At 61.5% G+C, this 57,671-nt stretch carries 48 protein-coding genes, 2 tRNA genes and 2 pseudogenes (1 of these 52 running past the window's edge); 40 read left to right on the top strand and 12 right to left on the bottom strand.

Annotated features, from left to right (window positions below):
* Positions 1 to 76 precede the first annotated feature (76 nt).
* Positions 77 to 1,366 (top strand): putative hydroxymethylpyrimidine transporter CytX, encoded by a 1,290-nt coding sequence (gene cytX, locus WBR57_RS09130; RefSeq protein WP_424083549.1) that lies wholly within the window; start codon positions 77 to 79, stop codon positions 1,364 to 1,366.
* Here the strand turns inward: cytX and WBR57_RS09135 are convergent.
* Positions 1,335 to 2,072 carry an RsiV family protein gene (locus tag WBR57_RS09135; protein WP_424083550.1) on the bottom strand — a complete coding sequence of 246 codons (738 nt, stop codon included), beginning with the start codon at positions 2,070 to 2,072 and terminating at the stop codon, positions 1,335 to 1,337. The two genes, cytX and WBR57_RS09135, sit on opposite strands and share 32 nt — an antisense overlap.
* A gap of 193 nt (positions 2,073 to 2,265) precedes the next feature.
* Here WBR57_RS09135 and WBR57_RS09140 point away from each other — a divergent pair, with 193 nt between their 5' ends.
* From WBR57_RS09140 to WBR57_RS09175, 8 genes are all read left to right on the top strand, one after another.
* Complete coding sequence (locus WBR57_RS09140) at positions 2,266 to 2,883, top strand: NUDIX domain-containing protein (RefSeq protein ID WP_424083551.1); 618 nt, start codon at positions 2,266 to 2,268, stop codon at positions 2,881 to 2,883.
* Positions 2,874 to 3,323: a DUF1249 domain-containing protein gene (locus tag WBR57_RS09145; RefSeq protein WP_424083552.1), complete on the top strand. Its 450-nt coding sequence runs from the start codon at positions 2,874 to 2,876 to the stop codon at positions 3,321 to 3,323. The genes WBR57_RS09140 and WBR57_RS09145 overlap by 10 nt, the downstream gene beginning before the upstream one ends.
* A 99-nt stretch (positions 3,324 to 3,422) precedes the next feature.
* Positions 3,423 to 4,238: a 3',5'-cyclic-AMP phosphodiesterase gene (gene cpdA, locus WBR57_RS09150; RefSeq protein WP_424083553.1), complete on the top strand. Its 816-nt coding sequence runs from the start codon at positions 3,423 to 3,425 to the stop codon at positions 4,236 to 4,238.
* A gap of 48 nt (positions 4,239 to 4,286) precedes the next feature.
* Positions 4,287 to 4,895 carry a YqiA/YcfP family alpha/beta fold hydrolase gene (locus tag WBR57_RS09155; RefSeq protein ID WP_424083554.1) on the top strand — a complete coding sequence of 203 codons (609 nt, stop codon included), beginning with the start codon at positions 4,287 to 4,289 and terminating at the stop codon, positions 4,893 to 4,895.
* A 54-nt stretch (positions 4,896 to 4,949) separates the two neighbouring features.
* Positions 4,950 to 6,854: a DNA topoisomerase IV subunit B gene (gene parE / locus WBR57_RS09160; protein ID WP_424083555.1), complete on the top strand. Its 1,905-nt coding sequence runs from the start codon at positions 4,950 to 4,952 to the stop codon at positions 6,852 to 6,854.
* A complete protein-coding gene (locus WBR57_RS09165; RefSeq protein WP_424083556.1) occupies positions 6,854 to 7,849 on the top strand; it encodes an esterase-like activity of phytase family protein in 996 nt (331 codons plus the stop codon). The genes parE and WBR57_RS09165 overlap by 1 nt, the downstream gene beginning before the upstream one ends.
* A gap of 73 nt (positions 7,850 to 7,922) precedes the next feature.
* Entirely contained in the window at positions 7,923 to 10,187 is a 2,265-nt protein-coding gene (gene parC, locus WBR57_RS09170; RefSeq protein WP_424083557.1) for a DNA topoisomerase IV subunit A, read from the top strand.
* Between the two features lie 177 nt (positions 10,188 to 10,364).
* The gene (locus WBR57_RS09175) at positions 10,365 to 11,072 is read left to right on the top strand and encodes a PqiC family protein (protein WP_424083558.1); all 708 of its coding nucleotides are present in this window, start codon (positions 10,365 to 10,367) and stop codon (positions 11,070 to 11,072) included.
* Between the two features lie 176 nt (positions 11,073 to 11,248).
* Here the strand turns inward: WBR57_RS09175 and WBR57_RS09180 are convergent, their stop codons facing one another.
* Positions 11,249 to 12,781 (bottom strand): AhpA/YtjB family protein, encoded by a 1,533-nt coding sequence (locus WBR57_RS09180; protein ID WP_424083559.1) that lies wholly within the window; start codon positions 12,779 to 12,781, stop codon positions 11,249 to 11,251.
* 133 nt (positions 12,782 to 12,914) lie between these two features.
* Here WBR57_RS09180 and serB point away from each other — a divergent pair, with 133 nt between their 5' ends.
* Positions 12,915 to 14,129, top strand: coding sequence for a phosphoserine phosphatase SerB (gene serB / locus WBR57_RS09185; RefSeq protein ID WP_424083560.1), 1,215 nt, complete (start codon positions 12,915 to 12,917; stop codon positions 14,127 to 14,129).
* Between the two features lie 70 nt (positions 14,130 to 14,199).
* Here the strand turns inward: serB and asd are convergent, their stop codons facing one another.
* From asd to WBR57_RS09200, 3 genes are read right to left on the bottom strand one after another with little or no spacing between them, the layout of a single operon-like run.
* Positions 14,200 to 15,060 carry an archaetidylserine decarboxylase gene (asd, locus tag WBR57_RS09190; RefSeq protein WP_424083561.1) on the bottom strand — a complete coding sequence of 287 codons (861 nt, stop codon included), beginning with the start codon at positions 15,058 to 15,060 and terminating at the stop codon, positions 14,200 to 14,202.
* Between the two features lie 15 nt (positions 15,061 to 15,075).
* The gene (locus tag WBR57_RS09195; RefSeq protein ID WP_424083562.1) at positions 15,076 to 15,891 is read right to left on the bottom strand and encodes a rhodanese-like domain-containing protein; all 816 of its coding nucleotides are present in this window, start codon (positions 15,889 to 15,891) and stop codon (positions 15,076 to 15,078) included.
* Between the two features lie 57 nt (positions 15,892 to 15,948).
* A complete protein-coding gene (locus WBR57_RS09200; RefSeq protein ID WP_424083563.1) occupies positions 15,949 to 17,484 on the bottom strand; it encodes an HDOD domain-containing protein in 1,536 nt (511 codons plus the stop codon).
* 166 nt (positions 17,485 to 17,650) lie between these two features.
* On the opposite strand from WBR57_RS09200, the gene motA reads away from it, so the two are divergent.
* Entirely contained in the window at positions 17,651 to 18,502 is an 852-nt protein-coding gene (gene motA, locus WBR57_RS09205) for a flagellar motor stator protein MotA (protein ID WP_016976894.1), read from the top strand.
* A 3-nt stretch (positions 18,503 to 18,505) separates the two neighbouring features.
* The gene (gene motB, locus WBR57_RS09210; RefSeq protein ID WP_424083564.1) at positions 18,506 to 19,522 is read left to right on the top strand and encodes a flagellar motor protein MotB; all 1,017 of its coding nucleotides are present in this window, start codon (positions 18,506 to 18,508) and stop codon (positions 19,520 to 19,522) included.
* A gap of 194 nt (positions 19,523 to 19,716) precedes the next feature.
* Here motB and rsgA read toward each other — a convergent pair whose 3' ends face one another.
* Positions 19,717 to 20,748 (bottom strand): small ribosomal subunit biogenesis GTPase RsgA, encoded by a 1,032-nt coding sequence (gene rsgA, locus WBR57_RS09215; RefSeq protein ID WP_169376977.1) that lies wholly within the window; start codon positions 20,746 to 20,748, stop codon positions 19,717 to 19,719.
* Between the two features lie 108 nt (positions 20,749 to 20,856).
* Here rsgA and orn point away from each other — a divergent pair, with 108 nt between their 5' ends.
* Positions 20,857 to 21,399, top strand: coding sequence for an oligoribonuclease (gene orn / locus WBR57_RS09220; RefSeq protein ID WP_010213620.1), 543 nt, complete (start codon positions 20,857 to 20,859; stop codon positions 21,397 to 21,399).
* A 188-nt stretch (positions 21,400 to 21,587) separates the two neighbouring features.
* Positions 21,588 to 22,202 carry a trimeric intracellular cation channel family protein gene (locus WBR57_RS09225; protein WP_424083565.1) on the top strand — a complete coding sequence of 205 codons (615 nt, stop codon included), beginning with the start codon at positions 21,588 to 21,590 and terminating at the stop codon, positions 22,200 to 22,202.
* Here WBR57_RS09225 and queG read toward each other — a convergent pair.
* Entirely contained in the window at positions 22,199 to 23,263 is a 1,065-nt protein-coding gene (gene queG / locus WBR57_RS09230; protein ID WP_424083566.1) for a tRNA epoxyqueuosine(34) reductase QueG, read from the bottom strand. The two genes, WBR57_RS09225 and queG, sit on opposite strands and share 4 nt — an antisense overlap.
* Before the next feature lie 63 nt (positions 23,264 to 23,326).
* On the opposite strand from queG, the gene WBR57_RS09235 reads away from it, so the two are divergent.
* From WBR57_RS09235 to WBR57_RS09295, 13 genes and pseudogenes are all read left to right on the top strand, one after another.
* Positions 23,327 to 24,187 (top strand): NAD(P)H-hydrate dehydratase, encoded by an 861-nt coding sequence (locus WBR57_RS09235; RefSeq protein WP_424083567.1) that lies wholly within the window; start codon positions 23,327 to 23,329, stop codon positions 24,185 to 24,187.
* The gene (gene tsaE, locus WBR57_RS09240; protein ID WP_101265901.1) at positions 24,175 to 24,645 is read left to right on the top strand and encodes a tRNA (adenosine(37)-N6)-threonylcarbamoyltransferase complex ATPase subunit type 1 TsaE; all 471 of its coding nucleotides are present in this window, start codon (positions 24,175 to 24,177) and stop codon (positions 24,643 to 24,645) included. The genes WBR57_RS09235 and tsaE overlap by 13 nt, the downstream gene beginning before the upstream one ends.
* Before the next feature lie 3 nt (positions 24,646 to 24,648).
* The gene (locus tag WBR57_RS09245) at positions 24,649 to 26,082 is read left to right on the top strand and encodes an N-acetylmuramoyl-L-alanine amidase (RefSeq protein ID WP_205899980.1); all 1,434 of its coding nucleotides are present in this window, start codon (positions 24,649 to 24,651) and stop codon (positions 26,080 to 26,082) included.
* Complete coding sequence (gene mutL, locus WBR57_RS09250; RefSeq protein WP_424083568.1) at positions 26,082 to 27,995, top strand: DNA mismatch repair endonuclease MutL; 1,914 nt, start codon at positions 26,082 to 26,084, stop codon at positions 27,993 to 27,995. Before WBR57_RS09245 ends, mutL begins: the two co-directional genes overlap by 1 nt.
* Positions 27,995 to 28,966 carry a tRNA (adenosine(37)-N6)-dimethylallyltransferase MiaA gene (gene miaA, locus WBR57_RS09255; protein WP_424083590.1) on the top strand — a complete coding sequence of 324 codons (972 nt, stop codon included), beginning with the start codon at positions 27,995 to 27,997 and terminating at the stop codon, positions 28,964 to 28,966. Before mutL ends, miaA begins: the two co-directional genes overlap by 1 nt.
* 94 nt (positions 28,967 to 29,060) lie before the next feature.
* The gene (hfq, locus tag WBR57_RS09260; RefSeq protein WP_071482778.1) at positions 29,061 to 29,321 is read left to right on the top strand and encodes an RNA chaperone Hfq; all 261 of its coding nucleotides are present in this window, start codon (positions 29,061 to 29,063) and stop codon (positions 29,319 to 29,321) included.
* Between the two features lie 12 nt (positions 29,322 to 29,333).
* Positions 29,334 to 30,635, top strand: a complete 1,302-nt coding sequence (hflX, locus tag WBR57_RS09265) for a ribosome rescue GTPase HflX (protein ID WP_424083569.1) — start codon at positions 29,334 to 29,336, stop codon at positions 30,633 to 30,635.
* Positions 30,636 to 30,731: 96 nt separating this feature from the next.
* Positions 30,732 to 31,907, top strand: a complete 1,176-nt coding sequence (gene hflK, locus WBR57_RS09270; protein WP_028615515.1) for an FtsH protease activity modulator HflK — start codon at positions 30,732 to 30,734, stop codon at positions 31,905 to 31,907.
* Positions 31,907 to 32,773 carry a protease modulator HflC gene (hflC, locus tag WBR57_RS09275; RefSeq protein ID WP_424083570.1) on the top strand — a complete coding sequence of 289 codons (867 nt, stop codon included), beginning with the start codon at positions 31,907 to 31,909 and terminating at the stop codon, positions 32,771 to 32,773. Before hflK ends, hflC begins: the two co-directional genes overlap by 1 nt.
* Before the next feature lie 293 nt (positions 32,774 to 33,066).
* Positions 33,067 to 34,254, top strand: a complete 1,188-nt coding sequence (locus WBR57_RS09280) for an ATP phosphoribosyltransferase regulatory subunit (RefSeq protein WP_424083571.1) — start codon at positions 33,067 to 33,069, stop codon at positions 34,252 to 34,254.
* 54 nt (positions 34,255 to 34,308) lie between these two features.
* Complete coding sequence (locus WBR57_RS09285) at positions 34,309 to 35,598, top strand: adenylosuccinate synthase (RefSeq protein ID WP_424083572.1); 1,290 nt, start codon at positions 34,309 to 34,311, stop codon at positions 35,596 to 35,598.
* Between the two features lie 1,114 nt (positions 35,599 to 36,712).
* Positions 36,713 to 36,766: pseudogene (locus tag WBR57_RS09290) on the top strand (hypothetical protein); the annotation flags it as partial.
* 390 nt (positions 36,767 to 37,156) lie between these two features.
* Positions 37,157 to 37,672, top strand: a pseudogene (locus WBR57_RS09295) (methyl-accepting chemotaxis protein); the annotation flags it as partial.
* A 91-nt stretch (positions 37,673 to 37,763) separates the two neighbouring features.
* On the opposite strand, the gene WBR57_RS09300 reads toward WBR57_RS09295, so the two are convergent.
* The 4 genes from WBR57_RS09300 to WBR57_RS09315 form a co-directional block, all read right to left on the bottom strand.
* The gene (locus WBR57_RS09300) at positions 37,764 to 39,329 is read right to left on the bottom strand and encodes an ABC transporter permease (protein ID WP_424083573.1); all 1,566 of its coding nucleotides are present in this window, start codon (positions 39,327 to 39,329) and stop codon (positions 37,764 to 37,766) included.
* On the bottom strand, positions 39,329 to 40,366 hold the full coding sequence (locus tag WBR57_RS09305) for an iron ABC transporter substrate-binding protein (RefSeq protein WP_424083574.1): 1,038 nt from the start codon (positions 40,364 to 40,366) through the stop codon (positions 39,329 to 39,331). Before WBR57_RS09305 ends, WBR57_RS09300 begins: the two co-directional genes overlap by 1 nt.
* 144 nt (positions 40,367 to 40,510) lie before the next feature.
* A tRNA-Leu gene (locus tag WBR57_RS09310) sits at positions 40,511 to 40,597 on the bottom strand.
* Between the two features lie 177 nt (positions 40,598 to 40,774).
* Positions 40,775 to 40,861: transfer RNA gene (locus WBR57_RS09315), tRNA-Leu, on the bottom strand.
* A 224-nt stretch (positions 40,862 to 41,085) separates the two neighbouring features.
* On the opposite strand from WBR57_RS09315, the gene rnr reads away from it, so the two are divergent.
* The 10 genes from rnr to WBR57_RS09365 all read left to right on the top strand — a co-directional run bounded on the left by rnr (position 41,086) and on the right by WBR57_RS09365 (position 52,350).
* On the top strand, positions 41,086 to 43,719 hold the full coding sequence (rnr, locus tag WBR57_RS09320) for a ribonuclease R (protein WP_424083575.1): 2,634 nt from the start codon (positions 41,086 to 41,088) through the stop codon (positions 43,717 to 43,719).
* The gene (gene rlmB / locus WBR57_RS09325) at positions 43,716 to 44,471 is read left to right on the top strand and encodes a 23S rRNA (guanosine(2251)-2'-O)-methyltransferase RlmB (RefSeq protein WP_424083576.1); all 756 of its coding nucleotides are present in this window, start codon (positions 43,716 to 43,718) and stop codon (positions 44,469 to 44,471) included. The genes rnr and rlmB overlap by 4 nt, the downstream gene beginning before the upstream one ends.
* A gap of 308 nt (positions 44,472 to 44,779) precedes the next feature.
* Positions 44,780 to 45,202, top strand: coding sequence for a 30S ribosomal protein S6 (gene rpsF / locus WBR57_RS09330; RefSeq protein ID WP_003236224.1), 423 nt, complete (start codon positions 44,780 to 44,782; stop codon positions 45,200 to 45,202).
* A 28-nt stretch (positions 45,203 to 45,230) separates the two neighbouring features.
* On the top strand, positions 45,231 to 45,461 hold the full coding sequence (rpsR, locus tag WBR57_RS09335; RefSeq protein ID WP_002551829.1) for a 30S ribosomal protein S18: 231 nt from the start codon (positions 45,231 to 45,233) through the stop codon (positions 45,459 to 45,461).
* 36 nt (positions 45,462 to 45,497) lie between these two features.
* The gene (locus WBR57_RS09340; protein ID WP_424083577.1) at positions 45,498 to 46,391 is read left to right on the top strand and encodes a hypothetical protein; all 894 of its coding nucleotides are present in this window, start codon (positions 45,498 to 45,500) and stop codon (positions 46,389 to 46,391) included.
* Positions 46,392 to 46,409: 18 nt separating this feature from the next.
* Positions 46,410 to 46,856 (top strand): 50S ribosomal protein L9, encoded by a 447-nt coding sequence (rplI, locus tag WBR57_RS09345; protein ID WP_003171376.1) that lies wholly within the window; start codon positions 46,410 to 46,412, stop codon positions 46,854 to 46,856.
* A gap of 110 nt (positions 46,857 to 46,966) precedes the next feature.
* Positions 46,967 to 48,361, top strand: coding sequence for a replicative DNA helicase (gene dnaB / locus WBR57_RS09350; RefSeq protein WP_424083578.1), 1,395 nt, complete (start codon positions 46,967 to 46,969; stop codon positions 48,359 to 48,361).
* A gap of 99 nt (positions 48,362 to 48,460) precedes the next feature.
* The gene (locus tag WBR57_RS09355; protein WP_424083579.1) at positions 48,461 to 50,764 is read left to right on the top strand and encodes a YgiQ family radical SAM protein; all 2,304 of its coding nucleotides are present in this window, start codon (positions 48,461 to 48,463) and stop codon (positions 50,762 to 50,764) included.
* 219 nt (positions 50,765 to 50,983) lie between these two features.
* Positions 50,984 to 51,910 carry an NAD synthetase gene (locus tag WBR57_RS09360; protein ID WP_424083580.1) on the top strand — a complete coding sequence of 309 codons (927 nt, stop codon included), beginning with the start codon at positions 50,984 to 50,986 and terminating at the stop codon, positions 51,908 to 51,910.
* Entirely contained in the window at positions 51,910 to 52,350 is a 441-nt protein-coding gene (locus WBR57_RS09365; protein ID WP_424083581.1) for a hypothetical protein, read from the top strand. The genes WBR57_RS09360 and WBR57_RS09365 overlap by 1 nt, the downstream gene beginning before the upstream one ends.
* Before the next feature lie 2 nt (positions 52,351 to 52,352).
* Here WBR57_RS09365 and WBR57_RS09370 read toward each other — a convergent pair whose 3' ends face one another.
* The gene (locus tag WBR57_RS09370; protein ID WP_424083582.1) at positions 52,353 to 52,841 is read right to left on the bottom strand and encodes an Hcp family type VI secretion system effector; all 489 of its coding nucleotides are present in this window, start codon (positions 52,839 to 52,841) and stop codon (positions 52,353 to 52,355) included.
* A gap of 187 nt (positions 52,842 to 53,028) precedes the next feature.
* Between WBR57_RS09370 and WBR57_RS09375 the strand changes: the two genes are divergently transcribed.
* From WBR57_RS09375 to WBR57_RS09385, 3 genes are all read left to right on the top strand, one after another.
* Entirely contained in the window at positions 53,029 to 53,943 is a 915-nt protein-coding gene (locus WBR57_RS09375) for an NAD synthetase (RefSeq protein WP_424083583.1), read from the top strand.
* Positions 53,940 to 54,434 (top strand): hypothetical protein, encoded by a 495-nt coding sequence (locus tag WBR57_RS09380; RefSeq protein ID WP_424083584.1) that lies wholly within the window; start codon positions 53,940 to 53,942, stop codon positions 54,432 to 54,434. The genes WBR57_RS09375 and WBR57_RS09380 overlap by 4 nt, the downstream gene beginning before the upstream one ends.
* A gap of 201 nt (positions 54,435 to 54,635) precedes the next feature.
* On the top strand, positions 54,636 to 57,671 hold the 5' portion of the coding sequence (locus tag WBR57_RS09385) for a DUF2126 domain-containing protein (protein WP_424083585.1). Its footprint extends 255 nt past the window's final position; only the first 3,036 of its 3,291 coding nucleotides appear in the window; its start codon is at positions 54,636 to 54,638; its stop codon lies beyond the right edge, outside the window.

Genomic DNA, 57,671 nt, shown 5'->3' on the forward strand with positions numbered 1-57,671 from the left:
GCATTCCAGTGTGGGAGCCGGGCTTGCCCGCGATAGCGATCCCCCAAACAACAAATGCCCCTCAGAGATAACACCCTTGAGCATTCAACCGAGTACCTACTCCCCGGATGTCGCAGTGCCGAGCGACAAACGCGTGTTCGGCGCCCGTGACCTGTTCTCCCTGTGGTTCTCCCTCGGCATCGGCCTGATGGTGCTGCAGACCGGCGCATTGCTTGCGCCGGGCCTGGGCCTGTCCGGCTCGTTGCTGGCGATTTTCCTCGGCACCCTGGTCGGCGTGCTGTTGCTGGCCGCCGTCGGCGTGATCGGCAGCGACACCGGCCTGTCGGCCATGGCCGCCCTCAAGCTCAGCCTGGGCGCCAAGGGCGCGAGCCTGCCGGCGTTGTTGAACCTGCTGCAACTGATCGGCTGGGGTTCGTTCGAGATCATCGTGATGCGCGATGCCGCCAGCCTGCTCGGCGCGCGCGCCTTCAGCGAAGGCAGCCTGCTGGCCAGCCCCCTGCTGTGGACGCTGTTTTTCGGCGGCTTGGCGACTTTGCTGGCCGTAAGTGGCCCGCTGACGTTTGTGCGGCAGATCCTGCGCAAGTGGGGCATCTGGCTGCTGCTCGCCGCCTGCCTGTGGCTGACCTGGAACCTGTTCGCCAAGGCTGACCTCGGCGCACTGTGGGCCAAGGCCGGTGACGGTTCGATGCCGTTTGCGGTGGGTTTCGATATTGCCATCGCCATGCCGCTGTCGTGGCTGCCACTGATCGCCGACTACTCGCGTTTCGGCAAGCGCGCGAAAAGCGTGTTCGGCGGTACCGCCTTGGGGTTCTTTATCGGTAACTTTTGGCTGATGAGCCTGGGCGTGGCCTACACCCTGGCGTTCGCGCCCAGCGGTGAGGTGAATGCGCTGTTGCTGGCATTGGCCGGGGCCGGCCTGGGCATTCCGCTGCTGTTGATTCTGTTGGACGAAACGGAGAACGCCTTTGCCGATATTCACTCGGCGGCGGTGTCCAGCGGGATTCTGTTGCGCTTGAAGGTCGAACACCTGGCCTTGGCCATCGGTCTGCTGTGCACCCTGATCGCGTGTTTTGCGCCATTGGCCCAGTACCAGAACTTCCTGTTACTGATCGGCTCGGTGTTTGCGCCGTTATTTGGCGTGGTGCTGGTGGATCATTTCATCCTGCGCCGTCGTGGTCAGGGTACGCTCGCCAGCCTGCGTTGGCCGGCGCTGCTGGCCTGGGTGGGCGGCGTTGCCACCTACCACCTGCTGGCCAACATGTCCGCGGATATCGGCGCAACCCTGCCGGCACTGGTGCTGGCAGGGCTGTTGCAGTTCATCCTCGGTCGGGCTTTCAGCGGCGCGCGGGCACCAGCTCAGGTTTGATGATGCCGTCGAGACGCGAATAGGGAATCTGCAACTCGACGTGGCCCAAGGCATACGGCGCGATGGTGTTGGTGGGGTACTTGAGGACCACGGCGCCATAGGTCAGGGCCACGTTCGGGGTTTTCTGGAACGGGTAGGTTTTTACGTACTCCGGCTCCAGGCTCAGGCGCGTGCTGATCAGCCAGCTGTTATGGGCAACCTGGGCGGCTTTCCAAAACGCGTCTTGCTTGCCGGGCAGCAGCATATCGGTCAGCGAAAGGGCTTTCTGCTGCTGGCGCGAATAGTTGATGAACGCGCGACCGGGCTCGCCATGGGTGGCGCCCTGGTCCAGGTAACTGGACAACTCGATGATCACCAAGCCGTCATGCTGTTCACGTACCTTGGCCTGCAAGTACATGCTGTTGCGTGGCGCGGCGGTTTGCAGGAATTGCTCGCGGTAGGTTTCCAGGCTGGTCGGCAGCGGGTCGCTCTGGGTCATTTCCAGCAGGCGCTGTTCGATCAGGGCGTCCAGCTTGGGTTCTTTGGCAAAGTGCACGGTGTCGATATTCACCAGCGGGCAATCGGTGCTGGCGCAGCCCGGCTTGCTTTGCTCGGTGGCATCGCGGGTGGCTTCCACCGGCGCGCGATAGCTGGGTTGGAACAGGCTTTGGCAGGCACCAAGGGTCAATGCGATGCAGGCCACAGAGGCGATTTTTAAAAGCGACATGGATGTCCTTCGTCTATCGAGAAGAGCGAAATTTGTGGAACTTCGACTACCGGCATGGCAGTCAGTTCGCCACTAAGCTGATTAGAGTGTTTTTGGCGCTCGCCGTCTATCCCGGCAACCGGAAAGGGGCTGCACCAACCGGCAGGAGCGCGTTAGGATGGCGCCAATTGCTCCGGCTTAACGAGGATGGGATATGACGGACTTTGCAAAATCGACGCCGAGCAAAATTGAAATTGTTCAGCGCGACAATGCCTATACGGGCTTCTACAAACTCGACCGCGTGCAACTGCGCCACGAAAAATTCGACGGCGGCATGAGCCGGGTGATCAACCGTGAAGTCTTTGTGCGCCACGACGCCGTGTGTGTGTTGCCCTACGACCCGCAGCGCGACGAAGTGGTGTTGATCGAGCAGTTTCGCGTCGGCGCCATGGGTCGCACCGACAACCCCTGGCTGATCGAGATGGTCGCCGGCCTGATCGACAAGGATGAGGAACCGGAGGAGGTTGCACACCGCGAAGCCGAGGAGGAAGCTGGGCTGACGTTCTCCGCGTTGTGGCCGATCACCAAATATTTCCCGTCGCCCGGCGGCAGCACTGAACATGTGCATTTGTACCTGGGCCGTTGCGACAGCTCTGGCGCAGGCGGCGTGCATGGACTGGAAGAAGAGGCAGAAGATATCCGCGTCACCACCTGGGCCTTCGAAGATGCCCTGCAAGCGGTGCGTGACGGCAAAATTTCCAACGCAGCCAGCATAATCGCCCTGCAATGGCTTGCGCTTAATCGCGCGGAAGTGAGGGGGTTATGGCAGTAAAGGCACGTGAACGCTATCGAGTCGACCTGATCGGGTTGCAAGCCGCCTGCGAGGCCAACTATGCGCGGTTGTTGCGCTTGCTCCCCGATATGCGCCATGCCCCCGAGGCGCGGCGCATTGCGGTGACCCATGGCGACCAGATGCTCGGCGTACTGGCCCTTGAGGTCATCGTGAATTGCCCCTACACCACCACCCTGCGCGTGCGCCAGGAGCACAGCCTGCCGTGGCTGCCGGTGCCGCAGCTGGAAGTGCAGGTGTACCACGACGCACGGATGGCCGAAGTCGTCAGCGCCGAACATGCGCGGCGCTTTCGCAGCATCTATCCTTACCCCAACGTGTTCATGCACCAGCCCGATGAGAAAGCACAGCTCAATGTGTTCCTCGGTGAATGGTTGAGCCACTGCCTGGCCCTGGGCCATGAGTTCGAAGCTGTGCGGTAGATGTGAACTGCGTCTGCTTCCTTGGGTTTCCTCTTTGCATCCTGCCCCAGCATAATCACGCCAATTGTCCATTTCCTGTGATTGCCTTGGGAGAGCGCCTTGCCGAGCGTAGCCACCTTGAACCCTGATGCGCCGGCGTTGCTGGTGCAGTTGTCCGACAGCCACCTGTTTGCCGAGGCCGATGGCACGCTGCTGGGCATGAACACCCGCGAGAGCCTGCAACGGGTGATCGGGTTGGTGCGCGAGCAGCAGCCGCGGATTGATCTGCTGCTGGCCACCGGGGACCTGTCCCAGGATGGCACGCTGGAGTCGTATCAGCTGTTCCGCGAAATGACCCGGCAGATCGATGCCCCGGCGCGCTGGATTCCCGGTAACCACGACGAGCCACACATCATGGCTCACGCTGCCGTGCACAGCGATTTGCTGGAGCCGGTGGTCGACGTCGGTAACTGGCGCATTACCCTGCTGGACTCCGCCGTGCCCGGTTCTGTGCCGGGCTATCTGCAGGACAGCCAGTTGCAATTGCTGGCCCAGGCATTGAGTGAGGCGCCTAACTGCCATCATCTGGTGTGCTTTCATCACCATCCTGTGTCGATTGGCTGTGCATGGATGGAGCCCATCGGCCTGCGCAACCCCGATGCCCTGTTTGCCGTGCTGGAGCGCTTCCCGCAAGTCAAGGCAGTGCTCTGGGGGCATGTGCACCAGGAGATTGACCTGGCGCGTAACGGCGTGCGCCTGTTGGCATCGCCGTCGACCTGCATCCAGTTCGCGCCGGGCAGCGAGGATTTCAAGGTCAGTGAGCAGGCACCGGGCTATCGTTGGCTGCGCTTGCATGCCGACGGGCGGTTGGAGACTGGCGTAGAGCGTTTGGTCGGCTTCGCGTTTACGGTGGATTACGGTAGCAACGGCTACTGAGATTCCCTGTAAACTGCGCCCTTTTGGCGCAAGCATGGAGAGCCCGGCATGTCCGCATCGATCCTGTATATCCACGGTTTCAACAGCGCGCCGGCGTCCAACAAGGCCAGCCAACTGATCACCGTGATGGACACCCTCGGCCTCGCCGACCAACTGCGTGTCCCGGCCCTGCATCACCACCCGCGTAAGGCAATTCCTCAGTTGGAAGAAGCCATTGCGCAGCTGGGCCGGCCACTGCTAGTCGGAAGCTCGCTCGGCGGCTACTATGCAACCCATCTTGCTGAGCGCCATGGCCTCAAGGCGTTGCTGGTCAACCCCGCGGTCAGCCCGCATCGGATGTTCGACGGCTACCTGGGCACCCAGAAGAACCTCTACACCGATGAAACCTGGGAGCTGACCCACGACCACGTCACCGCGCTGGCCGAGCTGGAAGTGCCGGCCCCGCAGGATGCCGCGCGGTATCAGGTGTGGTTGCAGACCGGCGATGAAACACTGGATTATCGCCTCGCCCAGCAGTACTACCGGGCCTGCGCCTTGCGCATCCAGGCCGGTGGCGACCATGGTTACCAGGGGTTTGCCCAGCAATTGCCGGCCCTGTTGAGTTTTGCCGGCATTGGCGCAGATCAGTATCAATCCTTTGATTTCTCGGCACTCTAATTGCCTTGGAAATCACAGGTTACTTTTTAATCGAACGACTCACGACGAGACCCCATGGCCACTCCCAGCGCTAGCTCTTATAACGCCGACGCCATCGAAGTCCTCTCGGGCCTCGACCCGGTGCGCAAACGCCCCGGCATGTACACCGACACCAGTCGGCCGAACCACCTTGCCCAGGAAGTCATCGACAACAGCGTCGACGAAGCCCTGGCCGGTCACGCCAAGTCGGTGCATGTCATCCTTCACGCCGACCATTCCCTGGAAGTGTCCGACGATGGTCGCGGCATGCCGGTGGACATTCACCCGGAAGAGGGCGTGTCGGGCGTCGAGCTGATCCTCACCAAGCTGCACGCTGGTGGCAAGTTCTCGAACAAGAACTACCAGTTCTCCGGTGGCTTGCACGGTGTGGGCATTTCCGTGGTCAACGCCCTGTCGACGTTGGTGCGGGTCAAGGTCAAGCGCGACGGCAACGAGTACGAAATGACCTTCGCCGATGGCTACAAAGCCACCGACCTGCAGGTGATCGGCACCGTCGGCAAGCGCAACACCGGCACCAGCGTGTACTTCGCCCCGGACCCGAAATACTTCGATTCGCCCAAATTCTCTATCAGCCGCCTCAAGCACGTGCTCAAGGCCAAGGCGGTGCTGTGCCCGGGCCTGCTGGTCACCTTTGAAGACAAAGGCACTGGCGAGAAGGTCGAGTGGCACTACGAAGACGGCCTGCGCTCCTACCTGGAAGACTCCGTCAGCGACTTCGAACGCCTGCCCAACGAGCCGTTCTGCGGCAGCCTGGCGGGTAATAAAGAAGCGGTCGACTGGGCGTTGCTGTGGTTGCCGGAAGGCGGCGACAGCGTGCAGGAAAGCTACGTCAACCTGATCCCCACCGCCCAGGGCGGTACCCACGTCAACGGTTTGCGCCAGGGTTTGCTCGATGCCATGCGCGAGTTCTGCGAATACCGCAGCCTGTTGCCGCGCGGCGTCAAGCTGGCGCCGGAAGACGTGTGGGAGCGCATCGCGTTCGTGCTGTCGATGAAAATGCAGGAGCCGCAATTCTCCGGCCAGACCAAGGAACGCCTGTCGTCCCGCGAGGCGGCAGCGTTTGTCTCCGGTGTGGTCAAGGACGCCTTCAGCCTGTGGCTCAACGAGCACCCGGAGCTGGGCCTGGCCCTGGCCGAGCTGGCGATCAACAACGCCGGCCGTCGCTTGAAGGCCAGCAAGAAAGTCGAACGCAAACGCATCACCCAGGGCCCGGCGCTGCCAGGCAAGCTGGCCGACTGCGCCGGGCAGGACCCGATGCGTTCCGAGCTGTTCCTGGTCGAAGGTGACTCCGCCGGCGGTTCCGCCAAGCAAGCGCGGGACAAGGAATTCCAGGCGATCCTGCCGTTGCGCGGCAAGATCCTCAACACCTGGGAAGTCGATGGCAGCGAAGTGCTGGCCAGCCAGGAAGTGCACAACATCGCCGTGGCCATCGGGGTCGATCCGGGCGCGGCGGACATGAGCCAGCTGCGCTACGGCAAGATCTGCATCCTCGCCGACGCCGACTCCGACGGCCTGCACATCGCGACCCTGCTGTGCGCGCTGTTCGTCCAGCACTTCCGCCCGCTGGTGGATGCCGGCCACGTCTACGTCGCGATGCCGCCGCTGTACCGCATCGACCTCGGCAAGGAAATCTTCTACGCCCTGGACGACGCCGAGCGCGATGGCATCCTCGATCGCCTGGTGGCCGAGAAGAAACGCGGCAAGCCACAGGTCACGCGCTTCAAAGGTCTGGGCGAGATGAACCCGCCGCAATTGCGTGAAACCACCATGGACCCGAACACCCGGCGCCTGGTGCAGCTGACCCTGGAAGACTTCGCCGGCACCTCGGAAATGATGGACATGTTGCTGGCCAAGAAACGTGCTCCGGACCGCAAGGCCTGGCTGGAATCCAAAGGCAACCTGGCCGAGGTGCTGGGCTGATGCGCACAGGTTTCGCCCTGGCGATCCTGATGTTGAGCGGGTTGGCGGCCACCTCGGTGGTCGCCGCGCCCGTGGCCGAGCTGAAACTCGTGTCGGAACACCCGGTGGACGGCATGCGCGGCGGCAACTTGTCGGGCCTGGCGTTGTGCGGCAACGAGTTGTGGACGGTGTCCGACCGCGATGACGACCAGATCTACCGCCTCGATATCAGCGCGCCGACCTGGCAGGCCGAAACGGTAAAGATCGAAGTGCCACCGGTGCCGGAGTCCGGGTTGCCCTGGGGTTTGCGCTCGCGCACCAAGGCTGCCTCGTTCATTCGCGGCGGCGACCTGGATTTCGAAGGCATCAGCTGCGATGCCGCGGGTAACCGCTACATTGTCAGCGAAGCCCATGCGGCGGTGCTGCAAGTGCCGGTCACCGGCGCGCCGGAGTGGTTGAAAATCGCCCCAGGCATGGTGCGTGAAGCCCGGGCCAGTGGCATGTTGCTGCACTTCAACGCGTTGTTTGAAGGCCTGGCGGTGAACCCCGAGGGCAATCAGATTTGGCTGGCAGCCGAGCGCGAGCGGCGCGGTCTGATCTCCATCAAGCGCCCGCAAAGCCTGTGGGACTGTGATGGCCCCTGCGTGTTGTTGAGCGAGGCTGGCCAGGAAGTGCAACCGGCCAAGTTCACCCATGCCAAGGCGGTGTCCAAGGATTTTGCCGACTTGGCGCTGTTCAACGGCAAACTGTTTACCTTGGAGCGCAATGCGTTCCAGATTTGCCGGCGCGATGCAGTCACGGCCAACGTCGAGCTGTGCTGGTCGTTCGCCGACGAGACCCTGACGCCCGAGCGCCGCTACGACCAGCCGTATGGCCTGGCCGAAGCCCTGGTGATCGACGCCGAGGGCGCCTGGCTGGGCATCGACAACAATTTCGGCGCGCGCGCCGATGGTGAAAAACGCCCGGTGGTCTATCGTTTCGCCGCCCCGGCCGGTGGTTGGAGCGCCCAGCCATGAACCCGCATTTTTTTGAATTGAATCAGCGCAGCGGCAGTTCCGCTGCGCCTTACCCAATAATGATGAGGCCCGCATGAGTGACATCCTCGCAGACAGTTTAGATGGCGTAGAGCGCCGTTCGCTGGCTGACTTCACCGAAAATGCCTACCTCAACTACTCCATGTACGTGATCATGGACCGTGCCTTGCCGCATATCGGCGACGGCCTGAAGCCCGTACAGCGGCGCATTATCTACGCCATGAGTGAGTTGGGCCTGGACGCCGATTCCAAGCACAAGAAGTCGGCGCGTACCGTCGGTGACGTGCTCGGTAAATTCCACCCCCACGGCGACTCGGCGTGCTACGAAGCGATGGTGCTGATGGCGCAGCCGTTCAGCTACCGCTACACGCTGGTCGACGGCCAGGGCAACTGGGGTGCGCCGGATGATCCCAAGTCGTTCGCCGCCATGCGTTACACCGAGGCGCGCCTGTCGCGTTACTCGGAGGTGCTGCTCAGCGAACTGGGCCAGGGCACCGCGAACTGGGGGCCGAATTTCGACGGCACTTTGGACGAGCCGCTGGTGTTGCCGGCACGTTTGCCGAATATCCTGCTCAATGGCACCACCGGCATCGCGGTCGGCATGGCCACTGACGTACCGCCGCACAACCTGCGCGAAGTCGCCACCGCCTGCGTGCGCCTGCTGGATGAGCCCAAGGCCACGGTCGAGCAGCTCTGCGAGCATATCCAGGGCCCGGACTACCCGACCGAAGCGGAAATCATCACGCCGCGCGCCGACCTGCTGAAGATGTACGAAACCGGCAAGGGCTCGGTGCGTATGCGCGCCGTGTACCACGTCGAAGACGGCGACATCATTGTCACCGCGCTGCCGCACCAGGTGTCCGGCGCCAAGGTGCTGGAACAGATCGCCGCGCTGATGCAGGCCAAACCGTCGAAATTGCCGCAAGTGGCCGACCTGCGTGACGAATCCGACCACGAGAACCCTTGCCGCATCGTGATCATCCCGACCAACAGCCGGGTCGACCACGAAGTGCTGATGCAGCACCTGTTTGCCAGCACCGACCTGGAGTCCAGCTACCGGGTCAACATCAACATCATTGGCCTGGACGGCAAGCCGCAGCTGAAAAACCTGCGCAACCTGCTGGTGGAGTGGCTGGAGTTCCGGGTGCAGACCGTGCGTCGCCGTCTGCAATTCCGCCTCGATAAGGTCGAGCGCCGCCTGCACCTGTTGGACGGTTTGCTGATTGCCTACCTCAACCTGGATGAAGTGATCCACATCATCCGTACCGCCGAGCACCCCAAAGCCGAGCTGATCGCGCGTTTCCAGCTCAGCGAGATCCAGGCTGACTACATCCTCGACACCCGCTTGCGTCAGTTGGCGCGCCTGGAAGAGATGAAGCTGCGCGATGAGCAGGACGCATTGCTCAAGGAGCAGGCCAAGCTGCAAGCCCTGCTGGGCAGCGAAGCCAAGCTGAAAAAGCTGGTGCGCACCGAGCTGATCAAGGACGCCGAAACCTACGGCGACGACCGTCGTTCGCCGATCGTCGAGCGTGCCGAGGCGAAAGCTCTGACAGAAACAGAGCTGTTGCCTAACGAGAAAATTACCGTCGTTCTGTCGGAAAAGGGTTGGGTTCGTTCCGCCAAAGGGCATGATATTGACGCCACCGGCTTGTCGTACAAAGCCGGCGATGGCTTCAAGACGGCTGCGGCCGGGCGTTCCAACCAGTTTGCGGTGTTTATCGACTCCACCGGGCGCAGTTACTCGGTGCCGGCCCACACCTTGCCGTCCGCGCGAGGGCAGGGTGAGCCGTTGACCGGTCGCCTGACACCGCCGCCGGGCGCGAATTTTGAATGTGTGCTGCTGCCGGACGACGACGCACTGTACGTGATCGCCTCCGACGCGGGTTACGGTTTCGTGGTCAAGGGTGAAGACCTGCAGGCCAAGAACAAGGCCGGCAAGGCGCTGCTGAGCTTGCCTAACAACGCCAAGGTGATCCTGCCGCGGCCGGTGGACGACCGCGAAAGCAATTGGCTGGCCTCGGTGACCACCGAAGGGCGCTTGCTGGTGTTCAAGATCAGCGATTTGCCGCAACTGGGCAAAGGCAAGGGCAACAAGATTATCGGTATTCCCGGCGAGCGGGTGGCCAGTCGCGAAGAGTACGTGACCGACATCGCGGTGATCCCGGAAGGCTCCACCCTGGTGCTCCAGGCCGGCAAGCGCACGTTGTCCTTGCGCCCTGACGACCTCGAACATTACAAGGGCGAGCGTGGCCGTCGCGGTAATAAACTGCCTCGTGGCTTCCAGCGTGTGGATGCTTTGCTGGTGGAAACAGCCGTTTAACGCGGTTTAGAGCCCTCGATCTACGATTTAACGCGTAGATCGACGCTTTGGCGCTGGAGTCATGGCGCATATTCACGGATGATATGGCCTTTCCAGCGCCGGCGTGGCCGAGCGTGTTTAGGTTATTTTTAAGTATTACATTGTGGTTAGCCTTGTGGCAGCCACCTGGATGGGATGATGACTGCTCCACGCCTTCCTTTTATTTTCATGCTCGCTGGCCTTTTGGGGCTGGCGGGTTGCAGCACACACCAGCCGGTGTCGCTGTACCAGTTGGACAGCGGAAGTCCGGCTCAGCCAGCCCAGACCGCTGGCATGGCGGTTCTGCTGGGGCCGGTGGTCGTGGCTGACTACCTGCAACGCGAAACCCTGCTGCAACGTCAGAACGACGGCAGCCTGCAAGGTTCCACAGATGGCCGTTGGGCGGGCAGTTTATCGTCCGACATCAACCAGCTGATGTTGCGCCAGGTAGCCGGTCATCTGGACAGCCAGCGTGTGGTGCTCGCCCCCGCGCCCACGGGCTTTACCCCGGATGTACAGGTTTTGCTGACAATTACCCGGCTCGACTCGGGTACTTCGCAGCCGGCGATCCTCGATGCGCAGTGGCGCTTGATCGACCGCCGTGGCCAGGTGCGCGATAACCGTATCGTGCACTTGCAGGAAGAGCACTCCGGCACCACCGCGTCCCAGGTTCAGGCCCAGGGTGTGCTGTTGCAGCACTTGGCGCAGCAGTTGTCGGTGGCCCTCAAGCCATTGGCCAACCAGCCGCCAATTGCCGAGGCGCCGCGCAAGTCGGCCCCGGTACAGGCCAAGCCTGCCGAGCCGAAGAAGCCGAAGATGCCGATGGCCGTGCCGATTCGTACGGACATGGAAGTGTTCAGGTTCTGACCTGAATCGCTGAAACAAAAAAGGCCCGCTGACTCAGCGGGCCTTTTTGTTGGGCGCGATTTGCTCGATGCTTGTGGAGATCCACTGTGAGCGGGGGCTTGCCCCCGATGGCAGAGTGTCAGCCAGCACCTCTATGGGATGACCCACCGCTATCGGGGGCAAGCCCCCTCTCACCTTCAGAGCTTCGCGCGGGTCTCGTGCATCCGCGCCAACTGCCGTTCCAGCATCGACGGGTACGGCTCCATCAACCGCTCCACACAGCTTGCCCCCTCAGGGCTGGCAATCGGGCGGATGCGCGCGCGTTGGCGGATCAATGTGTCTTCACTGATCTTGCGCTCCACCAGCAGCAGGTTGCGGCTGTGTTGGGACAGGGCCAGGGCGTCCTGGGCGATTTCCGTCAGCAGCAGGTCGATCTGACTCATGCCGAACAGGTCGTCGCCTACGGTAAGGCCCAACTGCAGTTGCAGGGTGATGCCACTGTCGGCCACTTCGATCTGCAACTCGTGGCCGAGGGCGCGCAGCAGCTCGCCGCAGCAAATCGCGTTGGTCAGGTAGTCTTCGCCGCTGTCTTCGCTGTGGAACAGCATCAATGTGCTGCCGTCGTTCAGGGTGTGCAGCTCGCTCTGGTACAGCGAGGCGGCCTGGTCGAGGCAGTCGCGGTAGCGCTCCAGCAACTCGGTCAAGCGCGCGCGGGGCAGGCGACGCAACTGATCCTGGGCGCCCAGTTGCACGGCCAGGACTGCGCTGTGCTGAGGTTCGGCGTTCTTCGCGGGCACCGGTTTCGGCGCAATGGCCGGGGTATTGGCCGCGGTGTCGCGCAGGTCGGCGAAGGGGTCTTCGTCGTCCAGTTCGTCTTCTTCGGCCTGGATCACCTTGCGGGTCGCTGGCTTCAGGCCCGCTACCGGGGTGCTTTCATCAAAGCCCGGGTCGCGCAGGTCGCGCACTTCAAACTCGGGCTCTTCGTCGTAGTCGGTTTCGTCGTATTCGGGTTCGGGCTCGACTTCGCGCACCACCGGTTCCGGGGCGAAGCTGGCGTGCAGCTGGCGGGCCAGGTCGCCGATCTCATCCTGGCGGTCGGTGGCCGGGGTGTGTTCGTCGATATCGCGCAACCAGATGCGCAGTTGCATCAGCGGCGTAGAGATATGGCGACCCAGGCGCAGGCTCAAGGCCAGCGCCAATGCCAGCAGGATCGCGCTGAGGATGCCCATGCTTTGCAGGCTGATGGTCATCGGCTGCTGGAACTGCTGCATGTCGAGGCTGATGCGCAGTTGGCCGGCCTTCACGTCCTGAAACGTGATATTGCTCTGGTACAGGCCTTCGGCTTCACCCAGCAGGCCGTTTTTCGGGCGCTGCCCGGCTTCGGCCATGATCCGGTTGTCCACGCTATAAATGGCGGCGTGGGCCACCAGCGGGTTCTTGGTCAGGTTGTTGAGCAGCACGTTGAGGCTGAGGATGTCATTGGACACCAACAGCTCCGTCGCCGACGTGGCGGTCTGGGTGGTCAGGCTCTCGCCCAGGGCGTCGGCTTGCTCGTGCATGGCCTGCTTGAACTGCAAACCCATCACGCAGGCGTAGATCACCAGGGCCAGAGCGACCAGGATCACGTTATGGCTAGCGATGCGTAATGCGATCGGTACACGGCGGTGGCGCAGTGCCCGGAAGATCAGCAGAAAGAAGTTGTCGGTTTTTACTGGCGTAGGCCGGTTCACTTGAGCTCGGCTCTTGGTCCGTGAAGTTGACGCGCAGTATAGCGACAGGCCCAAGACCGGCAAAGCGCTGGCTGTGCCCGATGGTCACTGAAAGTGGGTAGAATGCGGTTTTTTTCCAGCCTGGGGGTGCGCCTTGCGCGAAATTGTCCTGATAAACATCACCGGTGAAGATCGACCAGGTCTCACCGCAGCCATTACCGGTGTTCTGGCCCAGGGTGGTGTAAACATTCTCGACATCGGCCAGGCGGTGATCCACGACACCCTGTCGTTCGGGATCCTGGTGGAAATTCCGAGCAACGAACAGGCGTCTTCGGTGCTCAAGGACATCCTGTTTACGGCGTACAAGCTCGATCAACAAGTGCGTTTCACCCCGGTTTCCGAAACCGATTACCAGCACTGGGTTGAGGGCCAAGGCAAAAAACGCCATATCGTGACCCTGCTGACCCGCAAGGTCACTGCCGAGCAGTTGCAGCGCGTCAGCTCGATCACCGCCCAGTACGGGTTGAATATCGACCATATCGACCGTCTGTCGGGCCGCATGCCATTGGACACGCCGGCCGACAAAGGCAAGGGCTGCATCGAGTTCTCGGTGCGCGGCGAACCGGCCGACCCGCAAGCCCTGCGCGCCGAATTCCTCAGCGTGGCCCAGGAACTGAATGTCGACATCGCCTTCCAGGAAGATTCGCTGTTCCGTCGCAACCGGCGCTTGGCGGTGTTCGACATGGACTCCACGCTGATCGAAGCCGAAGTCATCGACGAACTGGCCAAGGCGGCCGGGGTGGGCGAGCAGGTTTCCGCGATCACCGAGCGCGCCATGGCCGGCGAGCTGGATTTCCGTGCCAGTTTCAAGGAGCGCCTGGCGCTGCTCAAGGGCCTGGACGTGAGTGTGCTGGACTCGATCGGTGCGTCCCTGCGCCTGACCGAAGGCGCCGAAACCCTGTTCGCCGAACTCAAGCGCCTGGGCTACAAAACCGCGATCCTGTCCGGTGGCTTTACCTACTTTGCCAAGCAATTGCAGGCCAAGCTGGGCATCGACTATGTGTTCGCCAACGAGCTGGAAGTGGTGGATGGCAAGGTGACCGGCGTGGCGGTGGAGCCGATTGTCGACGCACAACGCAAGGCGGATTTGCTGAAGGAATTGGCCCACAAGGAAGGCTTGCGTCTGGAGCAGACCATTGCGGTCGGCGATGGCGCGAATGACTTGCCGATGCTGGCGATTGCCGGTCTGGGTGTGGCGTTCCGCGCGAAGCCGCTGGTCAAACAATCGGCCAAGCAGGCGATTTCGACCCTGGGGCTGGACGGTGTGCTGTATCTGCTGGGCTTTCGCGACCGCGATGGCCAGCTGTAACTGAATGTGGGAGGGGGCAAGTCGAATCGTCGCACCGCCCCTCCCACATTTGTTCTATGTGGTATTCAGATCAAGCTTTCGGCAGTGCCATACCCTGGCCCATCTGCACCGGCGAACCCGCCACCAACTCTTGCGCCCATTTCACCTGATCCGGCCCGAACAGCACGATCGCGGTCGAACCCAGCTTGAAGCGTCCCAACTCCGCACCCTTCTCCAGGTGGATCGGCGCGCGCGCGGCTTCGTCGTAGCGGAAGGTTTTCAGCTCGCGTTTCGGCGGCGTGACCAAGCCGGCCCACACGGTTTCAATCGACGCGACAATCATCGCACCCACCAATACCACGGCCATCGGGCCGCGTTCGGTGTCGAAAATGCACGCCACACGTTCGTTACGTGCGAACAGTTCCGGGACGTTTTCGGCGGTAGTCTGGTTCACCGAGAAGATGCGCCCAGGAATGTAGACCATCTCGCGCAGCGTACCGGCCAGTGGCATGTGCACACGGTGGTAGTCCTTCGGCGACAGATAAACAGTGGCGAAATCACCGCCCATGAACGGCGCCGCTACGGCCGCATCGCCGCCCAGCAGTTCCAGCACGCTGAAACTGTGGCCTTTGGCCTGGAATACCCGGCCATGCTCGATCGGGCCTAGCTGGCTGACCGCGCCGTCGGCTGGGCTCAGTACCGCGCCTGGGGTTTGATCCAGCGGGCGTGCGCCGTCTTTCAAGGCGCGGGTGAAGAAGGCGTTGAAGTGCTCGTAGGCCGTCAGGTCTTCTACAAGGGCCTGGGACATGTCCACTTGATAGCGCTTGGCGAACCAGTTGGTGAAGGCATTCTTGAACCAGCGCACGCGGCACTCGGCGATGCAGCCGGCCAACCGCGACAGCAGGTGGTGCGGCAGCAGGTACTGGCTGAGGATAAACAACTGCTTTTTCATAACTGTCCTTAAACCTTAAATCTCGACGGGGGTGTCGGGGTGGTTGCCCCATTCGCCCCAGGAACCGGCATAACCTTTGACTCGCGGATAACCGAGCGCCTTGGCCACCAGGTAGGTGAAGCCAGAGCGGTGGTGAGTCTGGCAGTGGGTGATGATTTCTTTGTCTTTGGTCAGCCCGAGGTCTTCGAGGATCTGCGGCATGTCGCGGCGGATACGCAGGCTGCGCGCCTTATCCATGCCGGCGGTCCATTCGAAATTGACTGCGCCGGGAATGTGCCCGCCTTTGGCTGCGAGGACTTTTTCGCCGGAATACTCCAGCGGGCCGCGCGCGTCCCAGATCCCCAGGTCAGCCGCGCCGAGGCGGCTTTGCAGGTATTCGCGGGTGGCGGTGGGGCCGTCATGCAGCGTGAGGCTGACCGGGCCGCCGACCGGGGCGGGCACCTCGGTGGACACCGGGTGTTTACCGTCCAGCCACGCCAGCAGACCGCCGTCGAGGTAGTGGTATTTCTGGTGGCCGATCACGTCGAGCATCCAGATGAAACGCCCGGCCCAGCCGCCGCCCTCGTCGTCGTAGACCACGTAGGTCGCGTCCGGGGTGTGGCCCAGTTCGCCGAAGAGTTTCTCCAGGTCGGCCTTGTGCGGCAGTAAGCCTGGCGCCGGCGGCTGGCCCAATTGGGTGCGCTTGGGGTCAACGAAATGCGCGCCGGGGATGTGCCCTTCGGCGTAGCGGGCGGCACTGGTGAGGTCCACCAGAATCAGGTGTTCGGCCTCCAGTTGACCGAGCAGGTCGCTGGACTCGATCACCAGCGGCAAGCCAGAGAAGTCAGGCATGTGAGGTCTCCTGGGCACAAATGTTGGTGATAAAAGACGGCGATTGTAGCGCAAGCATCAGGCGCTGCGGTTGGTAAAGCTGTGCAGGGCTTTCTCGATGCACTGGGCGGTTTTGCCGAAGGCTTGCACGGTGGTTTCCGAGAAGGGCCCGCCGCCCTGGTCGGCGAGCATCAGCATCACCACCTTGCCGTTACAGCTCAGGGAGCGCAGCAGCAGGTGTTCACCGCTAAACAGGCGGCGCAGGATCGGCGGCAGCAGGGCCGAGAACTGAGCGTGGTTGTCCGGTGTGAGGCGCACCTGGGCGGATTTTTCCATCAGGCGCTGCAGCAGGGTGCTGTTGACCACGTCCAGGCTCAGATTGGCGGCGTCTTTGGGCAGGCCGTCGACCTGGTGCACGCGCAAGGTGCTCTGGGCGCGATCGGTCATCAGCAACATGACCCGCTGCATGCCACTGGCCGACAAAGCCTCTTTGGCGCAGGTGGTCAGGTGCATGGCGTTGGCAAAGCGGCTCGGCTCTACCAGCAGTTCGGTGCAGCGCTTGCGCCACACGGCCAGGGCCTCGGCGGTGGGCGGCGGTGCCGGCAGCAGGCCGCGGTGGATTTTTTGCACATGCCACGGCCAGATCAGCGACAGCGCCGGGTGCCAGAGGTCGGGCATCAAGGTGCTGCGGGCGCTGGTCGCGGCTTGTTGGTGAACCTGTTGCTGCACGTCGCTCAGGGGCTGTTGCAGGTACAGCGCGGTGAGGTACTGCCAGCGCTCGGTGTGCGGGCAGGTCCAGGACTCCTGAGCCGACATCGCCAGGCCATTGGCCAGCAGCACGGTATTGGCCGGCTGGTTCAGCCAGCGCCGCAGGTTGGGTTCGGCGTCGAGCAATTGCTGGTGGCGCAGCGGATCGTCTTCGCGGGCGATATGCAGTGCCTTGACCAGCAAACGTTGCTCGGTCAGCAGCAGGGTATAGCCCTGGGAGACCCAGATTGGCAGGTGCCAGGTCTCGGTCAGGCCGAGGCACAGGTCCAGCAGGCGCACGCCGAACAATGCCTGCTCGACCCTGCGCGCCGACTGGCCCTTGTGGATAACCCGCAGCTCCCACTCTTCCAGGAGTTTCGGGTAGGCCACCGCCATCGGCCACAGCGGCGACAGAAACAGCAGGCTGCCCCAGTGAATGTCTTGCCACAGCCGCGCCAGGCGGCTGCCGAACAAACCATTGGCTTGCTGTGAGGCGTGCTGGCTGACCAGCAGCAGTTGGCGCAACGCCACGGGAATTTCTTGCTCGGGCACCGAGGGCAGGCGCGCCAGTAGTTCTTCGGCGCGCTTGAGGCCCAGGCGGTTGAGCGCCACTTCGAGGTTTTCCGCCGGCGCGGTCATGCTGCCCTGGGTGTGGCTGTTGGCCTCGCGCATCACGCTGAGCACCAGGGCCGGGCTGTGTTGCATCAGTTCGGCAATATCTCGCAACGAACTGCGGCTGTCGCGGATGGCTTTGCACACGCGGTCGTGGCTGGCCTGGGGGACGGGCAGCAGCACCTCGTCCAGGCGCTTGATCCAAGCGGCGAGAGAATTGGGTTTTGCAGTTGGGACTGTCGTTTCATTAGCCATGATAGGGGCGCGATCATCACTTGCGGTCAACACGCCCGGAGCGGGCCGAACTGGCTTTTCGCCTTAACGGGCTATAGTCTGGCGCAGTTTTGCCGATAAGAGGAACAAGAGTTTTCAGTTCCCCCCAATATGTCCATGAACCCGACGGCGCAAGTACTCATCTCCTATGGCTAAAATTATCGGCATCATCGTCGTCATCGCAAGTGTGCTCGGTGGCTATGTCCTGTCCCACGGTAAAATTGCTGCGCTGATCCAGCCTTTCGAAGTGCTGATTATTGGTGGTGCGGCGTTCGGTGCATTCTTGCAGGCGAACCCGGGCTACATGACCATGCACGTGGTCAAGAAATCCCTGGGCATGTTCGGTTCGCGGTTCACCCACACCTTCTACCTGGAAGTGCTGGGCCTGGTTTACGAGATCCTCAACAAGAGCCGCCGCGAAGGCATGATGGCCATCGAGGCCGACATCGAAGACGCCGCCGCCAGCCCGATTTTCGCCAAGTACCCGGCCGTGCTCAAAGACGAGCGCATGACCGCCTACATCTGCGATTACCTGCGCATCATGTCCTCCGGCAACATGGCCCCCCACGAGCTCGAAGGCCTGTTCGACATGGAGCTGTTCAGCCTTAAAGAAGAGCTGGAACACCCTTCCCACGCCGTGACCGGCATCGCCGACGGCATGCCCGGCTTCGGTATCGTCGCGGCGGTACTCGGTATCGTGGTGACCATGGCCTCCCTGGGCGAGGGTGACCAGGCAGCCATCGGCATGCACGTGGGTGCGGCGCTGGTCGGTACGTTCTTCGGTATTCTCGCGGCTTACGGCTTCTTCGGCCCACTGGCCACCTCCCTGGCCCACGATGCCAAGGAAGAAATCAACCTGTACGAGTCGATCAAGGCCAGCCTGGTGGCGTCCGCTTCCGGCATGCCGCCGTCGCTGGCCGTGGAGTTCGGTCGCAAGGTGCTGTACCCCAAGCACCGCCCAAGTTTTGCCGAGCTGGAACAAGCGGTTCGCGGTCGCTAAGCCATGGAAAACAACCAGCCGATAATCATCAAGCGCGTCAAGCGCTTCGCTGCGGGGCACCATGGTGGCGCCTGGAAAATCGCCTTCGCCGACTTTGCGACGGCGATGATGGCGTTCTTCCTGGTGCTGTGGCTGATGTCCACCGCCACGCCCGAACAGAAGATCGCCATCGCCGGCTACTTCAAAGACCCGATTGGCTTCTCGGAAAGCGGCACGCCCTTCGTGATCGACCTGGGCGGCTCGCCGCAGCTGGCGCCGGAGCGCACCATCAACCCGGAAGTCAAGACCGAAGCGCCGCAGGAAAAAATCCCGATCGAGCGCGATACCGTCGAAGCCATGGCCGAGCAGGTCGAGCAGGAACGCCTTGAGCTGTTGCTGCAGGAACTGCAGACCAAGGTCGAGGAAAACCCGCAGCTGCTGAAATTCAAGGACCAGATTTCGTTCGAGATCACCCCGGACGGCTTGCGCATCCAGATTACCGACGCCGCCAACCGGCCGATGTTCGACTCGGGCAGCGCGCGCTTGAAGCCTTACTTTGAAGACATCCTGCTGGCCATGGCTGACACCATCAAGGCGGTGCCGAACAAGATCAGCATCAGCGGCCACACCGACGCCAAACCCTATGCCGGGCAGGGCGATTTCGGCAACTGGGAGCTCTCGGCCAACCGCGCCAACGCCGCGCGCCGGGCGCTGGTCGCCGGCAGCTACCCGGACCCGCAAGTGGCACGGGTAGTCGGTTTTGCCTCCTCGCAGTTGTTTGATCCGAAGGAACCCTTCAACCCGATCAACCGCCGCATCGATATTGTCGTGCTGACCAAAAAGGCCCAGCGCGCTATCGAAGGCGACCAGCCGCCACCTGCGCCGACCCCAGGTGCAGGCGCGCCCGGCGAAGTGCCGGCCGACCCGAACGCCATTCCGCCTGGGCAGGAACCGTTGCCGGCCCATGAGCTGCGCCAGAAGCTGAACCTGTTTGATGACGGTGGGGTGAAAGATCCGACGGCGCCTGGTACGGGGTCGTAAGCCTCACCCATGAAAAACGCCCCGCTTGATCGGGGCGTTTTCATTTCTTGTCAGAGTGGAAGGTAGGCTTTGACACCACTGATAACATCTCGCACAGCGTTGGCCTCCAGCCGAGGCACGAAATACTTGATGCCAGCACCCTTTAAATCAATGGGCTAGGGCGCTGCCATTTATATGGATCAAGAAATCGCCGCTCAATAACTGCTCTCAGGCAAGCTCGCAATAATCGACCGATAGCTGTTCATCCGCTGCTGCTGCACGCGTCCGTCTTCCAGGGCCTTGAGCAGTGCACAACCCGGCTCGCGGTCGTGTTTGCAGTCGCGGAAGCGGCAGGTACCGATCAGGTCGTTGAATTCGATGAAGCCCGCTTCCACATCGCTGCGGCTGACGTGGCCGAGGCCGAATTCGCGGATGCCTGGGGAGTCGATCAGCTCACCGCCGCCGGGGAAGTGGAACAGCCGCGCGGTGGTGGTGGTGTGGGTGCCCTGGCCGGACAGTTCCGACAGCGGGCCCACGCGGGTATCGACTTCCGGCAACAGGCTGTTGACCAGCGACGACTTGCCCACGCCGGACTGGCCGACAAACACGCTGATGCGCCCGTCCAACTGCTGCTGCAGCTGTTCCATGCCATTGCCGTGATGCGCCGAGACTTCCAGCACCGGGTAGCCCAGCGTGCGGTACACCGCCAGCAAGGCGTTGAGCGCCGGGGCGTTCTGCGCGTCGATCAGGTCGAATTTGTTCAGCAGCAACAGCGGGCGAATGCCGGCATGTTCGGCTGCGACCAAATAGCGGTCGATCAGGTTGGCATGCGGCTCGGGCAGCGGCGCGAACACGATCACGATCATGTCGACGTTGGCGGCCACCGGCTTGAGCTGGCCGCGGCTGTCGGGGCGGCGCAGTTCAGTGGTGCGGGGCAACTGGGCGACGATGACGCCGATACCCTGGTTGCCGGCACGCCACACCACCTTGTCGCCGGTGACCAGCGCCGGCAGGTTGGCGCGCAAGTGGCAGCGCGATACCGAACCGGCGAGTTCGCCTTCCAGCGCCTCGACTTCGACCTGCACGCCAAAGTGCGCGATCACCAGGCCGGTTTGTTCGGGGCCCAGGTCGCCGCCCTCGAGCGCTTCCACGGCGGAGGATTCACGTTTGGCGGCGCGTGCGGCGCGTTCACCTTGAATCTTTTCGATGCGCCAGTTTTGGCGACGATTGAGCTGGCGTTTGGCCATTGGTGTTCCGTGTCGATAATGCAAAGGTTAGGTAAAACGGTCGCGAGTCTAGCACGGCCCCGCCTGCTAAACTGCGCAGCTACGCCAAGGTGCCAAGAGAATCAAGCCATGCAAAACCCACAGAACCTGATTTGGATCGATCTGGAAATGACCGGTCTGAACCCCGACACCGACGTCATCATCGAGATGGCGACCATTGTCACCGACAGCAACCTCAACACCTTGGCCGAAGGTCCGGTGATCGCCATTCACCACAGCGACGCCGTACTCGCCACCATGGACGAGTGGAACACCCGCACCCACGGCAACTCCGGCCTGACCCAGCGCGTGCGCGACAGCCGCATCAGCATGGCCGAAGCCGAGGCCGAAACCATCGCCTTCCTGGAGAAGTGGGTGCCCAAGGGCAAGTCGCCGATCTGCGGCAACAGCATCTGCCAGGACCGTCGCTTCCTTTATACGCACATGAAAGCACTGGAAAGCTACTTCCACTACCGCAACCTGGACGTGTCCACGCTCAAGGAACTGGCCGCGCGCTGGGCGCCGGAAGTCAAAGACAGCTTTCATAAGGGCAGCACCCACTTGGCGCTGGACGACATCCGCGAGTCGATCGCCGAGCTGCAGCATTACCGCAAGCATTTCATCAAGGCTTGAATCTGTGGCGCCTGGCCCGGCGCCTTCGCGAGCAAGCCCCACATTCGACTCCATTCCAAAGATGAAACTGGTTGAGTGTGGGAGCGGGCTTGCTCGCGAAGGGCGCGCCTCGGTCTTTCGCGGTGCGCCCCCTTTTGGTGCCATCAGCAAATGATTAGACTGCCGGCCTCTTTGCAAGGATCGCCACCATGCTGCTGATGCTCTACCTCGTCGCCATTACCGCCGAAGCCATGACCGGTGCCTTGTCTGCCGGTCGGCGCGGCATGGACTGGTTTGGCGTGGTGTTGATTGCATGCGTGACAGCGCTGGGTGGCGGTTCGGTGCGCGATGTGTTGCTCGGCCACTACCCGCTGACCTGGGTCAAGCACCCGGAATACCTGGTGCTGACCTCCATCGCTGCGCTTTTGACGATCTTTATCGCCCCGCTGATGCGCCGCCTGCGTTCGTTGTTTTTGGCGCTGGACGCCGTGGGCCTGGTCGCCTTTACCCTGATCGGCTGCATGACGGCCCTGGAAATGGGCCACGGCATGCTGGTAGCGTCGGTCAGCGGGGTGATCACCGGTGTCTTCGGCGGCATCTTGCGCGATATTTTCTGCAACGATATCCCGCTGATCTTCCGCCGCGAGCTGTACGCCAGCGTGTCGTTCCTCGCTGCCTGGTTCTACATGCTCTGCCTGTATCTGGCGTTGCCGAGCGAGCAAGCGATTCTGCTGACGCTGTTCAGCGGCTTTCTATTGCGCCTGCTGGCGATCCGTTTTCACTGGGAAATGCCCAAGTTCGTCTATAACGACGACGTGCATTAACGCCCGGCGTGCTGGTTCAGCGCCCATTCCACGTGTTCGCGCACCAGCGCCGAGGGGTAGTCACGGCGCGCCTTCAGCGCTTCCAGTACCGGAATGCTCGACGGCGCATTGCCCAGGCCCACCGCCAGGTTGCGCAGCCAGCGCTCGTAGCCGGCGCGGCGTAGCGGCGAGCCTTCGGTGCTGTTGAGAAATTTATCCTCGTCCCACATGAACAGCTCGGCCAACTCAGCGTTATCCAGGTTGTGCCGTGGCTTGAAATCGCCCTCGTCGGTAGGGCGCGCGAAACGATTCCACGGGCAAACGATCTGACAGTCATCGCAGCCGAACACGCGATTGCCGATCAGCGGGCGCAGGTCTTCCGGGATCGCGCTCTTGAGTTCGATGGTGAGGTAGGAAATGCAGCGTCGGGCGTCGAGTACATAGGGGCCGACGAAGGCATTGGTAGGGCAGATATCCAGGCACGCCGTGCAGCGACCGCAATGTTCGGTGGTGTGCGGCGGGTCTACCGGCAGCGGTAGATCGACAAACAGCTCGCTGAGGAAGAAATAGCTGCCGGCCTTGCGATTGAGGACCAGGGTGTTCTTGCCGATCCAGCCGAGGCCGGCCTGTTCGGCGATGGCTTTTTCCAATACCGGCGCGCTGTCGACAAACGCGCGAAAGCCGAACGGGCCGATCTGTGCCTGGATGCGGTCGGCCAGTTGCTGCACGCGCTTGCGGATCAGCTTGTGATAATCGCGGCCCAGGGCGTAACGGGAGATGTAGGCTTTCTCTGGCTTGGCCAGCAGCTGCGCCATTTGGGTGTCGCCTGGCAGATAATCCATGCGCAGCGAGACCACGCGCAAGGTGCCCGGCACCAGATCGTCGGGGTGCGAGCGTTTGCTGCCATGGGCGCCCATGTATTCCATCTCGCCGTGGTAGCCCGCGTCGAGCCAGCGTTGCAGATGTTGTTCATGCTCGGCCAGGTCCAGGCCGCTGATGCCGACTTGTTGAAAGCCCAGCTCGCGGCCCCAGTCTTTGATCGATTGGGCGAGGGCGGGCAGATCGGTGGTGATGGCAGGCATGAGACAAGGGAAACCGCAGGTTAGATAGGTATAATTCTGCCAGACATCGGAGCTTGAAGACGCATGCCGCAGACAAAACACGCAATAACCGACGTACAGCCGCTGTTGCACGGCCATTTGCCGCAACTGGCTGCACGTTCCCCGGACGCCCATAAAGGCCAGTTCGGCCACCTGCTGGTGATCGGTGGCGACCACGGCTTTGGCGGCGCCGCGCTGCTGAGCACCGAGAGTGCCTTGCGCAGCGGCGCGGGCATGGTCTCGCTGGCGACGCGCCCTGAACACGTTGCCGCCGCATTGGCGCGCTTGCCGGAAGTCATGACCGTCGGCGTCAGCTCGGCCAACCAATTGATGGGGCTGCTGGAAAAAATCTCGGTGATCGTGATCGGCCCGGGCCTGGGCGGCGCCGCCTGGGGCAAAAGCCTGCTGTCGGTCGCCGCCAACGCCAAGCAGCCGCAAGTCTGGGACGCAGACGCCTTGAACCAGTTGGCCGCGGGCAGCGTGAGCCTGCCGGCCAACTGCGTGATCACCCCGCACCCGGGCGAGGCGGCACGGTTGTTGGGGATTTCGACAGCCGAGGTTCAGGCCGATCGTCTTAAGGTGGCGCGCGCGTTGAGTCAGAAATTCAACGCAGTGGCTATTCTCAAGGGTGCTGGCAGTTTGATTGCCAGCCCGGACGGACGTGTTTCACGCTGTGACCAGGGCCACCCGGCCATGGCAACCGCGGGGCTCGGTGATGTGTTGGCCGGCCTGGTCGGCGCATTGCTGGCCCAAGGCATGCCTGCCTATGAAGCCGGCTGCCTGGCGGTGTGGCTGCACGCCACTGCGGGAGATCGCCAGGGCACTTTTGGTCGTGGGCTGGCTGCCAGCGACTTGATACCTGCCATTCGTCAATTGCTGGAGGAGCAGTCGCCGTGCCTGAAGTAATCCTATTCCTGGCCGATGAAGACACCATGGTGGCGTTTGGTCAGCGCATTGCGCAGGTCACAGGCGGGGCGGGGCTGATCTTTCTTGAAGGTGACCTGGGGGCGGGCAAGACCACCCTGTCCCGCGGGATTATCCGCGGCCTGGGCCACACGGGGGCGGTAAAAAGCCCTACGTTCACTTTGGTTGAGCCCTACGAAATCGGTGCGATTCGCGCTTTCCATTTCGACCTCTACCGCCTGGTCGACCCTGAAGAACTGGAGTACATGGGCATCCGTGATTACTTCGATGAAGATGCACTGTGCCTGATCGAGTGGCCAGATAAAGGCACAGGCTTTTTGCCAAAGCCGGACCTGACCATTACCATTACGCCGCATGAGCATGGACGTCAGCTGAAGTTGTTGCCCCAGAGCGCGCGCGGCCAGTCGTGGTGCGCCGCTTTGGCATTGGAATTCAAATAATTGATGGGGTTAGGTATGCGCTTTCGCGCGTTGGTTAGTGTCGTAGGGGTGTTGCTTGCGGCAATGACTGTCAATGCTCTGGCTGCTTCACAGGTGAAAAGTGTGCGCCTGTGGCGAGCGCCGGATAACACGCGACTGGTGTTCGACCTGTCTGGCCCGGTCCAGCACAGCGTCTTTACCCTCACGGCGCCTGATCGCCTGGTGATCGACATCAACGGAGCGACCCTGGCCGCGCCGCTGAAAGTCTCTACCGCGAATACGCCGATTACCGCCATGCGCTCGGCCCAGCGCACGCCGACCGACCTGCGCGTGGTCATCGACTTGAAAAAAGTCGTGACGCCGAAAAGTTTTGTGCTGGCCCCCAACGCCCAGTATGGCAACCGGCTGGTGGTCGACCTGTTCGACAACGCCGCCGATGCCGCACCGCCGCCAGCGCCGACCCCCAGCGTAGCCACGGTGCCCGCCGTACCGGTCAACCCGTCGCAGCCTCAGGTCAAGTTGCCACCGCCGCCGCCGGCCCCGGCCGGCAAGCGCGACATCATCGTCGTGATCGATGCTGGCCATGGCGGGGAAGACCCAGGCGCCTCCGGTTCGCGTGGCCAGCACGAGAAAGACGTGGTACTGGCCATCGCTCGCGAACTGCAACGCCAGGTCAACGGCATGAAAGGCTATCGCGCCGAGCTGACCCGCACTGGCGACTACTTCATCCCGTTGCGCGGCCGTACCGAAATCGCGCGCAAGAAAGGCGCCGACCTGTTTGTGTCGATCCACGCCGACGCCGCACCTTCAGCCGCAGCCTTTGGTGCTTCGGTGTTTGCCCTGTCGGATCGCGGCGCCACGTCCGAGACTGCGCGCTGGCTGGCTGACAGCGAAAACCGTTCCGACTTGATCGGCGGGGCCGGCAACGTGTCCCTCGATGACAAGGACAAGATGCTCGCCGGGGTGCTGCTCGACCTGTCGATGACCGCTTCGCTGACGTCCAGCCTGAACGTGGGGCAGAAGGTCCTGACCAATATTGGACGGGTCACGTCCTTGCACAAGCAGCGGGTGGAACAGGCCGGGTTCATGGTGTTGAAGTCGCCGGACATCCCGTCGATCCTGGTCGAAACCGGGTTTATCTCCAATTCCAACGAAGCCTCCAAGCTGGCCAGTGCCAGCCACCAGCAGGCGCTGGCGCGTTCGATCAGCGCCGGTGTGCGCCAGTTCTTCCAGCAGAACCCGCCGCCGGGCACTTATATCGCCTGGCTGCGTGACTCCGGGAAAATCGCCCAGGGCCCGCGCGACCACCGCGTGCAGCCCGGCGACACCCTGGCGATGCTGGCCGTGCGTTTCCAGGTGTCGGCCGCGACGTTGCGCAGTGCCAACAACCTGAAGACCGATGAATTGAAAGTCGGCCAGGTGTTGACCATCCCTGGCACTGAATTGGCGGCGCAGTAATGAGCGAATCAGTGTTGAACAGCGGCTCGCGCATCGAACTGCTCAGCCCGCGCCTCGCCAACCAGATCGCCGCGGGCGAGGTGGTTGAGCGCCCGGCCTCGGTGATCAAGGAACTGCTGGAAAACAGCATCGACTCCGGCGCCAAGCGCATTGATGTCGACGTGGAGCAGGGCGGCGTCAAGCTGTTGCGCGTGCGCGACGATGGCAGTGGCATCTCCTCTGATGATCTGCCGCTGGCCCTGGCCCGTCACGCCACCAGTAAGATCCGTGACCTCGAAGACCTTGAGCGGGTGATGAGCCTGGGCTTTCGCGGCGAAGCCCTGGCTTCCATCAGCTCCGTGGCGCGCCTGACCCTGACCTCGCGCACGCGTGACGCCGAACAGGCCTGGCAAGTGGAAACCGAAGGCCGCGACATGGCGCCTCGGGTCCAGCCGGCGGCGCACCCGGTGGGCACATCGGTGGAAGTGCGCGACCTGTTCTTCAACACCCCGGCGCGGCGCAAATTCCTCAAGGCCGAAAAAACCGAATTCGATCACCTGCAAGAAGTCATCAAGCGCCTGGCCCTGGCGCGTTTTGACGTGGCGTTTCATTTGCGCCACAACGGCAAGACCATCCTCAGCCTGCACGAAGCCCATGACGACGCCGCGCGTGCACGCCGGGTCTCGGCGATTTGCGGCGCGGGGTTCCTGGAGCAGGCGCTGCCGATTGAAATCGAGCGCAATGGCTTGCGCCTGTGGGGCTGGGTCGGTTTGCCGACCTTCTCGCGCAGCCAGGCGGACTTGCAGTATTTCTTCGTGAATGGCCGCGCGGTACGCGACAAACTGGTGGCCCACGCGGTGCGCCAGGCGTATCGCGATGTGTTGTTCAATGGCCGGCACCCGACGTTTGTGCTGTTTTTCGAGGTCGACCCGTCGGTGGTCGACGTCAACGTGCACCCGACCAAACACGAAGTGCGCTTCCGTGACGGGCGCATGGTGCATGACTTCCTTTATGGCACCTTGCACCGCGCCCTCGGCGATGTGCGCCCGGATGACCAGTTGTCTGCGCCGATCGTGACCGCAGTGGTGCGGCCGAGCGGTCCTGAGGCCGGTGAATTTGGTCCGCAAGGCGAAATGAGCCTGGCGGCGAACCTGCTGCAATCACCGCCGCCGCAGCCTGCGTATACGGCGCCGGGCACGGGGGCCGGTGCGGGCTATCAGTATCAGTACACCCCGCGCCCGCAATCTACGGTGCCAGTGGCCGAGGCCCAGGCGGCCTACCGCGAGTTTTTCGCGCCGCTGCCGGGCGCCGAACCGGGTGCTGTCGCCCTGCCGGAAGGTGGCGGTGATATTCCGCCGCTGGGCTACGCGCTGGCGCAGCTCAAGGGCATCTATATTCTGTCGGAAAACGCCCACGGCCTGGTGCTGGTGGACATGCATGCCGCCCACGAGCGGATCATGTACGAACGCCTCAAGATCGCCATGGCCAGTGAAGGCCTCAGCGGCCAACCGCTGTTGGTGCCGGAGTCCCTGGCCGTCAGCCAGCGCGAAGCCGATTGCGCCGAGGAGCACCACAGCGTGTTCCAGAAGCTTGGCTTTGAGCTGCAGCGCCTGGGCCCGGAAACCCTGGCGATCCGCCAGATCCCCGCGTTGCTCAAGCAGGCCGAGGCCAACCGCCTGGTCGCCGACGTACTGGCCGACCTGATGGAATACGGCACCAGTGACCGCATCCAGGCGCATATCAACGAACTGCTCGGCACCATGGCCTGCCACGGTGCCATTCGCGCCAATCGCCGCCTGGCCCTGCCGGAAATGAACGGCCTGCTGCGCGACATGGAAAACACCGAGCGCAGCGGCCAATGCAACCACGGCCGGCCAACCTGGACCCAGATGGGCCTGGACGATTTGGACAAACTGTTCTTGCGCGGCCGTTGATGAGTGCCTTGCCCCCCGCGATCTTCCTGATGGGCCCCACGGCCGCCGGCAAGACCGACCTGGCCATCGAGCTGACCAAGGTGTTGCCGTGCGAGCTGATCAGTGTCGATTCTGCCCTGGTTTACCGGGACATGGACATTGGCACGGCCAAGCCTTCAAAAGCGCTGTTGGCGCAATATCCCCATGCGCTGATTGACATCATCGACCCGGCGCAGAGCTATTCGGCGGCGGATTTTCGCACCGACGCCCTGGCGGCAATGGCCGAGATCACCGCGCGGGGCAATATTCCACTGCTGGTGGGCGGCACCATGCTCTATTACAAGGCTTTGCAGGAAGGCCTGGCCGATATGCCGCCCGCCGACGCCCACGTACGCGCCGAGCTCGAGGAAGAGGCTGTACGCCTTGGCTGGCAAGCCCTGCACGATCAATTGGCCGCGGTTGACCCGGTGTCCGCCGCGCGCATTCATCCCAATGACCCGCAGCGGCTCACGCGCGCGTTGGAAGTCTGGCGCGTGAGCGGCCAGACCATGACTGAACATCGGTTGAAACAAAGTGCGCAAAGTGCTGACGCAGGCGCATCTGGGCAGTCACATTTGCCCTATACTGTGGCGAATCTGGCCATCGCTCCGGCAAATCGTCAGGTGTTGCATGAACGAATTGCACAAAGATTCACAATTATGTTGGAACAGGGGTTTGTGGACGAGGTCGTAGCTCTGCGTTCCAGAGGTGACCTGCATCCAGGGTTGCCTTCGATACGTGCTGTTGGCTACCGCCAAGTCTGGGATCATCTGGATGGCAAGCTGACGTCAGCCGAAATGCAGGAGCGCGGCATCATTGCCACGCGCCAATTGGCGAAACGCCAGTTCACCTGGTTGCGCAGCTGGAGCGATTTGCACTGGTTGGACAGCCTGGACAGCGACAATCTGTCACGCGCCTTGAAATACTTGGGAACGGTCTCCATATTGAGCTGAGTCCTTGCAATTGCCGTCTATCCTTGGGGGTGTGACGGCCATAAGCTATCTATTTTCCGATTTTTTATTATTGATCCTTAAAGGAGTGCGGCACATGTCAAAAGGGCATTCGCTACAAGACCCTTACTTGAATACTTTACGTAAAGAGAAAGTGGGGGTTTCCATCTACCTGGTCAACGGTATCAAGCTGCAAGGCACGATCGAGTCGTTCGACCAGTTCGTGATCCTGCTGAAAAACACCGTCAGCCAGATGGTTTACAAGCACGCTATCTCGACAGTCGTTCCAGTTCGTCCTATTCGTCTGCCTAGCGCAGCCGGTGACGAAGTGGGTGACGCTGAGCCAGGTAACGCCTGATAGGAGTCTCCTTTGTTCTTTGAGCGCCACGGTGGTGGTGAGCGGGTAATCCTCGTTCACTTGGATGGACAGGACCCTGAGGCGCGCGAAGATCCGCAGGAGTTTCAGGAGTTGGCAAATTCGGCCGGCGCCGAGACCGTTGCGTTTTTTAACGTGCCGCGTCATCGGCCAACCGCCAAATTCCTGATTGGCAGCGGCAAGGTCGAGGAACTGCGCGACCTGGTCCACGCCGAAGAAGCCGATCTGGTGATCTTCAACCATACCCTCACGCCCAGTCAGGAACGTAACCTCGAACGTGTTTTCGAGTGTCGCGTGATCGACCGCACCGGTCTGATTCTCGATATTTTCGCCCAACGCGCACGTACCCATGAAGGCAAGCTCCAGGTCGAACTGGCCCAGCTTGATCACATGAGCACGCGGCTTGTGCGTGGCTGGACTCACCTTGAGCGTCAGGGTGGCGGTATCGGCATGCGTGGTCCGGGTGAAACCCAGCTGGAGACCGACCGACGCCTGCTGCGGGTTCGCCTGCGCCAGATCAAGAGCCGTCTCGAAAAAGTCCGCAGCCAGCGCGAACAATCGCGTCGTGGCCGTATGCGTGCGGATATCCCTACCGTGTCCCTGGTGGGTTATACCAACGCCGGCAAGTCCACGTTGTTCAATAACGTGACCAAGTCCGAGGTGTACGCCGCCGACCAGTTGTTCGCGACCCTCGATCCGACCTTGCGCCGTCTGGAACTCGACGACCTGGGGCCGATCGTCCTGGCCGACACCGTGGGCTTCATTCGCCACCTGCCGCACAAGCTGGTCGAGGCGTTTCGGTCTACGCTCGAAGAGTCGAGCAACTCCGACCTCCTTTTGCACGTGATCGACGCGGCCGAACCGGATCGCATGTTGCAGATTGAACAGGTGATGGTGGTGCTGGGCGAGATTGGTGCCCAGGACTTGCCGATCCTCGAGGTCTATAACAAACTCGATTTGCTTGAAGGCGTAGAGCCACAAATCCAGCGCGACGAGAACGGCAAGCCCCAGCGGGTATGGCTGTCGGCGCGAGATGGCAGTGGCTTGGAGCTGCTCGAGCAAGCCATTGCCGAGTTGCTCGGCAGTGATTTGTTCATCGGCACCTTGCGCTTGCCTCAGCGTTTTGCTCGACTGCGTGCACAGTTTTTCGAGCTGGGCGCGGTACAGAAAGAAGAACACGACGAAGAAGGTGTCAGCTTGCTGGCCGTTCGATTGCCGCGCACGGAGCTGAATCGGCTGGTCAGCCGGGAAGGTGTTGTGCCGGAAGAGTTCATCGAACAACACACTTTGCAATAAAAGCCTCCGAAAGCGGTTGTGCCGCAGTAGCAGGCATTCTGTAGCATTGGTCGGCGCGCCGTGGGTGCGTCTTTGCTTTATCAGATGGAGAGCGCTATGGCTTGGAATGAGCCGGGTGGCAACTCGAATAATCAGGATCCTTGGGGTGGTAAACGCCGCAATAATGGCGACCGCAAGGGGCCACCAGATCTCGACGAGGCCTTCCGAAAGCTGCAGGAAAGCCTGAATGGGTTGTTCGGTGGTGGAAAAAAACGTGGTGGTGACGACGGCGGTCGCACAAGCAAGGGCGGTGGCTATGGCCTGCTGGGCCTGGGTCTTGTCGTGCTCGCGGCCGTATGGCTGTACAGCGCCGTATACGTAGTGGACGAGCAGGAGCAAGCCGTGGTGCTGCGCTTCGGCAAGTACTACGAGACGGTCGGCCCCGGCCTGAACATCTACTTCCCGCCGATCGACAAGAAGTACATGGAAAACGTCACGCGTGAGCGTGCCTACACCAAGCAGGGCCAGATGCTGACCGAAGACGAGAACATCGTCGAAGTGCCGCTGACCGTGCAGTACAAGATCAGCAACCTGCAGGACTTCGTGCTGAACGTTGATCAGCCGGAAATCAGCCTGCAACACGCGACCGAAAGCGCCCTGCGCCACGTGGTGGGTTCTACCGCCATGGACCAGGTGTTGACCGAAGGTCGTGAATTGATGGCCAGTGAAATCAAGGAGCGCCTGCAACGGTTCCTCGACACGTATCGCACCGGTATCACCGTCACCCAGGTGAACGTACAGAGCGCAGCCGCACCGCGTGAAGTACAGGAAGCCTTCGACGACGTGATCCGCGCCCGTGAAGACGAGCAGCGTTCGCGCAACCAGGCTGAAACCTATGCCAACGGCGTGGTGCCGGAAGCCCGTGGTCAGGCCCAGCGCATCCTCGAAGATGCCAACGGTTACCGCGACGAAGTGGTCTCCCGCGCCAAGGGTGAGGCAGACCGCTTTACCAAACTGGTCGCCGAGTACCGCAAGGCCCCTGAGGTTACCCGCGAGCGTCTGTACCTGGACACCATGCAGGAAGTCTTCAGCAACACCAGCAAGGTGCTCGTGACCGGCAGCAAGGGTGGGCAGAACAACCTGCTGTACCTGCCGCTGGACAAGATGATCGAAGGTGGTCGTAGCAGCACCAGCGCACCGTCCACCGGTTCCAATGCCGCTGCCAACGAAGCGAGCGCCCGTGCGGCCGCTGACTTGCTGCAACAGCAAACACGTACCAGGGAGAGTCGTTGATGAGCAATAAATCGCTGACCGCCCTGATTGTGGGCGTCGTCGTGGTCATCGCTGCCTGGAACTGCTTCTACATCGTGGCTCAGACCGAGCGCGCGGTGTTGCTGCAATTCGGTCGTGTGGTCCAGGCGGATGTCCAGCCGGGCCTGCATGTGAAAGTCCCCTACGTCAACCAGGTGCGCAAGTTTGACGGCCGCCTGATGACCCTGGATGCACCGACACAGCGCTTCCTGACCCTGGAAAAGAAAGCCGTGATGGTGGACGCCTACGCCAAGTGGCGCGTCAAGGATGCCGAGCGCTTCTACACCGCGACCTCCGGCCTCAAGCAGATTGCCGACGAGCGTCTGTCGCGCCGTCTGGAATCGGGCCTGCGTGACCAGTTTGGTAAGCGCACCCTGCACGAGGTGGTCTCCGGTGAACGTGATGCGCTGATGGCGGATATCACCCGTTCGCTGAACACAATGGCGGAAAAAGAGCTGGGCATCGAAGTGGTCGATGTTCGGGTCAAGGCCATTGACCTGCCGAAGGAAGTGAACCGCAGCGTGTTCGAGCGCATGAGCACCGAGCGTGAGCGTGAAGCGCGTGAGCATCGCGCCAAGGGTAACGAGTTGGCTGAAGGGATCCGTGCGGATGCCGACCGTCAGCGCCGTGTACTGCTGGCAGAAGCCTATCGTGAGTCTGAAGAGGCGCGTGGTGATGGTGATGCCCAGGCTTCGGCGATCTACGCCAAGGCCTACGGCCAGGACCAGGAGTTCTATGCGTTCTACCGTAGCCTGCGCGCCTACCGTGAAAGCTTCGCGAACAAAACCGACGTCATGGTGCTGGACCCAAGCAGCGACTTCTTCCGCTACCTGGAAAAGTCCAAGTAACCAGCCCGTCATTCTGTAGGATCACTTCCGTCGGGCGGCTAAAACGCCTGGCGGGGTGATCCTTTCAGAAAACGGGTGTATGATGCGGCAGCCGGGAAATTCCCGGCTTTTTTGCGTCTGCATGTTTGATTCGGCAGGCGTGACAGGTTTTTCGAGGAAAGTGCCCGACGAGGCCGGTTACAGGTCATTCGTCACGTCGCTCTTGCGCGTGGTTTATGCAGGGGGCGGGTATTTTCTGCTTCACTCAAGGCTCGGCCGAGGGCTGGCCGCCCGGATCATAGGGGAATGGCGTAATGGCAACGGTAGACCGCTGGCTGCTGCCAGATGGCATCGAAGAAGTACTGCCACCAGAAGCAGCGCGCATTGAAGTCGCGCGTCGGCAGGTGTTGGATCTGTTCCAGAGCTGGGGTTACGAGTTTGTCGTGACCCCCCATATCGAGTACCTGGAATCCCTGCTGACCGGCGCGGGCCAGGACCTGGATCTGCGCACCTTCAAGGTCATCGACCCGCAATCGGGCCGGCAAATGGGCTTTCGTGCCGACATCACGCCGCAAGTGGCGCGCATCGATGCGCACACCCTGCGCCGCGAAGGTCCGAGCCGCCTGTGCTACGCCGGCAGCGTGCTGCATGCTCAGCCGCGGGCCTTGTCGTCTTCGCGTAGCCCGATTCAGTTGGGCGCCGAGTTGTACGGCGATGCCAGCCCGAGCAGCGACGTTGAAGTGATCAGCCTGATGCTGGCCATGCTGCAATTGGCTGACGTGCCGGATGTCCACATGGACCTGGGCCACGTCGGTATTTACCGTGGCCTGGCCCGTGCGGCCGGTTTGTCCGGTGAAGTGGAACAACAGTTGTTCGATGCCCTGCAACGCAAGGCCATCGACGAAGTGATCGCGCTTACCGAAGGCGTGCCTGCTGATCTGGCCGGCATGCTGCGTGCGCTGGTAAACCTGTGTGGCGGCCGTGAAGTGCTGGTGGCTGCGCGTGAGCGCCTGGCGAATGCGCCGGCGCCGGTATTGGCCGCGCTGGATGATGTGGTGGCGATTGCCGACCAACTGTCGGCACGCTTCCCGGAGTTGCCGTTGTATTTCGACCTGGGCGAGTTGCGCGGCTACCACTACCACACCGGTGTGGTGTTCGCAGTGTTTGTACCGGGTGTTGGCCAGGCCATCGCCCAAGGCGGTCGTTATGACGATATCGGCGCCGACTTCGGTCGAGCGCGTCCGGCGACCGGCTTTTCCACCGATTTGAAAACCCTGGTGACCCTGGGGCGTGCTGAGGTCGAACTGCCGTCTGGCGGTATCTGGATGCCCGACAGTACGGACGCAGCACTCTGGCAGCAGGTTTGCCAGTTGCGCAGTGAGGGTCAGCGTGTTGTCCAGGCCTTGCCTGGGCAGCCATTGGCCGCCGCCCGTGAAGCGGACTGCGACCAGCAATTGATTCTGCAGAACGGGCTTTGGCAAGTATCGCCACTGGCTTCTTGAGTTTTCCTGCCGGCCATCGCCGGCACCAAGTTTGCGCGAATGAGGACAAGTGTTATGGGTAAGAATGTCGTAGTCCTGGGCACCCAATGGGGTGATGAGGGCAAAGGCAAGATCGTTGATCTGCTGACCGAACATGCTGCCGCCGTAGTGCGCTACCAAGGTGGCCACAACGCCGGCCACACCCTGGTCATCGATGGCGAAAAAACCGTCTTGCACCTGATCCCGTCGGGCGTACTGCGCGAAGGCGTGCAGTGCCTGATCGGCAACGGCGTGGTCGTTGCACCTGACGCCCTGCTGCGCGAGATCACCAAGCTGGAAGAGAAGGGCGTACCGGTGCGCGAGCGCCTGCGTATCAGCCCGTCCTGCCCGCTGATCCTGTCCTTCCACGTAGCGCTGGACCAGGCCCGTGAAAAGGCCCGTGGCGAACTGAAGATCGGTACCACCGGTCGCGGTATCGGCCCGGCTTACGAAGACAAGGTTGCCCGTCGCGGCCTGCGTGTTGGCGACCTGCTCAACATGCCGCGCTTTGAAGACAAGCTGCGTGAACTGGTGGAATACCACAACTTCATGCTGGTCGGTTACTACAAAGAGCCAGCCATCGAGTTCGAAAAGACCCTGGCCGAGTGCAAGGAATACGCTGAGCTGCTCAAGCCGCTGATGCTCGACGTGACCGCCGAGCTGCACGACCTGCGTCGTGCCGGCAAAGACATCATGTTCGAAGGCGCCCAGGGTTCGTTGCTCGACATCGACCACGGCACCTACCCGTACGTGACCAGCTCCAACACCACCGCGGGTGGCGTTGCGACCGGTTCGGGTGTTGGCCCGATGTTCCTGGACTACATCCTGGGCATCACCAAGGCCTACACCACGCGTGTCGGTTCCGGTCCGTTCCCGACTGAGCTGTTTGACGAAGTCGGTGCGCACCTGGCCAAGCAAGGGCACGAGTTCGGCGCCACTACCGGCCGCGCGCGTCGTTGCGGCTGGTTCGACGCGGTCATCCTGCGTCGTGCTATCGATGTGAACAGCATCTCGGGCATCTGCCTGACCAAGCTGGACGTACTCGACGGCCTGGAAACCATCAACATCTGCATCGGCTACAAAGATGCCGAAGGCAAGGACGTTGCTCCGACCGACGCCGACAGCTACGTAGGCCTGCAGCCTGTGTACGAAGAAGTGCCGGGCTGGAGCGAATCGACCGTGGGCGCCAAGACCCTGGAAGAGCTGCCGGCTAACGCTCGTGCGTACATCAAGCGCGTTGAAGCGCTGATCGGCGCGCCTATCGACATTATTTCGACGGGCCCGGACCGCAACGAAACCATCGTTCTGCGTCACCCGTTCGGTTAATAAGTTGTTGATGTAAAAAGCAAAGGGCTCCTTCGGGAGCCCTTTGTCGTTTCTGTATGCCAAGCGGCACGACCTTTGCTGTATATCTTCCTTTCGCGGTGCTATCAATTTAATGGCACCCGTGGTGGAGGGATTACCGATGTCTGCCGTTCTCTCATTGTTACAAAGCCGTCTGTTGCGGCCGGTGTTCGTTACCCTAGGTATCGCTCTTTTGGTGCAAGTGTTGGTGGCGGTCGCTCTGACCCGGAGCACGGTTACTGCGCTGGAAGCTGATTTGGGCAGTCGCCTGGGTATCGACAGCCAGAAACTGTCTGGCGAATTGGCCCAGGCGGGTAAGGAAGTCACGTCCAGCCTGGACAGCCTGTCCACCAGTACCCGTCAGCGTCTGACCGCAGGGCTCTCCACGCGCCTGCAGGAAGAGCAGAAGCAACTGCGTGCGACCCTGGAAAAAGACCTGCAGGACTCTGCCAATGACATGGCGCAACTGCTCGCCTCGGTGGCGCCGCGCGCCATGTGGGACAGCGACGTGCCGACCCTCTCGGAGTTTGCCCGGCGCGCCCAGCGCAACCCGAACGTACTGTTCGTGGTGTATGACGACGCGGCGGGTGAACACCTGACCCGCTATCTGAACCGTGAAAACCCCATCAACCAGGCTCTGCTGGCCAAGGGCGCGGGTGAGCGCGCGCTGGATAAAGTGCTGGATGCGGCCAAGACCGATCCTTCCGTGTACTACGTCGAAGCGTCCATCAGCCCGAATGGGGTTGAGATTGGCAAGGTTCGCATGGGGGTTTCGACCGCTTCGGTGGAAGCCGACCTGCAAGCGCTGGACAAGCGTTTTGCCGCACTGATCGCCAGTGGTGATCAGTTGGTGGGTGACAGCCTCAAGGGCGCCGCCGCCGATAGCGCCGCCGCCATGGGCGCGCGCCTGCAGTCGGCGCAGGCCACCGCCACGCAGATGACCGCCAACACCACCGGCGCCGTGCAGGAAGCTGCCGGCACCTTGCGCTGGCGCATCGGCATGGGGCTCGCGGTGGTGGGCTTCGGTGTATTGCTGCTGATTGCGGTGGTGCTTGGGCGCCGCGTGGTCAATCGCCTGAAATTGCTGATCGCCGCCATGGATGACCTGGCAGCGGGCGAGGGCGACCTCACCAAGCGTGTGCAAATCAGCAGCAAAGACGAAATCGGTGACATGGCCTCGGCGGTCAATCGCTTTGTGGATAAGTTGCAGCCCATCGTGCGCGAAGCCGGTGACGTGGCCCAGCGTACCGGCGTGGAAATCGGCGCCATGACCTTGCGCAACGCCGGCGCCGACGCGGCGGCTGGTTTGCAGCGTGACGAGGTGGCCGAGAGCTTGCGCGCGTTGTCGCAAATGGCGGACGAAGCCCAGGCTGAAAGTCACGCCATGCAGGCGGCCTTGCAGCAGGTGGTGGATATCCGCCAGGCCACGGATGAGAACTCGCGCACGTCGGCCGAAGTCGGTGGCCTGATCGAGGCGTTGGCGGGGCAGGTGCAGGCGGGCTCGCAGGTGATTGAGCGTCTGGCCCAGCAAAGCGAGCAGATCGAGGTGGTGCTGACGGTGATCCATGGTATCGCCGAGCAGACCAACCTGTTGGCCCTCAACGCGGCCATCGAAGCGGCACGGGCCGGTGAGACCGGCCGCGGTTTTGCGGTGGTCGCCGACGAAGTGCGTGCGCTGGCCAGCAAGACGCAAAGCTCAACGGGCGATATCCAGGCGCACATCGTGGCGTTGCAGCAGGGCGCGCGGGAAGCGGTGGAAACTATCGGCAAGGCTGGGCGTCAGGCCAATGAAGGCTTGCTGGTGCTGCGTGACAGCGTGCGCCTGCAACAGACGATGCAGGCTTCGGTGGAGCAGGTGCATGCGGCGATTGGTCTGGCCACGCGCGCGGCTGAGCATCAGGCTCAGGGCGCGCATGCGGTGCGTGGGCGGGTCGAGGTGATCCATGCCCAGGCTGAGCGCGCGGCGCAGGCGGTGGTCGAGACCACTGCAAGCGGCAAAGTGCTCGATGGGTTGGCGGCGCAGTTGAAGGCCAGTCTGGGGCAATTCCGGGCCTAGTGTCGCCTGTAAGGGCCTTTTCGCGAGCAAGCACGCTCCCACCGTTGAAACGCATTCCAATGCGGGAGCGGGCTTGCTCGCGAAAGCTATTTCAGCGGCTCAGATACATCCGAGTCGTAAGCAGATACACCGGTAGCCCCGACACCAGAATCAGCAGCGCCGCATACGGCGCCGCAGCCGCAAATTCCACATTCGACGTATGCGCCCACACGGCAGTCGCCAAGGTATTCAGCCCGGTCGGACTGAGCAACAACGTCGCCGTCAATTCCTTCATCGCATCCAGGAATACCAACGCGAACGCTGCGCCCAGTGCCGGGAAAATAATCGGCAACGTGACCCGGCAAAACGCGCTGAATGACGATGCGCCCAACGTGCGGGCGGCCTCTTCCAACTGCGGCGCAGCCTTGTTCAGCGCCGTGCGAATCGGTGCCTGCGCCAGCGGCAGAAACAACAACGCATAAGCGATCAGCAACAACGCCGACGTCTGGTACAGCGCCGGCACGTAATGCAGCGCGAAATACACCAGCGTCAGCGCAATCACCAGGCCGGGCAGGGCATGCAGCAGATAGGGCAGGCGCTCGGCCCAGATCGCCAGTTGGCCTCTATAGCGCACCACCAGCAACCCCACCGGCACCGCGAGCACCAGGCACAACGCCGCACCGCCCAGCGACAACGCCAGCGAAGACAGCAGCGCCTGACCAATCTCGGCCATCGGAAACGCTGCCGACGAGCCCACCGCCAACCAGTAACCGAGCATACCCAAGGGAATCCCGCTGCCGATAATCGCCAGTGCCAGGCAATACACCTGGCCCAGTGGCGCCCATTTGCCCAGCTTGACCTGCTCGGCATGCCGCGCCGCGCCCTGGCCGATGCGCACGTGTCGGCCTTTGCCGCGCACGCGCAGTTCCAGCCACAGCAGCGTCAGGCACATCACCAGCAATACCGCCGAGAGCATCGCGGCATTCGCGTTGCTGAATTCCAACTCGAATTGCTGATAGATCGCGGTGGTAAAGGTTTGCAATCCGATGATCGACAGTGCGCCGAATTCCACCAGCATATGCAGCGCGATCAGCAGCGCCCCGGCCAGCAGCGATGGCCACAGCAGGGGTAATGTGATGCAAAAAAACACGCCCCAGCGATTCAGTCCCAGGGTGCGCGCGGACTCTTCCAGGGAAGGGTCGAGGTTGCGCAGGGTCGCCGCCACGGGCAGGAACACCAGCGGGTATTTAGACAGGCTCATCACCAGGATCGCCCCGCCCAGGCCTTCGAAGTTGGCGCTCAGCGAGACCCAGGTAAAACTGCTGACAAACGCTGGCACCGCAAACGGCAGGCACAGGATTACGCCCCAGATGCGCCGCCCCGGCAGGTTGCTGCGTTCGAGCAGCCAGGCCAGGGAAAGGCCGATCACGCCGCAGGCCACCGTCACACCAACCATCAAGGCCAGGGTATTGCGCAACAGCCCGAATACATAAGGCCGCCACAGCAGGTGCACGGCCTCCGCCCAGCCGGCTTGCCAGGCCTTGGTGCCGACATACACCAGCGGCAGCAGGCTCAAGCCAACCAGAAACAGCACGGGGATCAGCAGCCAGATCGACGGGCGCTTGCGCCGTGGGCTGAAGCCCCCGCGCAGCGCGGGAGCGGGTAGCGATGGGTTCATCAGTTCAAGCCAACGTCACGTTCCAGGTCCAGGGCTTCTTCGGCATTGCCAAGGTCCGCAGGCGTGATTTTCGGCGGTTGCAGCTCGCTGAAAGGCTTGAGGCCACGGTTGGACTCCATGCCCTTGCGCAGCGGGTATTCGGCCGAGGTGTTGGTGATCACGCGTTGGCCTTCTTCGCTGGCCATGAACGCCAGCAGTTGCTGGGCTTCCTTGGGGTGCTTGCTGGATTTCAGCGCGGCGGCGGAAGACACGGTGATCAGGCCGCCCGCATCGCCGTTGGTGAAGTAATGCAGCTGGGAGTCCAGATTGGTTTTTTCCTTCTTCAGGGCAAACCAGTAGTAGTTGTTCACCAGCACAGTCGCCACTTCGCCGTTCTCCACGGCTTTGAGGGCGACCATGTTGTTGCTGTAGACCTTGCCGAAGGCGCGCAGGCCGGTCAGCCATTCTTCAGCCGCTTCGCGACCGTGCAACTTGATGATCGCCACGGCTTGTTCCTGGAACGCGCCGCTGGTGGGCACGAAGCCGACTTTGCCTTGCCACTCTGGGCCGGCGAAATCCAATACTGACTTGGGCAGGTCTTTTTCAGCGATCAGTTTCGGGTTGAACGCCACGACGCGGGTGCGTGCGGTCACGCCCATCCAGTCGCCATTGCTGCCGACGTAATCCTTGGGCAATACGTCCAGGGTGCTTGCGTCGATCTTCGCCAGCAGGCCTTGCTCACCGAGTTTGTTCAGGGGTGGCGATTCTTCGGTGTAGATCACGTCAGCGGGGGAGCGGTCACCTTCTTCCACGACCTGGCTGGCCAGCTGGTTGCTGCTGCCCTTGCGCACGTTGACGTGAATGCCGGTCTTGGCTTCGAAGGCCTTGGCGAGTTCGTCGCCGACTTCTTTGTGTTGGCCGTTGTACAGGGTCAGTGACACCTTGTCGGCGGAATAGGCGGTGGGCGAGAGCAGGGTGAGGCCAAGCAGAGAGAGGGTCAGGCCACGCAGAAGGGATGTCTTGAGACAGGTCTTGAGATGGGTATCGCGGATCATCATCCGAAGTGTTCCTCGCTTATGTGCAACAAATGATTGCAAGGATAAACGATAAAACTTCTCAAGTGCGGGCGCGGGGTAAATCGGCGGGAAAGTTTTCAGACCCCGGAAACGAAAAAACCCGCTTTCGCGGGTTTGATCTGAATTTGGTGCCCAGGAGAAGACTCGAACTTCCACGACCTTGCGATCACCAGCACCTGAAGCTGGCGTGTCTACCAATTTCACCACCTGGGCAGCATCAACACCGTTGCCGCTGTTGATGTGGCGAACTATACGGCGGCCTTTTTGATCTGTAAACCCCTGATATCAAAAATATAAATCGAGATTAACGTTAAAAATCAAAGGCCTGAAACGCAAAAACCCGCTTTCGCGGGTTTTTGGGAGACTCAAGGTTAACCTTGAGTTTGAAATTGGTGCCCAGGAGAAGACTCGAACTTCCACGACCTTGCGATCACCAGCACCTGAAGCTGGCGTGTCTACCAATTTCACCACCTGGGCAGCATCAACAACGTTGCCGTCGTCGATGGCGCGCACTATACGGAGGCGATATTGGGCTGTAAACCCCTGCCATGAAAAAAGCCTGGAAAATTTTACCAATGGTCGTGCAAGGTGCGTTGCGAGGGCTGCAAAGGCCTTTTAAACGCTTGTTGATGTCTGAAATTTCCCGTTTCAATACGCGTATGCCAAACTAACCCGCATATAGACAAGGTGAAAATTCTCTAATGGCCGATTGGCAGTCCCTCGATCCCGAGGCCGCTCGTGAAGCGGAAAAATATGAAAACCCTATTCCTAGCCGTGAACTGATCCTGGCGCACCTCGCCGATCGAGGTTCGCCTGCTAGCCGTGAGCAGCTGGTTGAAGAGTTCGGTCTGACCACCGAAGACCAGCTCGAAGCCCTGCGCCGCCGCCTGCGTGCCATGGAGCGCGATGCTCAACTGATCTACACCCGCCGTGGCACCTATGCGCCCGTGGACAAGCTCGACCTGATCCTCGGCCGCATTGCCGGCCACCGTGACGGCTTCGGCTTCCTGATCCCGGATGACGGCAGTGACGACCTGTTCATGAGCCCTGCGCAAATGCGCCTGGTGTTCGACGGCGACCGTGCTCTGGCCCGTGTGTCCGGCCTGGACCGTCGCGGTCGCCGTGAAGGCGTGATCGTCGAAGTGGTGTCGCGTGCCCACGAGTCCATCGTCGGGCGTTACTTCGAAGAAGGCGGCATCGGCTTTGTGGTGCCGGATAACCCGAAGGTCCAGCAGGAAGTGCTGATTACCCCGGGCCGCAATGGCGCCGCCAAGGTCGGCCAGTTCGTCGAGGTGAAGATCACCCATTGGCCGACTGCGCGCTTCCAGCCCCAGGGCGACATTGTTGAAGTGGTCGGCAACTACATGGCGCCGGGCATGGAAATCGACGTTGCGCTGCGCACCTACGATATTCCTCACGTCTGGCCTGACGCGGTGCTCAAGGAAGCCGCCAAGCTCAAGCCGGAAGTGGAAGAGAAAGACAAAGAAAAACGCATCGACCTGCGCCATTTGCCATTCGTCACCATCGACGGCGAAGACGCTCGCGACTTCGACGATGCGGTCTACTGCGAAGCCAAGCCTGGCAAGCTGCGCCTGTTCTCCGGCGGCTGGAAGCTGTTCGTCGCGATTGCCGACGTGTCCAGCTACGTGAAGATCGGCTCGGCCCTGGATAACGAAGCTCAAGTGCGCGGCAACTCCGTGTACTTCCCTGAGCGCGTCATCCCGATGCTGCCCGAGCAACTGTCCAACGGCCTGTGCTCCCTGAACCCGAAAGTCGACCGTTTGGCCATGGTGTGCGAGATGACTATCTCGAAAACCGGCGAAATGACCGACTACCAGTTCTACGAGGCGGTGATTCACTCCCAGGCGCGCCTGACCTACAACAAGGTCAGCACCATCCTGGAAACGCCGAAAACCAGCGAGGCCAAGGCCCTGCGTACCGAATACGCCGGCGTGGTACCGCACCTCAAGCAGCTGTATTCGCTGTACAAGGTGTTGCTGGGCGCACGTCATGTGCGTGGCGCGATCGATTTTGAAACCCAGGAAACCCGGATTGTCTTCGGTTCCGAGCGCAAAATCGCCGCGATCACCCCGACGACCCGTAACGATGCGCACAAGCTGATCGAGGAATGCATGCTGGCGGCCAACGTGGCCACTGCTGAGTTCCTGAAAAAGCACGAAATCCCTGCGCTGTACCGCGTGCACGACGGCCCGCCGCCAGAGCGCCTGGAAAAACTCCGCGCGTTCCTCGGTGAACTCGGCCTGTCGCTGCACAAAGGCAAGGACGGCCCGACGCCGAAGGATTACCAGGCACTGTTGGCCAGCATCAAGGACCGTCCGGATTACCACGTGATTCAGACCGTAATGCTGCGCTCCCTTAGCCAGGCGGTGTACAGCGCCGACAACCAGGGCCACTTCGGCCTGAATTACGAGGCGTACACCCACTTCACCTCGCCGATTCGCCGTTACCCGGATTTGCTCACGCACCGGGCGATCCGCAGTGTGATCCACTCCAAGCAGAACACCCCGCACGTCAAGCGCGCCGGTGCCATGACCATTCCGAAGGCGCGGATTTATCCGTACGACGAAGCGGCCCTGGAACAGCTGGGCGAGCAGTGCTCCATGAGCGAGCGCCGCGCCGACGAAGCCACCCGCGATGTGGTGAACTGGCTCAAGTGCGAGTTCATGAAAGACCGCGTCGGCGAGACTTTCCCGGGCGTGATCACGGCGGTGACCGGTTTTGGCCTGTTCGTCGAGCTGACCGACATTTACGTCGAGGGCCTGGTGCACGTCACCGCCTTGCCGGGTGACTACTATCACTTCGACCCTGTGCATCACCGCCTGGCGGGCGAGCGCACGGGCCGCAGTTTCCGCCTGGGCGACACGGTGGAAGTGCAGGTCATGCGCGTCGACCTCGACGAGCGCAAGATCGACTTCGGCATGCCTGACAAACCCGCTGAGCCGACTGGCCGTAAAAAGCGTGGCGGTGAAACTGCGGCGCCGGCTGCCAAGGGCAAAGGCGCGCCTGCGAAAGCAGCGGCCGCCGAGCCTGCGCCAGCCAAGGCTGGTCGTCGTTCTTCCGCCAAGGAAAAAGCCCCCGAGGCCTACCGCCCAAGCGATGCCGCGGCGAAAAACGCCGAGTTGCGCAAGAGCCGCGAGTTGAAGCAGCAGTTGCTCAACGAAGCCAAAAGCGGTGGTAAAGCGGCGTCTGGGGGAAAGTCCCGCGAGGCGGAAAAGCCGTCGAGCAAGCCGAGTAAACACCGTAAAGGCCCGCCAAAAGCGGGTTCGGCCCCCGCCAAAAGCGGCGGGTCGCGCAAACCTAAGGCCAAGTCATGAGTCTGGAAAAAATCTACGGCGTGCACGCCGTAGAAGCACTGCTGCGTCACCACCCCAAGCGCGTCAAGCAAGTGTGGTTGGCCGAAGGTCGCAGCGAGCCGCGCGTACAGGCGCTGGTCGAGCTGGCGACGCAAAACAAGGTCGCCATCGGCCAGGCCGAACGTCGTGAAATGGACGTGTGGGTGGAAGGCGTTCACCAGGGCGTGGTGGCGGACGTAAGCCCGAGCCAGGTCTGGGGCGAAGCGATGCTCGACGAGCTGCTCGACCGTACCGAAGGCGCTCCGCTCTTGCTGGTGCTGGACGGCGTGACCGACCCGCACAACCTCGGCGCCTGCCTGCGTTCGGCGGATGCTGCCGGCGCGCTGGCGGTGATCGTGCCCAAAGACAAGTCGGCCACCCTGACGCCGGTTGTGCGTAAAGTCGCCTGTGGTGCGGCGGAAGTGATTCCGCTGGTAGCCGTGACCAACCTGGCGCGCACCTTGGAGAAACTCCAGCAGCGCGGCCTGTGGGTCGTGGGCACGGCGGGGGAGGCTGAGGTCAGCATTTACGACCAGGACCTCACCGGCCCAACCATCCTGATCATGGGTGCCGAGGGTAAGGGCATGCGTCGCCTGACCCGTGAGCACTGCGATTACCTGGTGCACCTGCCGATGGCCGGCAGCGTCAGCAGCCTCAATGTTTCAGTCGCAACCGGCGTCTGCCTGTTCGAAGCCCAGCGCCAGCGTGGCGCCAAGGGCAAAGCCAAGAAGTAAGCTGAGCCCGGCTCGGACACAAAATGTGGGAGGGGGCTTGCCCCCGATAGCGGTAGATCAGTTACAGATTATGTGGCTGACCCAGCGCATCGGGGGCAAGCCCCCTCCCACATTTGTTTTGTGGCGCCGGCAAGGGCTGTTCAAATAATCACCAATCACCTTGCGCCGTTTCTCCCCCTTCTCTACAATTGCGCCCCTTGCCTTGCTGGCAGGCACCGATGTGCCTCCCTGCGGCAAGATCCATAAGTGTCATTCACTCCTTGTCTGACCGTTTTTGAGCGGCAGGCTACAACCCGTAAGGAGCATTCATGCGTCATTACGAAATCATCTTTTTGGTCCACCCGGATCAAAGCGAGCAAGTCGGCGGCATGGTAGAGCGTTACACCAAGCTGATCGAAGAAGACGGCGGCAAAATCCACCGTCTGGAAGATTGGGGCCGTCGTCAACTGGCCTACGCAATCAACAATGTTCACAAGGCTCACTACGTGATGCTGAACGTTGAGTGCACTGGCAAGGCCCTGGCCGAGCTGGAAGACAACTTCCGCTACAACGATGCAGTGATCCGTAACCTGGTCATCCGTCGCGAAGAAGCCGTTACCGGCCAATCCGAGATGCTCAAGGCTGAAGAAAACCGCAGTGAGCGCCGTGAGCGTCGCGACCGTCCTGAGCACGAAGGCGCTGATAGCGCTGATAGTGATGACAGCGACAACAGCGATAACGCTGACGAGTAATCCACGGACCTTTTAAGGAGCCTATCAAATGGCACGTTTCTTCCGTCGTCGTAAATTCTGCCGCTTCACCGCTGAAGACGTGAAAGAGATCGATTACAAAGATCTCAACACTCTGAAAGCCTACGTATCCGAGACCGGCAAAATCGTTCCAAGCCGTATCACCGGTACCAAAGCACGTTATCAGCGTCAGCTGGCCACCGCTATCAAGCGCGCCCGCTTCCTGGCCCTGCTGGCCTACACCGACAGCCACGGCCGCTGAGACCGGGCAGTCGACAAGTAGTAAGGGATTGAATGCATGCGCGCCTTAGCTGAGTTCATCATGCGCGGTCGTGTGCAGGCCACTCTGGTAGTGGCTGGATGTGCAGCATTGCCGTTGTTGTATTGGTTGGGTGCTGCCGCGGGTTGCCTTGTGCTCCTGCGGCGCGGTTTGAAGGACGCCCTTGGCGTTCTTGCCCTGGGACTGCTGCCGGCCTTGGTCTGGTGGCTGCAATTCGACGATCCACGGGTACTTCTGGTACTGCTGGGGTCATCGAGCCTTGCGTTGGTTTTACGCGCAAGCGAGTCCTGGGTCCGTACGCTGCTGGTCAGCGTGGCATTGGGGTTGGTGTACTCAGTGATGCTTGGCGCGGCTTTCCGCCCGCATATCGAGGCGCTGGCGCAGGAGATCATCAAGATCCTGCCGCTGGCCCTCGGGGATCTCTACCAGCAATTGTCGGTAGATGAGCGAGCGCGGTTCGCGTCACTGATTGCACCGGTCCTGACCGGCCTGATAGCGGCACTGATGCAGATCGTCAGCGTGCTGAGCCTGATTCTTGGGCGTTATTGGCAGGCGTTGTTGTACAACCCAGGTGGTTTTGGTCGCGAGTTTCGCAGTATCAGAATCCCCGCGGGGCCGGCGATGTTGCTGCTGGCGTGCATGGTTGTCGGGCCGAATTTCGGCCCACAGATGGCCCTGCTGGCGCCGATTTGCAGCGTACCGCTGGTGTTTGCCGGGCTGGCCCTGATTCACGGGCTGGTCGCGCGAAAGCGCCTGGCCAAGTTCTGGCTGGTGGGGTTGTACGTAACGCTGTTGCTGTTCATGCAGCTGATCTATCCGTTACTCGTGGTTTTGGCCATTGTCGACGGCCTGATTGATTTTCGCGGTCGTCTCGCGTCGAAAGACGCCGATAACGCGAACGGTGAAGGTTAAAAGTTAGAGGATTTTCACATGCAACTGATCCTTCTGGAAAAAGTCGCCAACCTGGGCAACCTGGGCGACAAAGTGAACGTTAAGGCCGGCTACGGTCGTAACTACCTGCTGCCATACGGCAAAGCCACCGCTGCAACCGCTGCCAACCTGGCTGCGTTTGAAGAGCGTCGTGCTGAGCTGGAAAAAGCCGCAGCAGACAAAAAAGCTTCGGCCGAAACTCGCGCTGCCCAACTGGCTGAGCTGGAAGTGACTATCACTGCCACCGCCGGTGACGAAGGCAAGCTGTTCGGTTCGATCGGCACCCACGACATCGCTGATGCACTGACCGCCTCCGGCGTTGAAGTGCAGAAGAGCGAAGTTCGTCTGCCGAACGGCACCATCCGCAACGTAGGCGAATTCGACGTAGCCGTGCACCTGCACGCTGAAGTTGAAGCCACCGTACGCGTTGTCGTGGTAGCAGCTTAAGCAACGCCTAACTGACTGGCACCTCGCGTGTCAGGCAGTTAACATCGGGCACGATCCTGTTTACAGGTCGTGCCTTTTGTTTTTCTACACACCCCTAATTCCAAGTGGCCATGAACGATATTTCAGCTCCTGAGCAATACGATCTGCAAACCGCTGCCTTGAAGGTGCCGCCGCATTCCATCGAGGCCGAACAGGCTGTGCTCGGTGGTTTGATGCTGGACAACAACGCCTGGGAGCGCGTGCTGGATCAAGTCTCGGACGGTGATTTCTATCGGCATGACCACCGCTTGATCTTCCGCGCCATCGCCCGTTTGGCCGACCTGAACTCACCGATCGACGTGGTGACCCTGGCCGAGCAGTTGGACAAGGAAGGCCAGACTTCCCAAGTCGGCGGCCTGGGCTATCTCGGTGAACTGGCGAAAAACACGCCGTCTGTCGCCAACATCAAGGCCTATGCGCAGATCGTCCGTGCGCGGGCCACGTTGCGCCAGCTGATCGGCATCGCCACCGAAATCGCCGACAGCGCCTTCAACCCGGAGGGCCGCACCGCTGAAGAGATTCTCGACGAAGCCGAACGGCAGATCTTCCAGATCGCCGAAGCGCGGCCGAAAACCGGCGGCCCGGTCAGCGTCAACGATCTGTTGACCAAGGCCATCGACCGCATCGACACCCTGTTCAACACCGATAACGCCATCACTGGCCTGTCTACCGGTTACACCGACCTCGATGGCATGACCAGCGGCCTGCAACCGGCGGACTTGATCATCGTCGCCGGCCGTCCGTCCATGGGTAAAACCACCTTTGCGATGAACCTGGTGGAAAACGCCGTGTTGCGCAGCGACAAGGCGGTGCTGGTTTACTCGCTGGAGATGCCAGGCGAATCGCTGATCATGCGTATGTTGTCGTCCCTGGGCCGCATCGACCAGACCAAGGTGCGTGCCGGCCGCCTGGAAGACGACGACTGGCCGCGCCTGACCTCGGCGGTCAACCTGCTCAACGACCGCAAGCTGTTTATCGATGACACGGCGGGCATCAGCCCGTCGGAAATGCGTGCGCGTACCCGGCGCCTGGTGCGTGAGCACGGCGATATCGCCCTGATCATGATCGACTACCTGCAACTGATGCAGATCCCGGGTTCCGGCGGTGATAACCGTACCAACGAAATTTCCGAGATTTCCCGCTCGTTGAAAGCCCTGGCCAAGGAATTCAACTGCCCGGTGGTGGCCCTGTCGCAGCTCAACCGGTCCCTGGAGCAACGCCCGAACAAACGTCCGATCAACTCCGACTTGCGGGAATCCGGAGCGATCGAGCAGGATGCTGACGTGATCATGTTCGTTTACCGGGACGAGGTGTATCACCCGGAGACCGAGCATAAAGGCATCGCCGAAATCATCATCGGTAAACAGCGTAACGGGCCCATTGGCACCACGCGCCTGGCTTTTATCGGCAAATACACCCGTTTCGAAAACCTGGCGCCGGGCAGTTACAACTTCGAGGACGAGTAAAAACTCGCCTCGTCAATTCCGACTGCAAAGGTCGGAATTGGTCAAAATTTGTGCTATATTCCGCGCCCGCGATTTTTCATCTCAACACCGGTCACCGTCATGCAAACAGCCAAGCCGTTATTTGACTATCCCAAGTACTGGGCCGAATGTTTCGGTCCTGCGCCATTCCTGCCGATGAGCAGGGAGGAGATGGATCAGCTTGGCTGGGATTCCTGCGACATCATCATCGTCACCGGTGATGCCTACGTCGACCATCCGTCGTTCGGCATGGCGATCATCGGCCGGCTGCTGGAGTCCCAGGGCTTTCGCGTCGGGATCATTGCCCAGCCGAACTGGCAGTCCAAAGACGACTTCATGAAGCTCGGCGAGCCGAACCTGTTCTTCGGCGTCGCGGCCGGCAACATGGACTCGATGATCAACCGCTACACCGCCGACAAGAAAATCCGTTCCGACGACGCCTACACCCCAGGCGGCATGGCCGGCAAACGCCCGGACCGCGCGAGCCTGGTGTACAGCCAGCGTTGCAAGGAAGCCTACAAGAACGTGCCGATCGTGCTCGGCGGCATCGAAGCCTCCCTGCGCCGCATCGCCCACTACGACTACTGGCAGGACCGCGTGCGCAACTCGATCCTGATCGACGCCGCCGCCGACATCCTGCTGTACGGCAACGCCGAGCGCGCGATTGTCGAGGTTGCCCAGCGCCTGTCGTGGGGCCACAAGATCGAAGACATCACCGACGTGCGCGGCACCGCGTTCATTCGCCGTGACACGCCCGAAGGCTGGTACGAGGTCGACTCCACGCGTATCGACCGTCCGGGCAAGGTCGACAAGATCATCAACCCGTACGTGAACACCCAGGATACCCAGGCCTGCGCCATCGAGCAGGAAAAAGGCCCGGTTGAAGACCCGGAAGAAGCCAAGGTCGTACAGATCCTGGCCAGCCCGCGCATGACCCGCGACAAGACCGTGATCCGCCTGCCGTCGGTGGAAAAAGTCCGTGGCGACGCGGTGCTCTACGCCCACGCCAACCGCGTGTTGCACCTGGAGACCAACCCAGGCAACGCCCGCGCCCTGGTGCAGAAGCACGGTGAAGTGGACGTGTGGTTCAACCCGCCGCCCATCCCGATGACCACCGAAGAAATGGACTACGTGTTCGGCATGCCTTACGCACGTGTTCCGCACCCTGTGTACGGCAAGGAAAAGATCCCGGCCTACGACATGATCCGCTTCTCGGTGAACATCATGCGTGGCTGCTTTGGCGGCTGCACCTTCTGCTCGATCACCGAGCACGAAGGCCGGATCATCCAGAACCGTTCCGAAGAGTCGATCATTCGCGAAATCGAAGAGATCCGCGACAAGGTGCCAGGCTTCACCGGCGTCATCTCCGACCTAGGCGGCCCGACCGCGAACATGTACCGCATCGCCTGCAAGAGCCCGGAAATCGAATCCGCGTGCCGCAAGCCGTCGTGCGTGTTCCCTGGCATCTGCCCGAACCTGAACACCGACCACTCGTCGCTGATCCAGCTGTACCGCAGCGCCCGTGCGTTGCCGGGTGTGAAGAAAATCCTGATTGCTTCCGGCCTGCGCTACGACCTCGCGGTGGAGTCGCCGGAATACGTCAAGGAGCTGGTGACCCACCACGTCGGTGGTTACCTCAAGATCGCCCCGGAGCACACCGAGGAAGGTCCGCTCAACCAGATGATGAAGCCGGGCATTGGCAGCTATGACAAGTTCAAGCGCATGTTCGAGAAGTACACCAAGGAAGCGGGCAAGGAGCAGTACCTGATCCCGTACTTCATCGCCGCCCACCCGGGCACTACCGATGAAGACATGATGAACCTGGCCCTGTGGCTTAAGGGCAATGGCTTCCGTGCCGACCAGGTGCAGGCGTTCTACCCGTCGCCGATGGCCACCGCCACCGCGATGTACCACTCGGGCAAGAACCCGCTGCGCAAGGTCACCTACAAGAGCGACGCGGTGACCATCGTCAAGAGCGAAGAACAGCGCCGTCTGCACAAGGCCTTCCTGCGCTACCACGATCCGAAAGGCTGGCCGATGCTGCGTGAAGCGCTGACCCGCATGGGCCGTGCCGACCTGATCGGGCCGGGCAAGGACCAACTGATCCCGCTGCATCAGCCGGCCACCGACAGCTACCAGAGCGCGCGTCGCAAGAACTCGACGCCGGCCGGCAGCCACAAGGTCGCCAAGGAAACCACCACGCGGATCCTGACCCAGCACACCGGCCTGCCGCCGCGTGGCAGCGACGGCAGCAACCCGTGGGACAAACGCGAACAAGCCAAGGCCGCGGCCCAGGCGCGCAACAAGCAGGCCGCGAAAGAACGCGCCGATGCGGCCAAGGGCAAGGGCGGCAAGCCTGCGCGCAAGCCGGTCGTGCCGCGTTGATCGCAGCCTGAAACGCAAAACGCCAGCCTCGTGCTGGCGTTTTGCTTTCTAGGCGTTGGGCGGGCCGTTTGCTAAGGTGGCGCCTAGTAGATCGTCTTCGCGAGCAAGCCCGCTCCCACACTTGACCGCGTTCCAGCATGAGAATACGGCCGAAAGTGGCAGCGGGCTTGCTCGCGCAGGCGTCAGACCGGTCAGTCTCAATTTCAAGGAAGAACACCCATGAGCAACCCCCTGCTCAGCATCGGCATGGACTCTAACCGCTCCCAGTTCATGGCGCGTCAGCGCATCGAAAGTGAACTCAACCTGCCTCGCGTGTTTGCCGCCATCGACGCCGACCCCAGTATCGTCGGCGCGGGCGTGGTGTATATCGACGCTGACTTCAACGTCGTGACGCTGCGCGAGTTCAAGCCGATCTGCAGCATTCAACCCAAGCGCATCATCGTGCGCGAGGCGCAGAAATACGTGGCGCCCGCTCAGTTCGCTGAGCAAGTGCTGAACAACCCACGAGAGTCCCGGCTGATCAGCGAAGCCATCAACACCACGTTGTCCTGTGGCGGTGCGGTGCTGGGTTGGCTGGTGATGTTGAGCGGCACCATCGCGGTGCCGTTCAGCGGTGGCGCCAGTTCGGTCATCACCGTCATTGGCTACACCAGTGCCTCCGCCAGTACCGCGTCATGCATGATGGGCTTGTTTCGTACCCGTAATGAAGTCGTCAATCCAGGCATGAATGACTACCTGGATAACGAAGAGTGGTACCAGACTGCTACCAAAATCATGGACGGCGCTGCCTTGGTCGGTGTGGGAGCCTCTGCGTTGACCACGGTTAAGTTGGTCAATGTGACCCGCGCGGCCACCGGTAAAACGCTGCGCCAAGTGCTCAAAGGCCTTAACGGCCAGGAGCGGGAAAAACTGACCAAGGAGTTGCTCAAGCTCGCAAACCCTCAAATGTCGACCAAGATGCGCAAGTTGCTGCAACTGCGCGGCGACTTGCCCAAGCGCTTCACCCACGCAGAGCTCAAGCATGCCACCATCGTTCAACTGGGCGATGCCTTCAGCGCGGGGTTGAGTGTCTGGGGCCTGGCGCGATCGGATAACCCCGGAAAGCTCAAGACCCTGGCGATAGGCTTGTACGAGGAGCTGGAGTGATGAGTGGCGTGCCCTCTCTGAAGCCGTTTTTGCTCGAACATTTTCCATCGTTTATCGGCGTAATTCTCGCCGGCTGCCTCGGCGGTTCCGGCGCAATTTCGCTGGCGGCCAGCACCTATTTCGCCGATGTACCCATAGCGACGAATGCCACTGTGTCCTGGTTTGTAGTGATATTCGCCGCCTTGTTCGTGGTCAACAGCAACTTTCTGGTGGTGCGCGGGTATGCCTGGGCGGTGTGGGGCATGGCAGGTTTTTTTGTACTGTGCCTGCTGGTGACGTTGCCGACGCTGCACTACCGGCCACACCGGTTTATCTACAGTGAATGCCTGTTCTGGCCGTTGCTGGGGTTGTTGCTGCTAAACAGCAAGGGCTATCGCTCGATGGTCGGGAAACTGGTTGAAGTGCGCCGGCTGCGCGAAGCAGCCAAAGTGGGCGCGTAGGTTTAGATTTTCACGTTTTGGCGGATATTCCAGCCGTATTTGACGGCGCCGCCGTCTTTGCCGCCGTCGGCTTTCTGCGGCTGGTAGCTGACTTCAATCGTGGCGAAGTTCAGGCCGATCACTTCCGTCAAGGTATCGGCCGAGGTGATCGCATCGGTCTGGTACGAGATGACCATGACTTCCTTCATCGTCATCATCAGGTACTCCACCGCGCTGGCGCCGCCGGCCTTGCGTACTACCAGGCGCGCCTCGGGGTAATGCTTGCCGGTGGAACAGGCCATCATCAGGTTGGGTGAAGACTTGTCCATGAGCTTGTGGATGACCAGGTTTTCAATATTGACCTTGCCAGCTCCACCGCCGCTTCCGCTATGCATGGAGCCGGTCTGGGACATGCCCCAACCCCATTGGCTGATCGCTATTTCATCGCGGTGGGACTGGTCTTTGGACTCGCCCTTGATGTCCCCCAACTTCAAAAACATATCAGTTGCCATTGTCACTCCCTGTTTTGGTGTTCGCCGATAGTGGCGCGGGGCGTACTTTTTCCTATTCGGGATATGGCCTACAAGACGCTACATAACGATCAGGAAGTGCCTGTCCGCCTAAAGCGAAGCTTCTGACATTTTTAGGCGATGCCCAGTCTTTAACCTCTGCATTCTTGTGAAAAACCGGAGTAAAGGGATGACTTCCAGTGTGTTGAGAGACGGATTTCCCAGTGCCCATTTGACAACCCGGCAGCGGGTCGAAAGCAGTATTGATCTGCGTAAGTTATTTGCGGCTATTGATGCGGATCCCGCCATTGTCGGGGCTGGCGTGGTGTACCTCGACGCCGAGTTGCGGGCGGTGGTGTTGCGTGAGTTTCAGCCGATTTGCAGTGTGGCGCCGAAGAAGGTGATTTTGCGCGAGGCGCCCAGTTATGTCGGGCGGGTGGAGTTTGCTCGGCGGCTGGCGAATGAACCGCGTGAGTCGAGGGTGGCGTTTGAGGCGGTGAATACGGGGCTGGCGTGTACTTCGGCGGTGATTAGTTGGTTGGTGATTGCGGGGGGATTGGGCTTGAGTCCGTTTACCTTTGGGACTACTGGGGTGGCCGCTGCTATCAGCGTAGTGGGCGCATCAGCCAGCACTCTTCAATGTTCTATTGGCATTCGCCGGACCCGCAATGAAATGACTGATCCTGGTCGGAACGACGCTCTGGACAGCGAACAGTGGTATCAGGCCGTTACAGCCGGATTGGATGCGGCTTCGTTGATCGGTGCTGGTAGTACAGCTATGTCGACGATGCGATTCGTCAGCACGCTCAAAAAGGCAACGGGGAGAAACACGTACCAAATACTAAAAGGGTTAAATCGACAGGAGCGGTTAAGGCTCACTAAAGAGTTATTGAGTATCAACCATCCGGAGATGACCCGGAAAATGATCAAATTGAAACAAATGGCTGGAGAGATACCCAAGCGCCACACTTCGGCGGAAGTCAGGCGCGCGACCCTCTTGCAGATGCTCGATGTCCTCGGTGCCATATCGAGCGTTGCTGGAAGTGTACGGTCCGGGAATGTCCGGATTATCGCAGTCGGGCTGTATGAGGAGATATCAGAATGAGATTGCTCGGAAAGCGATATCTGATACCAGTGGGCCCTTTTCTTTTGCGTTACTTTCCCGTTTTTATCGGTGTGATCTTTTCAGGGATTTTTGGCGGTACGGCGGTGGTTGCGCTGGTGGAAAACTATTATTTACCATCGTTATCGAACACTGCAGGTGAAAATGCCTGCGTCGTGCTGGCCCTCTTTATCACGCTCTGCAACGTCATGATTGGCTATGGATGGCCAAAATGGGTCTGGGGTATGCGCGGCCTTTTCCTCGCTTGCCTGTTGGTTGCTTTGCCTGGCTTTCATTTCTCCCCGCATCCATTCATTTACGTTGAGTGTTTTTTTTGGCCGCTACTTGGCCTGCTATTGCTGCGCAGCAAGCGCTACCGAGAGTTTCTTGCCAAAGCAGTAGAACTCCGCCACATGCGCGCAAAAGTCCAGGCCGCCATCAACAAGCGCCGCAAACACGAACGCGCCATCATCAGAATAAAAAAACCGAGGTGATTCCCCACCTCGCTGCTCACCCAATCGCTACCGCTGCACCCACTCGCGCCATAAATATGTGCAGCGACTGCACCATGATCCCACCGTTGGCGCTGTTTTGGTGCTGTACTGCACCGGGTCTTACGATTAAGCGCAATGACCGCTGCTCTGGCATAAGTCTTGCGCGCGTTGTGTCCATGCCCTGGCTCGCAGGAGGCCGCCGTGTCGATTCATGTCGCGTTGCACCACGTTACGCATTACCGCTATGACCGCGCTGTCGAACTCGGCCCACAGATCGTGCGCTTGCGCCCGGCTGCCCATAGCCGCACGCGGATTTTGTCCTACGCGCTGAAAGTGCTGCCCGAGCAGCATTTCATCAATTGGCAGCAGGACCCCCAGGGCAATTACCTGGCGCGCCTGGTGTTTCCGGAAAAGACCAACGAGCTGCGCATCGAAGTCGACCTGGTCGCCGAGATGGCGGTGTTCAACCCGTTCGACTTTTTCCTTGAGCCCTACGCCGAAAAAATCCCTTTCAGCTATGCCGCCGATGAGCAGCGCGAGCTGGCGCCGTACCTCGAAACCTTGCCGCTGACGCCGCAGTTCGCCGCCTACCTGGCCGGAATCGACCGCACGCCATTGCCCGCGGTGGATTTCCTGGTCGGCCTGAACCAGCGCCTGGCCGCCGATATCGGCTACCTGATCCGCATGGAACCTGGCGTGCAAACCCCGGAATTCACCCTGCAAAATGCCTCTGGCTCGTGCCGCGACTCCGCCTGGTTGCTGGTGCAATTGCTGCGCAACCTGGGGTTGGCGGCGCGCTTTGTGTCCGGCTACTTGATTCAACTGACCGCCGACGTCAAAGCCCTCGATGGCCCGTCCGGCACTGAGGTGGACTTCACCGACCTGCACGCCTGGTGCGAAGTGTATTTGCCCGGCGCGGGCTGGATCGGTCTGGACGCCACCTCGGGCTTGTTCGCCGGTGAAGGGCATATTCCGTTGGCTTGTAGTCCCGATCCATCATCCGCCGCGCCGATCAGTGGCCTGGTGGAACCCTGCGAGTGCGAATTTACCCACGAAATGTCGGTGGAACGCATTTGGGAAGCCCCTCGGGTTACCAAGCCCTACACCGAAGAACAATGGCTGGCGATCCAGGCGTTGGGCCGGCAAATTGACGGCGATCTGCTCAAGGACGACGTACGCCTGACCATGGGCGGCGAGCCGACCTTCGTCTCCATCGATGACCCCGACGGCGCCGAGTGGAACACCGCCGCGCTGGGGCCGGACAAGCGCCGCCTGTCTGCCGAGTTGTTCCAGCGCATGCGCAAGCACTATGCGCCCAAGGGCCTGGTGCACTTCGGCCAGGGCAAGTGGTACCCCGGCGAGCAGTTGCCGCGTTGGTCGCTCAACTGCTACTGGCGCCGCGATGGCGTGCCGATCTGGCATAACAGTGCGCTGATCGCCGATGAACAACAGGACTACGGCGCCGATGGCGTAATGGCCGGGCGTTTCCTGGCCAGTGTCGCCGAGCGTCTCAAACTGCCGGCGCGCTTTGTATTCCCGGCCTACGAAGACAACTTCTACTACCTGTGGCGCGAAGGTGCGTTGCCGCAAAACGTCACGGCCCAGGACCCGCGTTTAAGTGACGACCTGGAGCGCGAACGCCTGCGTAAAGTGTTCGGCCAGGGCCTGGATAAAGTCATCGGCCAAGTGCTGCCGCTGGCACGCACCGCCGCCAACGACCGCTGGCAGAGTGGGCGCTGGTACTTGCGCGACAACCATTGCCGCCTGGTGCCGGGGGATTCGCCGCTGGGCTATCGCCTGCCGTTGGCCTCGCAGCCTTGGGTGACGGCGGCGGAATATCCGTTTGTGCACCCGACCGACCCTAATCAGGATCAGCCGGAGCTGCCGAGCGCCGCTCAATTGCAAAGCCACGGCGAATCTGCGCCGAGCGACGAGCGTGTGCCGAAGGTCGACGAGTCCGCCGACTGGCTGACCCGCACTGCCTTGTGCGCCGAAGCGCGCGAAGGGCGCCTGTACCTGTTTATGCCGCCTTTGGAGCGCGTCGAGGATTACCTGGAACTGGTCGCGGCCATCGAAGCCACCGCCGAAGAGCTGCATTGCCCGGTATTGCTGGAAGGCTACGAGCCGCCGGCCGACACGCGCCTGAGTAACTTCCGGGTGACGCCGGACCCCGGTGTGATCGAGGTCAACGTGCAGCCGTCCGCCACCTGGGACGAGTTGGTGGAACGCACCGAATTCCTCTACGAAGAGGCGCGGCAAACCCGCCTGACCACTGAAAAATTCATGATCGACGGCCGCCATACCGGCACCGGCGGCGGCAACCACTTTGTGCTGGGTGGCGCCACACCCAAGGACTCGCCGTTTCTGCGCCGCCCCGACCTGCTGCGTAGCCTGATCAGCTACTGGCACAACCACCCGTCGTTGTCCTACCTGTTTTCCGGCCTGTTTATCGGCCCGACCTCCCAGGCGCCACGGGTGGACGAGGCCCGCAACGACGCGCTGTATGAGCTGGAAATCGCCTTCGCGCAAATGCCCGAGCCGGGTGAGGAATGCCCGCCGTGGCTGGTCGACCGTCTGCTGCGCAACCTGCTGATCGACGTGACCGGCAATACCCATCGCGCCGAATTCTGTGTCGACAAGCTCTACTCGCCGGACGGTGCCACTGGCCGCTTGGGCCTGCTCGAGCTGCGCGCGTTCGAAATGCCGCCCCATGCACGCATGAGCCTGACCCAGCAATTGTTGCTAAGGGCCTTGGTCGCGCGCTTTTGGCGTGAGCCGTATGCGCCGCCGAAGCTGGCGCGCTGGGGCACCGAGCTGCACGACCGCTTCTTGCTGCCGCATTTTATCGAACAGGATTTTGCTGATGTGATCGTCGAGCTGAACGCCGCAGGCTACCCGCTGCGCGCCGAATGGTTTGCTGCGCACCTGGAATTCCGTTTCCCCAAGGTGGGCGATTACGCCGTCAGCGGTATTGAACTGGAACTGCGCCAGGCCCTTGAACCCTGGCATGTGCTGGGCGAGGAGGGCGCGGTGGGCGGCACGGTGCGTTATGTGGATTCGTCGCTGGAGCGCTTGCAGGTGAAGTTGAGCGGGCTGCCGCCGCAACGGTATCTGCTGACGTGCAACGGCATCCCGGTGCCGTTGCAGCCGACCGGGCGCGTCGGTGAGTTCGTCGCCGGTGTGCGTTACCGCGCATGGCAACCGGCCAACTGCTTGCAACCGACCATCGCGGTGCAC

The organism is Pseudomonas sp., assembly GCF_049590575.1.
Classification (GTDB): Bacteria; Pseudomonadota; Gammaproteobacteria; order Pseudomonadales; family Pseudomonadaceae; genus Aquipseudomonas.

Coding starts and splice junctions, on each gene's coding strand:
- WBR57_RS09135 (WP_424083550.1), bottom strand. CDS start 2,072: ATGTCGCTTTTAAAAATCGCCTCTGTGGCCTGCATCGCATTGACCCTT.
- WBR57_RS09140 (WP_424083551.1), top strand. CDS start 2,266: ATGACGGACTTTGCAAAATCGACGCCGAGCAAAATTGAAATTGTTCAG.
- WBR57_RS09145 (WP_424083552.1), top strand. CDS start 2,874: ATGGCAGTAAAGGCACGTGAACGCTATCGAGTCGACCTGATCGGGTTG.
- WBR57_RS09155 (WP_424083554.1), top strand. CDS start 4,287: ATGTCCGCATCGATCCTGTATATCCACGGTTTCAACAGCGCGCCGGCG.
- parE (WP_424083555.1), top strand. CDS start 4,950: ATGGCCACTCCCAGCGCTAGCTCTTATAACGCCGACGCCATCGAAGTC.
- WBR57_RS09165 (WP_424083556.1), top strand. CDS start 6,854: ATGCGCACAGGTTTCGCCCTGGCGATCCTGATGTTGAGCGGGTTGGCG.
- parC (WP_424083557.1), top strand. CDS start 7,923: ATGAGTGACATCCTCGCAGACAGTTTAGATGGCGTAGAGCGCCGTTCG.
- WBR57_RS09175 (WP_424083558.1), top strand. CDS start 10,365: ATGACTGCTCCACGCCTTCCTTTTATTTTCATGCTCGCTGGCCTTTTG.
- asd (WP_424083561.1), bottom strand. CDS start 15,060: ATGAAAAAGCAGTTGTTTATCCTCAGCCAGTACCTGCTGCCGCACCAC.
- WBR57_RS09195 (WP_424083562.1), bottom strand. CDS start 15,891: ATGCCTGACTTCTCTGGCTTGCCGCTGGTGATCGAGTCCAGCGACCTG.
- WBR57_RS09200 (WP_424083563.1), bottom strand. CDS start 17,484: ATGGCTAATGAAACGACAGTCCCAACTGCAAAACCCAATTCTCTCGCC.
- motA (WP_016976894.1), top strand. CDS start 17,651: ATGGCTAAAATTATCGGCATCATCGTCGTCATCGCAAGTGTGCTCGGT.
- motB (WP_424083564.1), top strand. CDS start 18,506: ATGGAAAACAACCAGCCGATAATCATCAAGCGCGTCAAGCGCTTCGCT.
- rsgA (WP_169376977.1), bottom strand. CDS start 20,748: ATGGCCAAACGCCAGCTCAATCGTCGCCAAAACTGGCGCATCGAAAAG.
- orn (WP_010213620.1), top strand. CDS start 20,857: ATGCAAAACCCACAGAACCTGATTTGGATCGATCTGGAAATGACCGGT.
- WBR57_RS09225 (WP_424083565.1), top strand. CDS start 21,588: ATGCTGCTGATGCTCTACCTCGTCGCCATTACCGCCGAAGCCATGACC.
- queG (WP_424083566.1), bottom strand. CDS start 23,263: ATGCCTGCCATCACCACCGATCTGCCCGCCCTCGCCCAATCGATCAAA.
- WBR57_RS09235 (WP_424083567.1), top strand. CDS start 23,327: ATGCCGCAGACAAAACACGCAATAACCGACGTACAGCCGCTGTTGCAC.
- WBR57_RS09245 (WP_205899980.1), top strand. CDS start 24,649: ATGGGGTTAGGTATGCGCTTTCGCGCGTTGGTTAGTGTCGTAGGGGTG.
- mutL (WP_424083568.1), top strand. CDS start 26,082: ATGAGCGAATCAGTGTTGAACAGCGGCTCGCGCATCGAACTGCTCAGC.
- miaA (WP_424083590.1), top strand. CDS start 27,995: ATGAGTGCCTTGCCCCCCGCGATCTTCCTGATGGGCCCCACGGCCGCC.
- hfq (WP_071482778.1), top strand. CDS start 29,061: ATGTCAAAAGGGCATTCGCTACAAGACCCTTACTTGAATACTTTACGT.
- hflK (WP_028615515.1), top strand. CDS start 30,732: ATGGCTTGGAATGAGCCGGGTGGCAACTCGAATAATCAGGATCCTTGG.
- hflC (WP_424083570.1), top strand. CDS start 31,907: ATGAGCAATAAATCGCTGACCGCCCTGATTGTGGGCGTCGTCGTGGTC.
- WBR57_RS09280 (WP_424083571.1), top strand. CDS start 33,067: ATGGCAACGGTAGACCGCTGGCTGCTGCCAGATGGCATCGAAGAAGTA.
- WBR57_RS09285 (WP_424083572.1), top strand. CDS start 34,309: ATGGGTAAGAATGTCGTAGTCCTGGGCACCCAATGGGGTGATGAGGGC.
- WBR57_RS09300 (WP_424083573.1), bottom strand. CDS start 39,329: ATGAACCCATCGCTACCCGCTCCCGCGCTGCGCGGGGGCTTCAGCCCA.
- WBR57_RS09305 (WP_424083574.1), bottom strand. CDS start 40,366: ATGATGATCCGCGATACCCATCTCAAGACCTGTCTCAAGACATCCCTT.
- rnr (WP_424083575.1), top strand. CDS start 41,086: ATGGCCGATTGGCAGTCCCTCGATCCCGAGGCCGCTCGTGAAGCGGAA.
- rlmB (WP_424083576.1), top strand. CDS start 43,716: ATGAGTCTGGAAAAAATCTACGGCGTGCACGCCGTAGAAGCACTGCTG.
- rpsF (WP_003236224.1), top strand. CDS start 44,780: ATGCGTCATTACGAAATCATCTTTTTGGTCCACCCGGATCAAAGCGAG.
- rpsR (WP_002551829.1), top strand. CDS start 45,231: ATGGCACGTTTCTTCCGTCGTCGTAAATTCTGCCGCTTCACCGCTGAA.
- WBR57_RS09340 (WP_424083577.1), top strand. CDS start 45,498: ATGCGCGCCTTAGCTGAGTTCATCATGCGCGGTCGTGTGCAGGCCACT.
- rplI (WP_003171376.1), top strand. CDS start 46,410: ATGCAACTGATCCTTCTGGAAAAAGTCGCCAACCTGGGCAACCTGGGC.
- dnaB (WP_424083578.1), top strand. CDS start 46,967: ATGAACGATATTTCAGCTCCTGAGCAATACGATCTGCAAACCGCTGCC.
- WBR57_RS09355 (WP_424083579.1), top strand. CDS start 48,461: ATGCAAACAGCCAAGCCGTTATTTGACTATCCCAAGTACTGGGCCGAA.
- WBR57_RS09360 (WP_424083580.1), top strand. CDS start 50,984: ATGAGCAACCCCCTGCTCAGCATCGGCATGGACTCTAACCGCTCCCAG.
- WBR57_RS09365 (WP_424083581.1), top strand. CDS start 51,910: ATGAGTGGCGTGCCCTCTCTGAAGCCGTTTTTGCTCGAACATTTTCCA.
- WBR57_RS09370 (WP_424083582.1), bottom strand. CDS start 52,841: ATGGCAACTGATATGTTTTTGAAGTTGGGGGACATCAAGGGCGAGTCC.
- WBR57_RS09375 (WP_424083583.1), top strand. CDS start 53,029: ATGACTTCCAGTGTGTTGAGAGACGGATTTCCCAGTGCCCATTTGACA.
- WBR57_RS09380 (WP_424083584.1), top strand. CDS start 53,940: ATGAGATTGCTCGGAAAGCGATATCTGATACCAGTGGGCCCTTTTCTT.